Here is a 56156-nt window from a genome sequence, read left to right as displayed (position 1 = left end):
ATGACAGCGCCACACAAGGCCAGAATAGCGCCCACGCCCAGGCAGAGCAGGGTGCGTGGCAAGCGAATATGCAGTAACACCAGGCTTTCGGTGGGGCTGAGCCGGGATGGGGTCAACAAGCTGAGCACATCCAGCGCCATGGGGCCGGTGGCCAGCGAGGTCAAGCCGGTTATCAACACCAACCCCAGCAACAGGGGTAACAAGGTAGTACGGGCCTGCATCAGGGGTGTACCAGCCAGTGTTGCTGCAAACGTTCGGCTTCGGCCAGCGTACTCAAACCCAGACCACCAATCAGTGCCTTGCCATTTACCGCCACTATGGCATTGGCTGTTGCGGCCGGCGTCTGACGTAACAGGGGAAACTGTTTTAACAGGGTGTCGGTACCGGCTTCTTCAACCAGGTGGCGGCGGCTGATCAGGATGATCTCGGGTGCCATGGCAACCAGGGCCTCCATGGCAACGGGCTTATAGCCGTCAACCTGGTCGACGGCGGGGTTGCTGCCGCCGGCCAGGCGGATCAGGCTGTCGGCCAGCGTATTGCTACCGGCAATTTGGACCCTGTTGCCGTCTCCCAGGAGCAAGAAAATGGTTTTTTTGCCGACCACAGTGTGGTCAGTGGCCAGTTGCTGTGCTCGCCATGCCACTTGTTGCTGCAGCGCTGCCGCCTGGGATTGGCGGTTTAGCAGTTCGCCAAGGCGAAGAATATTGGCCTGTAATTGCACGACCGACATCGCCTCTGGCAGGCGTTCGACCCTGACGCCTGCCTGACGGACCAGGTCAAGGGCATCGGGCGGCCCCATTTCTTCACTGCCGATCACCAGAGTGGGGCGGGTGGACAGCATGCCCTCGGCACTCAGCTGACGGTGATACCCGAGTCGGGCAAGTCGACTGTTTTCTGGCAGGACGCTGGTGCTGTCAACCGCCACCAGCTGCGCCTCGGCGCCTAACGCAAAGACCAGTTCCGTCATGCCGCTACCGGCACTCAGCAGCCGTTGTGGTTCGGCCTGTACTACAGTGTGTATCAGCAAGATCAGGGAAAGCAAGCAGCGAACGGCCATTAGTCATCCTCCATCAGAATTTGCGTGGCGTGAATTTGCTGCTCTTGCAAGAACGCCAGCAGCTTCAACATGTTTTCCACGGTAACGTCCTTGTCTGATGCCAGGATCAAGTCCGTTTCTTTCAAGGCATCTGCCTGAGCGTGCAATACCGGTTTAAACTGTTCCCAGTCCTCATACCGTTCGCCTTGCAAGGCCCAGGCCGGGCTGCCCGCCAACAGGTTAATGGTGATGGATTGAGTATCTTGTATTGAGCTCAAGGCCTCGCTGTCGGTCTTGGGCAGGTCCACTTCCAGCGTTTGCAGCGGAATATTGGCGGTCAGCAGCAAAAACACCAGCACGATAAAAATGATATCGAGCAGCGGGGTAATGTCAGGAGCCAGAGAGCGCCAGCCGGAATGTGCCGGTTCGGGGCGTCCTATCATGGGCGGCCCCCAAGCTGCACGCCTTCCAGGTGCAGGTTGCACTGGTTCAGCTCGTCGGTCAGCTTGTCGAGCAATCGATCGGCCCACAGGCCGAACAGCTGGGCGCCGGCAATGGCGGGCAGGGCAATCAGCAAGCCGGCGGCTGTGGTACTCATGGCCAGCCCCAGGCCATCGGCCAGCAGGGAAGGGGTGACAGGATCATTGCTTTCGCCGATGCTTCTAAACATGTCAATCAGGCCCAGTACCGTCCCCAGAAGGCCAAGCAGGGGGCTGATCACCCCCACCAAGGTGAGGACTCTCAGGCCAGAATGCAGCTTGCGCCTTTGCTGCTGCAGCCATACCGAGGCCAGATCTTCCCGGGTGCCCTTGTCGCAGTTTTGGTGTTGTACCAACAAGTTACAACCCCGCAAAATCAGTGATTTCGGATCCGAGCATTCGGCTTGGGTATAGGCATAGGTATTGCCGCTGCGGCGTAAATGCCTTTTTTCCTGCTCACCGCGCAAGCTGACCCACAACAAGGCAAGGCTGCGTTCCAGCCACAGGGCCAGGGTTAGCACAGAACAGAGGATCAGCGGCCAGCTCATCAGGCCCAGTTGGTGATGCAATTGATTTAACAGTGACATGATTTAATCCAGTTTAAAGCGAATGGGAATATGAACGCGGTGAGCAATGCCCTTGCCGTTTTCTACATAAGCAGAGAAACGCCATTTGGCGATGGCCTTTAACGCCGTTTTATCCAGCGTGCTGACGCCGGAAGAGCGGGCCAATACCCGCCTGGTTTGTTTGCCCTGCTCATCCAGCCACACTTCAACGATGACGGTGCCTTCCTGGCCGCGCCGACGGGCTTGCACCGGATAGGCTATGGGCGCCGGCCTGGTTTTAAAGCTCGGCGTTTCAATACGCTTGGGGGCGCTGTCTTTGGCGGCGGTTTGTTGGGGCTTTTGCTCTGCCTTTTGGGGAGGCGCGGGGTCGGCTGCTGGCGTCTTGGGGGCAACAGGCTCAGGTGCCGCCCGGGCAACGGGTTGCGGTTTGGGTTCAGGCTTGGGTACCGGTTTAGGCTTGGGCGCTGGAGCTGGCGCAGGCTTGGGTGTCGGTTTGGGTATCGGCTTGGGCTCTGGCATCGGCTCCACCACGGGGTCGGGTTTTGCCTGGGGCCGAGTCTGGGTCACGGTAGGCAGCATTTGCACGCTAATGGGCCCGGGTTTGCCCGGAGCCATGGCAATAGTCAGCTCTTCACGCTCCATGGCTTGAGCCAATAATCCGTGTAGCAACAAGGAAGCCAGTGCAAATACGACGTAGCGTTTAAAACTCACGATAAGACCCCGACAAGATGAATGAGAGTGATTCCGTTTACAGGCGCATAGAATACTTATTTTTGGCGCCATGTCTATTGCTATTCTTAATGATAATGAGTTGCATTTGGGTTGTGGCTGTATTAGCCTGCTGCAGCTCAATTTCATGGGGATAAACACAGTGCGACATCATGTAACTCTGGTTGTGGCTGCTCGCCACACCGCGATAGCAATAGCGATAGGGAATGTTTTACTGGCCCCCGCCATGGCCGCAGGAATGAGTGAACTGGACGAAGTCCTGGTACAGGCAAGCCGTGATAACAGCACGCAAATGCAAAGCAAACGCAGCACGGCGGTGATCACGCGCCAGCAGCTGGACGAACAGCAGCCCGGCTCAATTGCCGAGGCGCTTAAATACCAGCCGAATATCGAGGTAGGGGGTGGGCCTCGCGCGAGCAATCAGCAACCGGTGATCCGGGGGTTGAGCGGTCAACGGGTGTTACAGCTTACCGATGGTGCCCGACAGAATTTTAATGCGGGTCACAGAGGCACATATCAAATCGATCCCGAGTTGCTTGAACAAATCGATGTGATTAGAGGGCCTGCCAGCAGCCAGTGGGGTAGCGGTGCCATCGGTGGTGTCGTTGCGCAAACGACCCGGGACGGCCGTGATCTGCTTGAGGGGGAGCAATCTCTGGGTGGCTATGTGAAACAGGGATTTGATACCGCCACCGATAAAACCAAAACCAGTGGTGCCCTGTATGGCGTGCTGAATGATCGGCTCGACCTGCTGCTGAGCGGCTATTACAGCGATCAAAACAATATTCGTCTGGGTAATGAACAAAGTCTGAGTCACTCCGGCGAGCGTGATAGCGGCGGCATGGTAAAGATGGGATGGCAGCTGGATGACAGCCAGCGGCTGACGCTGAGCCACCGACAGAGTGAAAGCACAGGTTCGGTGCCGGGAAACCCTGCCGCCAATATGAGCGAAAGTAGCCCCTTAATCGACCGCGAGTCGGTCGATAGCAGCACCATTTTGGGCTACCACTATCATCCCGACTCCGAACTGGTGGATCTGGAGGTGAGCCTGTTTCGCAACAAGACCGAGGTCGATGAATATCGTGTCAGCGCGAACCAGCAAGACAGCACCGATTATCGGACTCTGGGGATGAATCTGGTCAACCGCTCGACGCTAGACTGGGGCAGGCTCACCTATGGTGTGGATGGCTTTCAGGACAAGAGCCAGGGACAGCGGAGCGGTGCTAACCGTCCCATCCCTGCCGATGGTCGGACCCGGGTGATGGGCGGTTTTCTGCAGGCAGAGCTGCCCCTGGCGGATGACTGGGCATTAACGCCGGGCGTACGTTATGACCATTTTGAGACCGAGGCCAGGAATATCAGAGACTCGCAGCGCAGCGACGATGAATGGTCGAAGTCTCTGGCGCTGAGCTGGCAAGCCAGCAACTGGCTGCAGTTGATTGCGCGTTACGATGAAGCCTTCAGGGCACCGACCAGTGAGGAGCTTTACAGTACAGGCACACATTTCGTCATCGGTGGCCCCTTGGTTAATACCTTTATCTCCAACCCGGATCTCAAGCCGGAAAAAGCCAAAAACAAAGAGTTGATGGCGCGGATGCGGTTTTCCGGGTTGCTGGCAGCAGAAGACAGCCTGCAGGTGAATGCGAGCTTGTTTGAAAATAAGGTAACCGACTTTATCGAACAGCAGGTGATTATGGACTTCCGAAACATGGTATTTGAGTCCCGATATCTCAACGTACAAAATGCCGAGCTGCAAGGTGGCGAGCTGGCCATGGATTACCGCTGGCAAGATCTCGAACTCGGCGTGTCTTACGGCCGCACCATGGCGAAAGACCAGAACACGGGCAGGGCCTTAGAGGGCATACCGGCCGACAAGTGGGTGGCCAGCGTGGGGTATTGGTTATGGGATCGCCAGCTTAAGCTGGGGGCCAGGGCGACCTATGCCGACTCGGTGAGCGCCGAAAGTGCTGAGTACGATGACTACAGCTTGCTGGATGTCGGTGCCCACTGGTATGGCCGTGGCGGTCTGGATGGCATTGAGCTGGGGTTGACCGTGGATAACCTGACCGACCGTCATTATCGCCGTGCCTTTAGCGAATTATATGAAGCTGGCCGTAACGTGAAGCTCAATGCGCTATACCGTTTTTAACAGGAGGAGGTGCCCCTATGCCCGAATTAACGACCCAGGTACGTGATTTGCTGGCCGCCGAGCCCAGGTTACGGCCCGCCGATATGGCCAGGCGCTTGTCGGTGCCCGAATGGGAGCTGGTGAGCCGTCTGCCGGAAACCCTGATTGTGACGCTCCCCGGCGTTCATGCGCAAACCATCCTGGAGCGAGTCTCCGGCTGGGGGCGCGTGACCACCATCGTGGAAGTGGCCGGCTCGGTATTTGAAGTCAAGGCCAGTCTCCCCAAAGGGCGAATCGGCCATGGTTATTACAACTTATTGGGTAAACCGGGCCAGTTGCACGGTCATCTCAAGCTGGATGCGGTGGCCAATATCTCGTTGCAAAGCAAGCCACACCGCGGCAAGGAAGCCTACGCCATCGTATTTTACGACGCAGACGGCGGCTGCATTTTCAAGATTTATGTGGGCCGAGACGAACAGGGCACGCTATTTCCCGAACAGGTTGTTGCATTTAACGCACTAAAGGAGCTGAAACATGTTTGATAAACAAGAACGCCTGCAGGGTCGCCTGGAGCCAGAAATCCGCGAATTTCGCGATGCCACGCACACCCTGGTATTGGCCACGGTCGATGCCGAAGGTACGCCTAACGTCAGCTATGCGCCTTTTGCCTTGCGGGAAGACGGTTATTACATTTTGATCAGTGAAATGGCACGGCACACCAGAAACCTGCTGAGCAACCCCAAAATCTCGTTGATGATGGTGGAAGACGAGCAAGCCAGTCGTACGCTGTTTGCCCGCAAGCGTTTGACCTTTGATGCTCGCCCCGAGCTCGTGACCCGTGATACCCCCGAATGGCAGGCAGGCATTGATGCCTTGCATGGGCGCTTTGATGACACAGTGATCGGCCTGAGCAAGCTGGAAGACTTTCATCTGTTTCGCCTGGTCCCCTTGCAAGGCCTGTTCGTGAAGGGCTTTGGTAAAGCCTTTGCCGTGAGCGGCGATGATCTGGTGGATGTACTGCATTTGACCGATGGCCATCGGCCGGCCGTCTCCGCCTGACAAGGCGTTGTAAGCTGCACCGCAAAAGCTCGTTAAACTGGATGGTAACGGGCTTTTGTATTTGCAACCCGGTTGGCGCTGTGCCACAACAGGGTGAAGCACAAAGGGGCGGGGGAGCATGAAACGCCGGTGTTTCAGGTATGGGCGTGATGCCCCGGGCTTTACCGAACACTCCTTGCGGCTGTCAGTTTGGTCTAAAGTTTACATAATCAACACAAGGATGAATCACTCATGGATGCAATTTCTGTTGGCGATATTATGACCCGAGATTTGCTGACCCTGGATCAGTCGGCAACCCTGAAGGATGCGCATGATCTGATGCGAGAAAAAAGCATCCGGCATATTCCCGTGGTCGACCCCCTGACCGGCAAGCTGCTCGGGATACTGACACAAAAGAGCATGATTACCACCATTATGAGGCTGTTATCGGACTATGGCGTCAGTGCCCTGGAGCGCCGTGAGCGCGAGTGCCGGGTCGTTGAAATAATGGATTCCGACTTTGAGTCCGTAGACCTGCACGCGCCGCTGACCGAGGTGGTGTCGTTTTTTCTGAAGAACAAACATGGTTGCCTCACTATCGTCGACGACAAGCAGTGTCTGAGTGGCATAGTGACCTCGTCTGACTTCGTTCGTCTTTGTGCCCGGTTGCTGAATAAATCCTAGGGCGATATGCTCGCCGGCCGCGCAGGGCTATGCAGAATCCCGTATCAGCCGTTATCTGGCCGGCATCATTGATAACCTCTCCTCGGTAACCTGTTATCATCACCTCCTCGGGCCCTGGCTCCGGGAGCCTGCCTTGCCCGACTTCAGCAAACGATTTACTTATCCGGGAACATGAAAAGGACGACAGCATGCGACACCAACTTCCCTCTATTATCGCGTTATGCTGCTTTGAGGCGACCGCGCGACACCTGAGCGTCACGTTGGCCGCAGAAGAGTTAAACCTGACTCAGAGTGCAGTCAGCCGACAGGTCAAGAATCTTGAAGACATGCTCGGCTGTGAGCTGTTCCTCCGAGTCCGCCAACGGCTGCAGCTGACCGATACCGGTCGCAACTACGCCCAGGAAGTCAGCCTGCTGTTAAACCAGCTCAAGGCCGCGACCTCTCTGGCGCGTTGCGGCTCTGGCGGTAAGCTGCACATCGGCGTCGAGCCCTCTTTCAATACACGCTGGCTGCTCCCCAAGCTGGGCGATTTCACCGCCCGCTATCCGCATATAGAAGTGGAGCTGATGAATGATCTGCGTCGACTCTACGAACGGCATGAAGGGTTTGACATCGGCATTCTGTATGGAGATGGCAACTGGGCCGGTTTTGACTCGCACTTTCTGATCCAGGGTGAGCTGCTGGCGGTCTGTACCCCCGAGCTGCTCGAACACTACGGGCCGATTGTGGAATTAACGGATATTCTTCGTTACCCGCTACTGCATCACGACGCCTACGCCGCGTCCTCACAGTTATCGTCTACCTGGCTCTGGTTACACGCGGCCGGTCTGAGTAATGACGAGATCGAAGCCTTGCCGGGACAGCACTTCGAGCATTTCCGGTTCGTACTGGATGCTGCGTTGCATGGCCTGGGTGTTTCTGTGTTACCGGCCTACCTGGTGGCAGGGGAATTGGCAGAAGGGCGCCTGGTTGCGGCCTCCCGAACTCCCCTGGTATGCGGTGCCTACTATGTCGCAATTCGCCGGCAGCGGGCCCGGGAACCCGAGGTTCAGGCTCTGGCCAACTGGTTGCTGCAGTCGGCCGAAATGCCCGAAGGGGACTAAAACGCTACTATCTCAATAAAAAATATCCCCCGGCGTTGCCGGGGGATATTTGTCTATATTGACACTCAGGCGATGCAACCCTCAAATGCCTGCTGCAGGGCGCCGCGATCCAGGCCACCGCGGGTACTGATCAGCACCAAGCTGGTTGCCGGCTCACTCTCTCCCCAGGGCTCGCCGGGTTGTAGCTCGCTGCGGCTGCCGACCAGGTGCAACACGGCTCGCTGATCCGGCAGCTCCGCCAACTGACAGAAGCCTTTGGCCCGGTAGATGCTGGCCGGTAGTGCCGCCAGGGTCTTCCGCAGCGCTGCCAGAGACAGCGGCTGGTCGCAAGACCAGCTCCAGCTCTCGAATTGCCGGCCGTGGTCAAGATGATCGCAATGATCATCGCAACGGTGTGCTGGGTCGTCGGCTTCAGCCGGGGCGTCGCTGCCGTCCAGGCGTGCCGGGTTGAAGTGTCCGACACCAAGCACCAACTCGAGTGGTACCTCGCCGAAGCGGGCTTCCAGTAGCCGGACGCCGGGGTAGAGCCAGCGCTGACGCAGCATCTCGATCTGCTCCGGGCTGGCCAGATCGCACTTGTTAAGCACGACAATGTCGGCGATGTCGAGCTGCTCCATCGCCAGTTGCGCCAGATCTCCGTCGAGACTGGTGAACTGCTCGGCATCGACAACCGTCAGCACGCTGTCGATGGCCAGTCGGTCGCGAAACTGCGGGTAGCGCAGGGTGGCCGCTATCTTGCTCGGGTTAGAAACCCCACTGGCTTCAATCAGTATGTACTCGGGGCGGTTCTCCTTCAGGCTCAACAACTGTGACAGCTGGGCGATCAGATCGCTTTCGACGGTGCAGCAGATGCAGCCGTTGGCCAGACTGACCATGGTCTGTGTTTCACTGACGATCAGGTCTTTGTCGATATTGATAGCACCAAAGTCGTTGACCATCACCGCCATCCGCAGCCCGGTATCGCTGTTAAGAATGCGGTTAAGCAGCGTGGTCTTGCCGGCTCCGAGAAAGCCCGAGACGACGGTGACCGGTATCGGTGGTCGTGCTTGTTTCATTATCCGTTCTCCCTTCAGAATGCTGGCAGCTCGTATTGCCAGATGGCCTCACGGGCCGAGCCTTCAAGCTCGCCCTTGGCATCCCACACAAAATCGCCCTCGATCATGGTCAGCTCCACACGGGTGTTGTGGACGTTGCCCTTGGGCGCCTGCTCGAAGAGATTGCGGTCGAGCACGATAAGATCGGCAGATTTGCCTACCTCGATAGAGCCGGCCTTGTCTTCGATGCCCATCGACCAGGCGCCGTTAATCGTCATGACCCGAATGGCCTGCTCCAGGCTGATTGGATCACCGTAGAAGGAGCCGTCCTCTTCTTCCCAGGGGTTTTCTCGCGTGATCATCGCTTCAAATCCAATCCAGGGATCCAGGCTCGAGACCGGCCAGTCCGTTCCCATCACTGCCACTCCGCCGGCATCAATCACGCCCTTGAAATTGTAGGCACGCTGCATTCGATCTTCGCCGAACACGGCGCGGGCATAGGCGAAAGACGATGGGTACCAGCCCACCGGCGAAAACTCGGCGGTGACGTCCAGTTCGGCAAAGCGCGGCAGGTTGGCATCCAGTAGCGTAGTACTGTGAGCACACTGGTGACGGACACCGGGACCACCGTTACGCCGCCGAGCTTCGGCAACGGCGTCGAGGAACAGATCGGAAGCACCGTCGCCGGTGCAATGGGCGATCACGCGGATCCCGCGCCGGTCCATGTCGCTGACCATGTCGGTGATGTGCTCCGGTGTCAGGTTCAAGTGGCCGCGCCAGTCGCTCTCGCCGGGCCAGGGGCTCGACAGGTATGACGAGCGTGACTCGTGGGTCCCGTCGAAATGGAACTTGACCGCGTTGGCGTTGAGCCGGGCGCTGCGGTAGAAGTGCCGCTCGCCGGCCAGCAGTTCCCAGCGGCGCTTGACCGGGAAAATATCGTCCTGCCAGCTGATTGCGGCCTCGACACGCACCGTTAGCTGTCCTTCCTGATCGATCGCCCGCAGTGCATCCAGGCGGTGTTCGCAGACGTGGACGTATTTGGTGCCGACGACGCCGCGGCCACTCTGAAAGTGCACCCCTTCGCGGTAGGCCCGTTGCAGCGCGTGCGCCGGTGTTGGGGGCATAGCCGCGTGGATGAGGGCGTAAGCGCCGTCGACCAGAATGCCGGTCGGCTCGCCGCTGATGCCGTCACGCTCGATGTAACCGTGGCGTGGGTCCAGGGTGTCGACGCCAATGCCGGCCAGCTCCAGCGCCTTCGAGTTCACCAGCATGCATCCCCAGGAACGGTCGAGAATGGCCACCGGGCGGTCCGGAAAGAAGCTGTCCAGCCAGGCACGATCCGGCACTATACCGGCTTGCTTGAAGGTGTAGCGTACGAAGTAGGTGCCGTAGATCCAGTTGTCGTCCGGGTGTGCCTCGGCGTAATCCAGCATGGCCTGCTTCACCTGCTCGGGCGTGGGATCCTCGATACCCACATCGAGGTAACCGGCGTAGCCGGGAGCCAGCGCCAGATCCGGGTGAGTGTGCATGTCGTAGAGACCGGGCATGACAAAGCGTCCGCCCAGATCCAGCACCCGGGTGTGATCCTTGATGTGGGCGGCGACTTCGTCAGCGCTCCCCACTGCGATGAAGCGTCCCTGACGAATCGCTACCGCTTCGGCCCAGGGGTTGCTCTCGTCAACCGTGTAGATGCGGCCGTTGGTCAGTACCAGCTCGGCGCCGTCGGCCAGGCCGCGGACATTGGAAGAAAGATAATTTTCGGGGCGTCCCATGATGCTTACCTCAGTAACAAAAGTCACCGGCTTTTCCGTACCGCTCAAGGCGGATCAAACGGTCAAGCCGGTGGGGATAAAAGTACAGCTCAGCCGAGGATCAAGTGGCCTAACAGCGACAGAATCGGCAGTGCAATTAATACACGCAGCAGGTAAATCACCAGCAAGTCGAGCAGCTTCAGGCCGATACCGGCGCGTACCAGTACGATGGCCGCCTCGGTCAGGAAGATAATCTGGTTGACTGCGACACCCGCCAGCACGAAACGCGTGACCTCACTCTCGATGTTGGCTCCCAGCAACGACGGCATTATGCTGTCGACAATGCCCGCCAGCAGGGCCGGAGCGGCCTTGTCCGCCTCCGGCAGGCGCAGCAGCTCGAGCAAGGGCACCAGAGGCTGGGATAATGTCTGAAACAGGCTGGTGAATTCGATCAGTGCCAGACCGGTACAACCGACCAGCATCATCGCCGGATAGATACTGAAAGCCACATCGGCACTGGCATGCAGGCTGCGCTTGAACAGCTCTTGTGGCGAAGCGGCGCTGGCGGCACGCTCGACGGCGCGACGCAGCCCCAGCGCAAACAGACTCTCGCCTGGCTGGCGCGAGGACGCCACTTGCCGGCCCGATTCCGGGTGGTAGGCCTGGGGTTTGGATCGCAGCGGTGGCAGCTTGGGCACTATGATGGCGCAGATCACGCCGGTAATCGTGACCGAGGCATACCAGGGCAGGAACACATGATCCATGCCAATCAGCTTGAGCAGCAGGTAGGAATACGCAATCGAGACGATGGAGAAGTTGGTGGCAATGATGCAGGCCTCGCGGCTGGTATAGAAACCGCCACGGTACTGCTGGGTGGTCATGATGATACCGACGGCGGAGGCGGACATCCAGGATGCCAGGCAGTCGACCGCCGCACGACCCGGCAGGCCGAAGAGCTTCTCGAATACCCGCGACAGCAAGCTGCCGACAAACTCCATCAGGCCGTAGTCCGTCAGCAGCGGCAGCAGCAGGGACGAAAGCAGGTATATCGCCAGTACCACGGGGCCAACATCGTAGAGCATGACACCGCCGGTGTTACGGTGCCAGATCCACTCCGGGCCGACCTGGAAGTAAACCATCAGCATCAGCACGGCGCCGATCACCCGTATCACGGTCCAGCCGAGGCCCGGGTTGAACAACTGCACGAAGCGGTTAGGGCTGAGCTTGAGCGGGCTGAACGAAACCAGGAGTGTAATCACCGTCGGGATGACGGCTACGCCGACCGTCACCGGCACCATCATGGGCTTGAGGACGTCGTTCACGAAATCGATGATGAAGGCGATCATCACCGTCAGGCGTCCGTCGGCATGGATGGGCGTCAGGAACAGCAATATCCCAAGCAGTGTCGGGATGATAAATTTGGCAAGTTGGGCGGCACTGTAGGAGCCAGTGGCCTTCAGTGTGCTCATAGAGGTATCTGAATCCGGTTGTTGCGACATGTCTTCACCTTAACCTTAAGTCATATTATCCAGCCCGCCTGGCGAGGCGGGAAAGAGCAGTCGGTCACCCGTTAGCTGACACAGCGACAGCGGGTGTCCCCCTTACTTCGAATAGAAGATGGGCGCCGTTAGCACCGGTAACTGTCGTCGAGTCGATCGAGCTTGCGCAGTTGCGCCTGCCAGACCAGGTCGACACTCTCTTGGTGATAGACAGGACTCGCAAATTGCTGTGCGGTAAACAGGCAGTCTTTGACCGCCGGCATGACCAGCTTGCGTCCGGTTTTCATGGCCTCAAGCTGGATTTCGCAGGCCTGATTCAGGTAGTACATGTAGAAAAAGGCTTCGGCAACGCTACGGCCTACGGTCAAGAGGCCGTGATTGCGCATGATCATGCAGTTGCGATCACCGAGGGCCGCGACGATGCGGGCACGCACCTCAAGGTCCAGCGGAATGCCTTCGTAGTCGTAGTACGCCACGCGATCATAAAAAGCCATATTGGTCTGGTTAAGCGGCTGCAAGCCTTCTTCCAGCGCCGCGACTGCCATGCCGGCCAGGGTGTGGGTGTGCATCACGCAAACGGCATCGTGGCGATGAGTATGGATGGCGCTATGCACCGTAAAGCCGGCCGGGTTGACGTTGGGGTCGCTGTTATTGAGTTTATTGCCGTCGACGTCAATTTCGACCAGATTCGAGGCCGTGACCTCCTCTGGCAGCAGGCCATAGGCATTGATCAGAAAGGCGGGCTCGTCACCCGGTACCCGCAGCGATATATGGGTGAAAACCTGATCGCTCCAACCATAGTGATCCAACAGGCGATAGGCTGCCGCCAGATCGGTGCGTAGCGCCTGCTGAGTGTCCTGTTGTTGCATAATAAAACTCCTTCTTTGTGCTCAACGCATCCGAGATATGATTACATCTAGATAACAGGAAGGTTACAGAAGCTTTCCAGCACGGGATAACAATATATCCTCAAAACCGTATTCCAAAATGTAATGAACTCACAGGGCAATAGAATGTGCCTCTTGATGAGAGTGTGAGCAGGGGGAAGCCACAGCGATTGTCTTGTGGCCGCCCAGCCTTACTCAGGGTTTCTTCGTGTGGACTCGCGGGCGATCAGCTCACAGCCGACGTCGATAGCCGCCGTTTTTACCTCCTCGCCGCGGATCTGCTGGTCAAGTAGCTCGACCGTCAGCCTGGCGACCTTTTCTGCCGGTATGCGCACGCTGGTCAGTGAGGGGGTCGAAACCTGCGCGATCGGCAAGTCGCCAAAGCCGCAGATGCCGAGGGGGTCTGGTACCTGGATACCCAAGCGCTGACAGCGGTAGAGGGCGCCGATAGCCTGCATGTCATTGGTGAAAAAAAGCGCATCACAGGGGATTTCATCCCGGGCATAGAGCTCAATCACCCTGGTACCATCATCGAGGCTGGGGATGGAGGAAGTCTTGAAACGAAACGGCTCGAGGCCAAGGCCGTCCAGTACGGCCTGGCGAAATCCCTGCCAACGCAGCTCCTCGCGCTCGTCGTCGAAGCCGAAGAATCCCGGGCGTTGATAGCCTTGCTCGACCAGGTGCTGTCCTGCCGCATGGCCTGCGGACCAGTTGGAGAAGCCGACCACGCGGCCAATTGGCTGACGGGGGAGTGGACCTTCCGGCAGATCCCACAGCTCCACCACCGGAATGTCCGCTCCGCGCAGGAGCGCCAGCGTCTCCTCGTTGTGGTAACCGTAGGCGAGGATCAGGCCGTCGAGCTGGCGGCCGAGAAAGGCGCGTAGCAGATGAGCTTCCTGATCGGGGGAAAAGACCGTTTCGCCGATCAGCAGGTGGTATCCCTTCGCCGCCAATCCCTGCTGCAGTTTTTCGATGGTGGTCGCCAGAATAGGGTTGGTAATGGTGGTCATCAGGGCGCCAATCATACCGCTGCGTTTCGTGATCAGCGCCATGGCAGCGAGATTGGGCACGTAGCCAAGTTGTGCCGCGGCTTCCTCTACCTTGCGTCGGGTCTGCTGGGAGACGACGTCGGGCTTGGACAGGGCGCGAGAGACTGTCATGCTGGAAACGCCCGCGAGTCGGGCGACATCCTTGACCGTGGGTTTGCGCTTGGTGGTCATGTATTTCTCGGGTTGAATAAAAGGGGTGGGTGCGTTGGCGCTAACATAGCGGCATTGAACACAGTTTGCATCTGCCGCAGACAGCCCGGAGGCAACAGGCTTGATGTCTGACCGGTATGGCTGCCAGCTTTCGCCCGGACCATGAATAAAAAGGGGCTCGTTAGAGAGCCCCATTTTGCATGAGCAGGCCTGTGGATATGAATCAGTCCAGCGGCCGGGTGATATGTTTGACCTCAAGGTAGGCAGACAGCCCCCAGGGTCCCAGCTCGCGGCCAATACCGCTGCGCTTGAAGCCTCCCCAGGACGTTTCCGGAAACACCACCTGCAGACTGTTGATCCAGATGTGCCCGGCATCCAGGGCTTCGGAAACACGCTGTGCCCGTTGGCCGTCGGCCGTGATGATGCCTGCGGCCAGGCCGAAGTCATTATCGTTGGCCAGGCGGATCGCTTCGGCTTCATCGGTGAAGGTGCGCACGCACAGTACCGGGCCGAAGATCTCCTCGCGCCAGAGGGCACTGTCGGTTGGTACGTCGACGAAGATTGTCGGCTCGATGAAGTAGCCACGATCAAAGCCTGCCGCGCGATTGCCGCCGGTCAGCAGTTGTAACCCTTCTGCACGGCCGCGTTCGATATAAGCCTGCACGGTCTGGTACTGGGCGGCACTGGTGAGGGGGCCCATTTGAGTGTTGGTGTCAAAGGAATCACCGAGTGTGATCGCTTCGCTGGCGGACTTGAGGCGTTCGAGCAGCTGCGGGGCGATACGCTCCTGCACCAGAAGCCGCGATGTCGCCGAGCACATCTGACCGGCGTTGTAGAAGATGCCACCGAGGATCCATTCGACGGCGCCGTCAAGATCCGCATCTTCGAACACCAGCATTGGCGACTTGCCGCCCAGCTCCAGGCTCACCGACTGGATCTGTTTCGCGGCGCTCTGCATGACCGTCTCGCCGACACGATTGCTGCCGGTGAAGGAAACCTTGTCGATGCCCGGGTGGTTGGTGAGCGGAGCTCCGACGTCGGGGCCGGAGCCGTTCACTATGTTAAGCACACCGGCCGGCAGCCCGACCTGTTGTGCAATTTCGCCCATCTGGAGTTCCACCAGCGGGGTCACCTCCGATGGCTTGAGCACTATGGTACAGCCTGCTGCCAGGGCTGGCGCGACTTTCCAGGCGGTGGTCACGAAGGGAAAGTTCCAGGGCACAATCAGCCCCACGACACCCGCCGGCTCAAGGCGAGTGCGAGACTCGAAGCCCTCGGCCGCCAGCACCACGGGGACGTTCTGGCGCTCATCCAGTTGCTCGGCGAGTCCCGCGTAGTAGTCGTAGGTCGCAATGGCGTCACCGATGTCAATTTCGGCCTCGAACAGTGGCTTGCCGTTATTGCGTGAAGAAATCGCCGCCAGTTCCCCGGCCCTTGCTTCAATGGCCCGGGCGATGGCACGCAGGTAGCCGGCACGCTCGGCACCGCTGGTACGACGCCAGTCGGCGAAGGCGCGACGCGCCGCACTGACCGCCAGATCCACATCCTGCGGGCCACCGGCAGCGACCTCCGCTATCACTTCTTCGGTCGCCGGGTTGATCACCGCCAGGCAAGCATCCGTACTGGGGGCGACCCAGTGACCATCGATAAAGAACTTGTCGTAACTCATTATGCCTCCAGGATGAAAGGCGCGTCTTCACGCACTTCGATGATGGTCGGGCGGGTCGCGCCGGCGGCGGTCTGCAGCAGGTCCCGCAGTTGCTCGAAGCTGGTGGCCTGTTCGGCGTGGCAGCCGAAACCGCGGGCGATGGCGAGCAGATCCGGCGTATAAATATCGACGCCGATGGGCTCGATATCACGGCTTTCCATGTAGTGCTTGATTTCGCCGTATCCGTCGTTGTTCCAGAGTAACACTATGATGGGGGTTTTCGCTTCCACCGCCGAGGCCAGCTCCGGCAAGGTGAACTGAATGCCACCATCACCAATCAGTGAAACGACCGGACGCTGCGGAGCCGCCAGCTTGGCGCCGATGGCCGCAGGCAGGCCGTAGCCCAGGGTGCCGTAACCGGTTGCGGAGTTGAACCAGGAACGTGGACTGTGTGACTCGTACAGGTGGTTGCCGGAATAGACTGGCTGGGTCGAGTCGCCCACGACGATCACCTCTGGCAGTACCTGCTGAATGGTCTCGAGTACCCGGCGCTGGCCGTTCCAGGCCGTCGGCTTCTGGGTATCGAGCAGCTCGCGCACCGCTCGAGCACGCTGTGCCCCCGGACTGTCTTCGGCTGTTCCTCCTGCCGGTTCTCCCAGTTCGCGGAGCAGGCCGTCAACGGCCAGCCCGGCGTCGCTAAGAATGGCGACTTCGGCCGGGAAGTTGCGGTTGAGCTGCTCGGGGTCAATATCGATGCGGATCAATTTACCGCCGAGGCGGAAGTTGCCGTCGAATACGGCGTCATAGTCGGTTTCGCCGAGCTCGGTGCCGATCGCCAGTACCACATCGGCCTCCAGTGCCAGTTGACGTACCGGTACCAGCGACTGATTCGACCCCAGTGCCAGCGCGTGTCCTTTAGGCAGCACGCCCTTGGCGTTAATGGTATATGCCGTGGGGGCGTCCAGGGCCTCCACCAGCCGGGTCATTGCCGCACCGCTATCGCTGGTGCCGCCACCGAGCAGCACCAGTGGGCGCTTGGCAGAACGCAGCAAATCGGCCGCGGCTTTCAACGCCGACGGGCAGGGCGCCGGGCGACTTGGCAGGGCCGCGGGTTTGAGAGACAGGTGATCGGCCGGTGCTGTAATGACATCAATCGGGATCTCGATGTGCACCGGACGTGGGCGGGCGCTGTTGAAGATCGCGAAAGCACGAGCCAGCACAGCCGGCAGCTCGTCCGGACGCATCAAGGTGTGACTGAAGGCGCTGACGCCAGCCACCAGGTTACGCTGCGACGGCAGTTCGTGCAGGTGTCCGTTGCCCATGCCGAGCTGCTCACGGTTGTTGACGCTGGAGATCACCAGCATTGGTACCGAGTCGGCGTAGGCCTGCCCCATAGCGGTGATGATGTTGGTCATACCGGGGCCCGTGATAATCAGGCATACGCCAGGCTTGCCGGTAACCCGGGCGTAACCGTCGGCCATGAAGCCTGCACCCTGTTCGTGGCGCGGCGTCACATGACGCAGCTCGGTGGACGGCAGGCCGCGGTACAGCTCCACCGTGTGTACACCGGGAATACCAAAGACAGTATCGACGCCATATCCCTCTAAAAGCTCGACCAGAACTTCGCCACAGGTTTTCATAAAACTCCTTCACTCATCAGTAAGGGTGATGGTTTTACCATCAGGAATACCCCGATGTTATCGATAACATATGGCTGATTGCAACCATTCATCACATATTTTTGATGACTGAACGCAGGTCACCCTTCATCTCCGGCATCAAGCACGCCGGTAACACCACGGATAGCCGGAGGTCAGGAGTCAGACGAGTGGGGATAATGGATCAGGTTGTAAAACACGGCGGGCGCCAGCAGGCCGAGATCGGCTCCTGGATGTGACCCCTTTATTCTAGAACCACTTGTTCAGTACTTTCGGCCAAAAGAGACGGAGTTCACCCACTTCACCAAGCTATAGTAAGGGTTCATGGTGTCTTTTCGTCCAGACAGGGGTATACGGCAATGGGTTGATTGCATACGCTTGGGAGATCACGGCGCGTGCGGAACGGTTGTGGTGTCCAATCAGGCAGGCGCAACATGCCCTCGATACTTATCATCGGACCTAACGCTTTTTCGATCGTGGGGGAGCGACTACAGGGTAGTACCGATACGTTTTTTAGTTCGATCCTAATCAGCCCGCAAATCTCTGGTCAGGCTTGTGAGTCATTTTCAGGAGGTTTATCAAGGCGTCTCGTTGACCGAAATTGCGGCGCACTGCTCAACGATGCCATACGCCTGGCTGAACTGATGTTGGCGAAGCACGCGACGTGCTCGCCCTACCGCTGCAACATAAGGAGGTCCCCCATTGCTGGAGCCGACTCAAGAAGCCCTTCCAAGTCTGAACGGCATTTCTCTACTGGTGTTGGACGAGGACCCGGGCATAGTACGCGGCCTGACACGGGAATTAGGCTATTTGGGCGCGGCAGTCACCGGTGTCAGTAGCCTCTATGAGGCGCGGCGGTCACTGGAGACCTGGTCTCCTGACGCGGTGCTGGCCGACCTACAGCTCAAGGACGGTCCTGGGCTTGAGCTGTTGCCCGAGTATCTGGTTCGTCATCCCGATGGCGCTTTCTATCTGCTCACTGAACAGGGGAGCATCGATAGCGCCGTCGAGGCGCTACGCCATGGGGTACAACATTATTTCGAGAAGCCGGTCGATCCGATTGCCCTGGCGTGGCACTTGGTCGACGATCTGGCCGTGGGTCGCTCGAGCCATGTTCTGGCTGAGCAGCTTTCTCCCTATCTCACGGTACGCGATCCGGTAATGCTCGAGGCACTGGGTGATCTACCCCGATTTGCCGCGAGTGGCGAACCGGTATTGATTCAGGGGGAAACCGGAACGGGTAAGGAGCTGGTTGCTCGGGCACTGCATGGGCTGGGGCCCCGCGCCCAGGGGCCTTTTATTGCCGTGAACTGCGGTGCCATTCCGGAAACCATGCTCGAGGCCGAACTGTTCGGCTACGAGAAGGGCGCCTTCACGGGCGCGACCCGCCAGCATCGGGGTCGTTTCGAGCAGGCCCATGGTGGCACCCTGTTCTTCGACGAGATCGGCGAGATGCCGCCCACCGCTCAGGTCAGCCTGCTGCGCGTGCTGGAAGAAGGACTGGTGCATCGTCTGGGCAGCGAGCGCGGCGTGAGCGTGGATGTCAGCGTGGTGGCTGCAACGCATCGTTCTCTGGAAAAACACGTCGAATCGGGTTTGTTTCGCCAGGACCTGCTGTTTCGCCTCAACGTGCTGGTTATCGAGCTCCCGCCGTTGCGCGAGCGTGCCGGCGACATCGAGCTGCTTGCCCGGCACTTCCTCGGCAAAATCCTGACCGACATGGGCAAGTTCGGCGCGGCGCCGACATTGTCCCGTGACGCACTCACCCTGCTGGCTGGCTACCATTGGCCGGGCAATGTGCGCGAATTGCGAAATGTGATGGTACGCTTGGCGATTCGCTTGCCCGAAGCTGTGCGTGAGGTCGGTACAAACCTGCTGGCACCGGTTTTACCAGCCAGAGCGTCCGGTGTCACTGGGGCCGTCGGGGGAGTGCTGATTCCCAGGGGGACAACTCTGGCTGATGCAGAAGGGCTACTGATCGATGCCGCCCTCAAGGAAACCGGCTACAACCGCAGCAAGGCGGCCAGGCTGCTCGGTATCGGTGAGCGGACCTTGCGCCGTAGGCTAAACGAGTCATGAGATAAAGGACGGTCCCCACTAACCTAGCTCAAAAAATGCTGTGACACCTCTTTTTGAAAAAATGCCGTCGGACGCGGTATTAGCATCTTTGCCAAGCGGGATCTCCAGCCAAACTGGCCGGATATTGCTCTATCGGCCGGCCACACTGACCGCAAGTTGTTCTTCATCTACGCAAGTAACTTAACAAAAACAATGAGCTTAACGCTGGCGCGTTCTTTGCAATGATAAAGATTGCGAGAGAAGCGGGCCGTAACGCAGCCCTGTATTCAGATTGCCATTCAAGGAGGTGCGCCATGTTCGGTTACTTAACCGGTTTCGATCGTGATGTCTTCGACCAGTTCGAGCGCATACGTCGAGAGATGGATGTGATGTTTGGTGGCGGGGGCGGAGACCCACTGGGTATCCGCTCGGTAGCTGCAGGGACCTACCCGGCAATCAATGTCGGCGCCTCGCCAAAGCAGGTGGATGTCTACATGTTTACCGCCGGGATGGATCCGAAGAGCCTGGACATCTCGTTGCAACAGAACCTGCTGACGGTATCGGGCAAGCGTGAGATAGAGCTGCCCGAGGGTGCGCAGGTGTATCGTCGCGAGCGGTTCAAAGGCAGCTTCAAACGTGTCATCACGCTGCCCGAGGACGTGGACCCGGACGGCGTCGACGCGGCTTATCGGGACGGCGTGCTGCATATCACAGTCCAGCGCAAGAAAGAGCTCCAGCCGCGCAAGATAGAAGTCAAGTGAGATGCTAATGTCAATTTGTAACTTGGATCTTTAAGCCAGAGGAGATTCAACCATGACCGACACCAAAACCATGAAAACGACCGAGTCGGGTCAGGTACAACGCCAAACCGAACGTGAGGCCGTTCTGCGTCCGGCGGTCGATATCTATGAAGACTCAACCGGGATCACCCTCAAAGCGGATCTGCCCGGTGTCTCCCGCGACCGGCTCGACGTACGGGTCGATGGCAACAACCTGACCATAGAGGGGCTGGCGGCGATCGACATGCCGGAGGGAATGGAAGCCCTGTATGCCGATATCAAGGGCACCCGTTTCCGCCGCAGCTTTACACTGAGTAATGAGCTGGAGACGGACAGGATCAACGCCGAAATGAACAACGGCGAACTGACTCTGCGTCTGCCCAAGCGGGCCGAGGTGCAGCCACGCAAGATCGAGATCAGCGGGGGCTAGGGTCTGTTGGCCTTTCGCGGTTAAATTTTGTTCGAGTTAAACGCGTTTTTATCGCGGCGAGTGGGTCGTAGCCTAGTCGTTCTAAGCCAAATCCCGCTCAACAAAGAGAAAAACGCGTCTAGCCGAACCCGAAGGGCAGCGCTTGTGAGCACACTGTCGCGTTGCCACTGATTATCGTGCTGGCCGTAAGTATGGCTCTGGTCATGTCGTCAACTGCGATCGTGCTCACCCTGGCGAGCGAGATGGTGTTCTGCACCACTCAAGCAAGTTTTACTGGCAGGAGGGAGACAAATGTCCACACTACATCATTTACGCGAAGGACTGAGCGAGGCTTGGGATACTCTGGTTGACGGTTGGCAGCGACTGTACCGGCGCGCTGCCGGCGCCATGACCCGGTTCACACTGGGCAAGGCGGCTCACGAAGACAATAGGGTTACAGGTCAGGAGGTTACAGTGCGCAGCGCGGGTTGGGGGGTGCTGGCGGCGGAGGTCTTCGACGACGACGACAAGATAGTGGTGCGTCTGGAAGCACCTGGCCTGGAAAAATCGGACTTTGATCTGGAGGTGATCGACAACTATCTGGTGGTGCGCGGGGAAAAACAGATCGAGCGTGAACGAACCGAAGGACATTACCACGTCACCGAGTGCGCCTATGGTCGCTTCGAAAGGGCGATACCCTTGCCTGAGGAGGTGGAGTCGACCAAGGCCCAGGCCAATTACAAAAATGGTGTGCTGAGAATCGAGTTGCCCAAGCTTGCCTCGCGACGTCGCCGTACCATTAAAATCGATATCCATTAGGAACTGTTGATCTTCTTCGTCTCGGCGCCAGGGGTATCAGCGAGGCAATGAGTGAGAGGTACGGGGCGTCTCGTGGCTTACCGAGCTGTTACCGGGGTCGCGTAGCGAGACTGTATGGTCTCTCGACGATAAAGCAAAATACGGCGGCTACCGATGGAATTCAAAGACTACTACAAGATCATGCGCGTCAAGCGTGACGCTACCCAGGACGAGATCAAGCGCGCTTATCGCAAGCTGGCCCGCGCGTACCATCCGGATGTCAGCAAGGAAGCGGATGCAGAGATCCGTTTCAAGGAGGTGGGCGAGGCCTACGAGGTGCTCAAGGACCCGGAGAAACGAGCAGCCTATGACCAGCTTGGTGCTAATTGGAAGTCCGGACAGAAATTCCGACCGCCGCCGGACTGGGACCAGGGTTTCGAATTCCATGGCGGCGGCTTCACCGGTGGAGATGCTGAACAGTTCAGCGACTTTTTCGAGAGTCTGTTCGGGCGTAGCGGCCAGACGCACGGTTTTGGCAGACGTTCGCGACGCGAGCTTCATGCACGCGGCGAAGACTCCTACGCCAAGGTTCTGATCGATTTGGAGGACGCCTATCAGGGGGCGACACGTACCCTGACACTGAAGCGCACCGAACTGGGAAAGGACGGCCGGCCGCGGCTCGAGGAGCGGGCCCTGAATGTTCGCATCCCCAAGGGCGTGCGCCAGGGGCAACATATACGCCTGTCGAAGCAGGGCGGCACCGGCATCGGCAAAGGCGAAGCCGGTGATCTGTTTCTGGAAGTCGAGTTCCGCCCTCATCCCTACTACAAGGTCGAGGGAAAGGATATCTACCTGAATCTCCCGGTGGCCCCCTGGGAGGCGGGGTTGGGGGCCAGAGTCAAGGCGCCAACGCCAACCGGCCCGGTCGACCTAAAGATACCCGCCAACTCGTCGGGTGGCCGCAAACTGCGGTTGAAAGGGCGGGGTATTCCAGCAAAAGAACCGGGTGACCTCTATGTGGTGTTGCAGATTGCCCTGCCAAAGGCGGACACCGATGCGGCCCAAAAGGCCTACGAGGCATTCGAGAAGGCAACCGAGTTCAATCCGCGTGCGCACCTGGGAGTTTGAATTATGGCGAAAGGCGAACTGTTGCAACTGCTGTCGGGTGATATTTTCGAGGAAGACATCGAATTGAGCCTGGCCGAACTGTGTCGGGCCTGCCAACTACCCGCCGAGCATGTCTTAGAGCTGGTACAGGAAGGGGTCATCGAGCCTGTCGGTCGCGATCCCGCATGCTGGCGTTTTCAAGCCATCTGCGTGCGGCGGGTGCGCTGTGCGCAGCGCCTGGAGCAGGACCTGGGTGTCAATATGGCGGGGGCTGCATTGGCGATCGATCTGTTGGAAGAGTTGGAACTGCTGCGGGTGCGACTGCGCCGGTTGGAAGGATAGCTCCGAAATGACTGTGATAAACAGCGTCGATACCATCGCCAGGCATGCCGCATGCCTGGCGATGGTATCGATTTCAGTCGCGTCCGGAACTATGCTAGACCCCGAACCGGATAATGGATCAGGTTGTAAAACACGGCGGGCGTTTCACCAGAGTTGCGATAACCGTGGGGCAGATCGGCGGGAAAACGCACCGCCGAACCCGGGGCCAGCGGCTGCCACTGGCCTTCCAGTAACAGCTCCATTTCTCCCCGCTGCACTATCACGTGCTCGATCACACCGCGCTCGTGGGGATCGGACCGGCGTTGATAACCGGGCAGCAGGGTCAGCTCCAGCATCTCGAAGCCAAACCTGTCTTCAAAGGGAAACAGGGGCGACACCAGCATGCCATCACCGGCCGGCTGCTGGCGCAGCGCATCGGCCTGCCGGTAGAGTGGACCGGGGTGGGGCTCGGGTGTCGGTTCCAGAAAGTCGGACAACGAGCTATGAAAGCCGCCGGCTATCTTCCACAGGGTGGCGATGGTGGGGCTGGACTCGCCGCGCTCTATCTGCCCCAGCATGGCCTTGCTGACCCCGGTTTCACTGGCACACCTGTCCAGGCTCCAGCCCCGTTGCTGGCGCAGGGTTCGCAGTCGAGTGGCAAGGTATTGATTTGGTTCCTGCATGGCATCTTTCCTGATTAATCTTGTTGTTGTGCGTTATAGCATACCTTTGCTAGCATGTGATTTTCGGACTGTGCGCTATAGCGCACAGTTTAATTATTCAAGGATAGATGACATGCGCTCGACCTTTCATTTTTCTCATTTGTCGGCGGGCTTTATTGCGGTGCTGGTCGGTTATACCAGCTCGGCGGCCATTATTTTTCAGGCCGCGGCCGCCGCCGGGGCCAGCCAGGCTGAAATCAGCTCCTGGATGTGGGCGTTGGGGCTGGGTATGGGCGTGACCTGCATTGGTTTTTCGCTGCGTTATCGCGAGCCCATTATCACCGCCTGGTCGACACCGGGCGCGGCCTTGCTGGTCACGGCCCTGGCGGGAGTGCCCATGAGTGAAGCGATAGGGATATTTTTGTTCAGCTCGGCGCTGATTGTGCTGTGTGGGGTGACCGGCTGGTTCGATCGCATCATGCAATTAGTGCCGGCGGGTCTGGCCGCGGCCATGTTGGGCGGCGTCTTGCTCACCTTCGGCTTGAACTTGTTTGTCTCGGCGCAAACTCAGCCCTGGCTGGTGGGAGCCATGTTGGTGACCTATCTGGCATTGCGCCGGCGCCTGCCTCGTTATGTGATCCCGCTCAGCTTGCTCGCCGGCTTGGCCGTCGCGGGGGCCGCGGGGTTGTTGCAGTTTGAACAGTTTAGCTGGCAGCTGGCACAGCCGGTGTTGATGATGCCCAGCTTTACGGCCAGCAGTTTGATCGGGATTGGCATTCCCTTGTTTATGGTTACCATGGCGTCGCAGAACGTACCCGGCATTGCCGTATTACGGGCTCATGGTTATCAGGCCAAGGCCTCGCCGTTAATCAGCTGGACCGGCATGACCGGACTATTGCTGGCGCCTTTTGGTGGTTTTGCCTTTAATCTGGCCGCCATTAGTGCGGCGGTATGCATGGGTAAAGAAGTCGATGCCGACCCTCGTCAGCGGTATAAGGCGGGAGTATGGGCGGGGGTGTTTTATTTACTCATGGGCCTGTTTGGCGCCACTGTTGTGGGGCTGTTTGCCGCATTACCGACTGAGCTGGTGATGGCCATTGCCGGCCTGGCTTTGCTGGGCACTATCGGCAACAGCCTGACGGTGGCCCTGGCCAATGAGCAAGAGCGGGATGCGGCTTTATTGACCTTCATGATCACCGCCTCGGGTGTAGCCCTGTTCGGTATCGGCAGTGCCTTCTGGGGGCTGGTCGTCGGTGGAACCGTACATTGCTTGAATCTGAGAAACAGCTGATTAGCGGTGAGGAGTGAGGGGGGAGGTGTAAGGCGTGAGGAGATCCCCTGCAAGGCGCTGCTTTAGCTGCGCAATGGCGCAAAGCGGCATTTTTGCTCTGGTGTCACATATATTGCCGTATTACCTAAACCTGTGCACCAGATCCTGCTGCGCAGGATTTAGCAGCTAATACTAAACTGAGTAAGTAACTGGTCTATTTAGCTGCTCTGTAAAGGTCGAACGAAGGGTCTACTCCACCGACACGCTGCAAGCACATCCCTGTGGCGCTCAAACACATGACATCCTTGTCATGTGATGGTCGGTGGAGTAGATCTCTTCATCCTCCCCCAGCTGCGGAGTTGCCTGTAGGTGCTATCTACAGACAACTCGGTGCTTGTGGAGAGGCAACAGAGATCGGCTCCCACGACCGTGAAATGACAGGGATGTCATTTCCCGAGCCCCCAAGGATGGGTTTATGGCGTGTCGTGGGAGCTGACTCTGTTTCCTCTGGTACTCAGCTTTAAAATAGATCATATTTTTACTTAGATTGGTATAAAGCAGCTACTACAGGGCTTCCGGCCGCCATAAAAAAGCCGACTGCGGTGCAGTCGGCTTGTTCTGTCTTTTTCTGGCAGCTATGTGTTATCCGTCGTGTCGGCCGTGGCGCTGCGGCTGATTGGGTTTGTTGCTGCGGGGTGACTTGTTATTGGCATTACGTGGATTTTGGCCACGTCCACCGTTGTGATTACCTCGACCACCCGGGTTGCCACGACCGCGATTATTCGCGCCCGGCTTTTCGATAGGAGGCTGCTGGCTGTCGGGAATGGGCTCGTAGCCCGGCATGATTTCCAGCTCGGCGGTTTGCTTGATCACCTTCTCAATCGCTTTAAGCAGTGGCTTTTCTTCAAAGCACACCAGCGACAGGGCTTCGCCTTGAATACCGGCACGACCGGTACGACCAATGCGGTGTACATAATCTTCGGCTACATGAGGCAGCTCGTAGTTGACGACGTGGGGCAGCTCGCTGATGTCGATACCACGGGCGGCAATATCGGTCGCCACCAAGACACGCAACTTGCCTTCTTTAAACTGGCTCAAGGCGCGAGTACGAGCACCCTGGCTCTTGTCGCCATGAATGGCCATGGCCGGCAGGCCGTCTTTATCCAGCTGCATCGCCAGGCGGTTGGCACCGTGCTTGGTGCGGGTGAACACCAGTACCTGCTGCCAGTTGTTGTGGCCAATTAAATAGCTCAGCAGGGCACGCTTACGGTTTTTGTCTACACCATAAAAACGCTGGGCTATGGTTTCGGCGGTGGCGTTGCGGGTGGCCACTTCTATGTGCCCGGGGTTGGTGAGCAAGCTTTCAGCCAGCTTTTTGATTTCGTTAGAAAAAGTGGCAGAAAACAGCAGGTTTTGTCGTTTTGCCGGCATCTTGGCAATAATACGCTGAATATCGCGAATAAAGCCCATGTCCAGCATGCGATCCGCTTCGTCCAGCACCAGCATTTCAATCCGTGACAAGTCGATGGAACGCTGTGAAACGTGATCCAGCAAGCGACCGGGCGTGGCCACGACGATATCAACCTTGCGACCCAGGGCTTTCATTTGCGGGTTGATGCTGACACCGCCAAACATGGCCAGAGTGGTCAAGTCCGAATGCCTGGCATAGGCGCGCAGGTTTTCTTCGACCTGAGCGGCCAGCTCGCGAGTCGGGGTCAGCACCAGGGCGCGGACGGGCGCTCGGCCATTGGCCAGCGGTTTGGCTTTTGTTTCGCTTAAGCGCTGCAACATAGGCAGACCAAAACCGGCGGTTTTACCGGTACCGGTCTGAGCTCCGGCAAGCAGATCGCCGCCTTTAAGTACTAACGGAATGGCTTGAGTTTGAATAGGGGTAGGTTCTGTATAACCACATTCATTAATAGCTTGAACGAGCTGGGCGTTGAGGCCTAGGGAAGCAAAAGACATGAGACTCCGAACAAATAAGGTCCTGGCGGACGGCTGAGAGGCATTGCCGATAGGCAAACTGGCATCATGATAACAGAAAAGCACAAAGTGCCATAAATTAAAGCGTTTTGTAGTAAGGAGGAAGCCGTGAAGAGTAAGGCGTAAACAAAGTGGTCAGCAGTACTTACCGCCGACCGCTTGTTGTTAACGGTTTATCTGTGAAGATCATATTGACTCCCCAGCTCGCTAGTTTGTCGGCCTGGCACTGTTGATTGACGGTATAACAATTCAGCTGATAACCGGCGGCGCTAACCGCTTGCGCCTGGGCTTGAGTCAGGTGGCGATAATGGCAGTGCAGGGCACGACAACTCAGCCGGTGCAGTTGTGTCTGCCAGTCGTCGGGGATCTTCTCCACCAACAGGGCGCGAGCGACATTCGGTTGCAGCTTCTGCAGGTGACGCAGGCAGTCGGGCTCGAAGCTGGAAAACAGCAGCTTCTCCGGGGCGAAGGGGCCTGGTGCCATGATCTCGCTCACCCGGCGACACAGCCGCTCCGCATCATCCCCGGGGTAGAGCTTGAACTCGATATTGACGTGCATGCCGAGCCTGGTGGCGAGGGCGAGATAATCCCGCAGCAGCGGTATGCGCTCGTCGGCGAAGGCGGGGGAAAACCAGCTGCCCGCATCGAGTCGGCTCAGTTCCTGCCAGTCGAATTGGCGCAGCCAGCCCTTGCCGTTGGTGCAACGGTTGACCTTTTCGTCGTGGGCAACCACCACCTGCTCGTCCCGGGTCAGCTGGACGTCGATTTCTACCCAGGTAAAACCCAGCCGATGCGCCTCGCGCAACCCGGCCAGGGTATTTTCCGGGGCCAGGCTGGCGATGCCTCTGTGTCCGCACACAATCATGGCCTGCTCCTGTTTTTCAGTGGCCGCCGCTTTTCGACCACAGCTGGATGACCGCCACTCCGGAGATGATAAGCCCCATGCCGATCAAGGCCGGCAAATCCGGGACCTGCCGATAAAACAGCACCGCCAGCAGGGTCACCAGCACTATGCCGGCGCCGGACCAGATGGCATAGGCGACGCCTACCGGCACAGAGTGCATCACCAGCCCCAGCAGCCAGAAGGCGATACCGTAGCCGGCTACCACCACCAGGCTGGGCCCGAGGCGGCTGAACCCCGCCGATGCCTTTAGTGCAGTGGTGGCAACCACTTCGGCAATAATGGCCACGGCCAGCAATCCATAAGCGTTCAATTCTATACCTACTCCTAAGCTGAGATTGCAGGTAATAGACCTGCCCTGTCACACTGCCCGATAATATCACTTTGTGGGGGATCATGAGTGACGGAATGGCCACTTTTGATGGCCGCCGGCTTATGAGTTTCGGGCAGGCGGGCCGAACAGGACGGATACAGATCCTGCCAGACAGTCAGGCTCGCCCCGTTTAAACGCCGGCAGTGGCTCGCCCTTTAAACGGGAGGCGGGTAATGGGGCCACGTGCAGTGTCCACAGCGGCGCCTTGGGCAAGGCTTCATCTGCCGTTACCGGATAAATCAGCACTATGTTCAGCCTGGGGTTGCGTTGCTGCAAACGCTGGGCCGTGCCCAGGCCTTCGGCGATATGAAACCGGCCGACGGTTAACATCATGCTGTGGCCGGGATGTTGCTGCAAGTAGAGCTGAATGCTTTCGGCCATGGTGTCGTCCCAGGTGGTTTGCGCGGCAAACTGCTGTTCGCTGGGGGCCTGACCATGGTGGCGATTTTCCATGAAGCGGGCCTTGTAGGCATCGTCGGCAAGCGTCAGCCGTTCGGCAACCCATTTGCGTTCATTGGCTGGTAACCGCCGTAAATAATCCGCCCCCTCGCGACCGATACAGCGCACCAGATGGCGTGGTGCGTTGGCGGCAATCACCGGGATGCTGGCGTCTCGGGCCAGGCTAATCAAGGGGCGATAGTCGCTGCGATAGCCAGGCCAGGCGTGACTTTTTTTGATAAATGCCTCCTCGCCCATCTCACCGGCCAAGTAGGCATCAAGCGTATCCTGGTTATCCCGGCTGAACTGCTCCATGGCCAGGGCGAGCGGCCGAGGCTGACTTAACAGCTGGGCCAGCAAGTCGGCCTGAAAACGGTGTATTCCCTGATGCCCGTGTAGTTCGCCCACCATAATCACGTCGGCCTCGGCCAGTTGCCGAACGGCATCTGGCAGTAACAGGGTGCTGCCCTGGGGATTTTGCAGCTGATAATGGAACAGGTTGGCTGTTGGTGCCGGCAAAGGCGCCATGCTGTGCGTCTGACACCCCGTGAGCAACAGCCCGGCAAACAACATGAGTAACCGCATGAAACAACCTTTATCAAAGAGAAACAAACAGTCAGGCTATAACCTATTATCATAGGCGACCTGGATCCACTATTGAATCGCATCTTACGCCTTACGTCTTACGCCTTACGTCTTACGCCTTACGCCTTACGCCTTACGTCTTACGCCTTACGCCTTACGCCTAACGCCTTACCGCCATCTTTATGTGCTTCGTTGCTGAAAACCGTGGCAAAATGCTTGAACAGGATGTTTTCTCGTCCTGACGATGCATAAATGCATGTCACCTCAACCTGTTATCACGAGCGACGGATATGACGCCTGTAGTCTGGCTTTCCTCGATGTTTGCCCTGTTTTTTTTCAGTTATGGTATTTATCTGCCTTACTGGTCCCTGTGGCTCAGCCATGTCGGGGCCGAGGCGGAGTTTATCGGTATTTTGCTCGGTATGGGCATGGCGGCTCGTTGCGTGGGCAACTTGCTGGTGATGGGCTGTATTCGTACCGCGCATCAGTTATTGCCTGCCGCCCGCTGGCTGGCCTGTTTGAGTGTGCTCGGTTTTGCCGCCTTCTACCTTAATCAGTCCAGTCTGGCGTTGATCGTGCTGATGATAGGGACGAGTGTGATTTACCCCTCGCTCATGCCCCTGAACGAGGCGCTGGCCAGTCGACTGATAGTGCAAGTCCGCCTGGATTACGGCAAGGCCAGACTATGGGGATCAGTCGCCTTTATTGTCGCCAGTATCGTGGTGGGCAGCCTGAACAGCCAGTGGGGCGAGCAGTGGATATTGCACATCATGGTGCTGGCGCTGGCCTTGATGTGGTTGATGAGCCTGCTGCCCATGACGCCGGCGCCTGTGGAACAGCATGACAATCGCCAGGGCGACAGCCTGTTGCAGGTGTGGCGCCGACCGAACATGAAACGGTTTTTGCTGATAGTGGGCCTGCTGCAGGGCTGTCATGCTTTTTATTATGGCTTTAGCGCCCTCTACTGGCAGCAGGAAGGATACGCCACCAGCACCATCGGATATTTGTGGGGACTGGGCGTGCTGGCCGAAATTGGGGTGCTAGCCATGAACCGACGATGGTTCGAGGCCATGACGGCGCGGCGCTTGTTACTGGCCGGAGCCGTTTGTTCATTGATACGATGGGGGCTGATGGGAAGTACCACTCACCTGGGCTGGCTTGCCGTGGCGCAGTTGCTGCACGCGGGCAGCTTTTGCCTGAGTCACTTAGGCGCCATGCGCTATATCAGTCGGGACTTGGATCCCGAGGCGGTGATTGGCGCCCAGGCGTTATACGCCGCGCTGTCCATGGGGCTGATGGTGGCGCTGTTACTGGTGGTGTCGGGCCAGCTGTATCCGATACTGGGGGGCTACACCTTCTGGTTGATGGCGGCGTTGATGCTGCCCGCCTGCTGGCTGTTGCGTACTTCTTTAACCACAACGGAATACATAAGGGAGACCTGATGCAGGGCTGGACCGTTATCTACATAGCGCTGGCGTATTTGGCGGTATTGTTTCTGTGTGCCTGGCTGGGTGACAAGGTGCGAATGGGTTACCGCGCCGGGCGCTTGCGACCCTTGCTGTACAGTTTTTCGCTGGCGGTCTACTGCTCCTCCTGGAGCTTTTTTGGCACTGTGGGGCAGGCCAGTACCGACACCTGGTCTTATTTTTCGATTTACCTCGGGCCGATACTGGTATTCATGCTGGCCGGCCCTTTTATTGCGCGCCTGATCGACGTGGCCAAGCGTGAGCACATTACCTCCATTGCCGATTTTATTTCCGCTCGTTACGGCAAGTCCCAGCGGCTGGCAGTCTATGTCACCCTGATCGCCATCGTCGGCGTCCTGCCCTATATCGCGCTGCAACTGAAAGCCATAGTGATGGGCTTGAGCCTGGTGGCGCCGGAGGTAGTGGGCGGAGTAGGCCGGGACGCCAGCGAGGTGGCCTTTATGGTCACCTTGCTGTTTACCGTGTTTATTCTGCTGTTTGGCACCCGTCATATCGATGCCACCGAACATCAACGGGGGGTGATGCTGGCCATTGCGGTGGAGTCTATCGTCAAGCTGGTGGCCTTTATCGTGGTGGGTGGCTTTGCACTCTGGCTGATCCTGGTTTACCCCAATCAGCAAAGGGTACTGGTGGCAGAAGACTTTATCGGAAATTTTGTGAACGTCACCGGCGCCAACCTGCTCGACATGGGGGTCTATACCCTGCTGTCGATGAGCGCCATCATCTGCCTGCCGCGCCAGTTCCATGTTACTGTGGTCGAGCATCATGATCCGGCAGATCTGCGCTGGGCCCGGCGCTTGTTTCCTGTTTATCTGTTATTGATGGGGTTGCTCGTGCTGCCACTGGCGCTGGCCGGGCAGCAGTGGCTGGCCGCCGATACGTCGCCCGATACCTATGTCATCAGCCTGCCGCTGGCACTGGATCAGCCCTGGCTGGCGGTACTGGCTTTCATCGGCGGGGCCTCGGCCGCCACCGGCATGATGATTATCTCCACCATAGCGCTGGCGATCATGGTCAGTAACGACCTGGTGCTGCCCATGATATTGCGACGCCGCCAGCTGCAGGGCGCCGATTTCGACGATTTTGCCCAGCTGTTGCTCAAGGTGCGCCGAACCGCCATTATCGTGATCATGATCACCTCCTGGCTGGTGTTTCTGTGGTTGAGAGACATCAACAGCCTGTCGCGGATTGGCTACTTGAGCTTTGCCGCCATCGCCCAGTTTGTACCCGCCCTGGTTCTGGGGTTGCTGTGGCGTGGCGGTAATCGGCGCGGAGCCTACTGGGGCCTGAGTCTGGGCATGGTGATGTGGCTGCTGAACCTGATGGCCGAAACCGGGTTGTTTGCCGGCGATGCCGACACCAACTTTCTGCTCTGGTTGCTGACGCCACCGGCCTGGGGCGCCGTGGGCGAGATGAGCCCAATCACCTGGGGGATCTTGCTGAGCCTGCTGTTTAACCTCGCCGGTTATCTGCTGGGTTCCTGGCTGTCGGTGCCCTCGGTCAGCGAGCGCTTCCAGGCGGCGGCCTTTGTCGGGCGCCAGCACAAGGATGACGGCGATGTTTACCGCGCCAAGGTGTCGGTACAGGAGCTGGAGCAACTGGCTTCCCGTTTTGTGGGGGAGGCCAGAGTCAGTCGGGCCTTTTCTCGCTATGCCGGCGAACAGGGCACACTGGAGGGCAGCATGCAGGCGCCGGCCAGCCTGATCCGTCATACCGAGCGGGTGCTGGCCGGGGTGTTCGGTGCCTCGTCGGCACGCTTGGTGTTGTCCTCCGTGCTGCAGGGGCGCTCCATGGAGCTGGAGGAACTGGCCGCCATCGTCGATGAGGCCGGCGATGTGTTTCGCTTTAACCGGGCTCTGTTGCAGGGCGCCATAGAGCACATAGGGCAAGGGATTTCGGTGGTGGATAAAGAGCTGAACCTGGTGGCCTGGAACCGGCGTTATATCGAACTGTTTGCCTATCCTCCCGGGCTTATCCAGGTGGGACGACCCATCGCCGATATTATTCGCCACAACGCAGAGCGAGGCCTGTGCGGGCCCGGCACCGTTGAGGAACATGTGACCCGCCGGGTCAATCACATGAAAGTCGGCAGTGCTCATGTGTCTGCCCGCACCCGGCCCGATGGCCGGGTGATCGAGATGCAGGGCAACCCCATGCCCGGTGGCGGCTTCGTGATGACCTTCAATGACATCACCACCTTCCGCCAGGCGGAGCAGTTGCTCAAAGACGCCAATGTGGTGCTGGAGGCCCGGGTGGCCGAACGCACCAGGGAGTTGTCGGCGGTCAACCGGCAGTTGCTGGCGGCGACCCATGAGGCCGAAAGGGTCAGTGCCTCCAAAAGTCGTTTTCTGGCGGCGGTGAGCCATGATCTGATGCAACCACTCAATGCGGCCAAGCTGTTTGCCTCATCCTGGCTGGAAACCTCGGGTGATGACGAAAGCCGTCGACTGGCCGGACACATAGACCGCTCCCTGGCGGCGGCAGAAGATCTGATCGGCGATCTGCTCGACATGTCGCGGCTGGAGTCGGGCAAGCTGACGGCCAAACCCGGTGACTTCGCGCTCAACAAGCTGTTCGATACCCTCAAGGCGGAGTTCGGGGTGCTGGCCGAACAGGACGGAGGCCGTTTCGATGTGGTGGCCAGCCGACTCGGCGTGCACAGCGACTCTCGACTGCTGCGTCGGATCCTGCAGAACTTCCTGACCAACGCCCTGCGCTACAACCCGGGCGGGCGTATTGTACTGGGCTTGCGCCGCTGTGGTGATGCAGAGCGGGGCGACGAAGTGCGTATCGAGGTGTGGGACAACGGCCCCGGCATCGCCCCGGATAAACAGGAAGTGATTTTTGATGAGTTCATGCGCCTGGAGCACGGTCAGCGTCATCATCAGCAGGGACTGGGTCTGGGGCTGGCCATCGCTCAGGGGCTGGCAGTGATGCTGGGCCACCGGCTGGCGGTGCGCTCAACGGAAGGCAAGGGCTCTGTGTTCAGCGTGACCGTGCCCCGGGCACAGCTGGAGGCCGAACAGCAAGCTCCGCCGCCACCGCCGTTACCGGCCACCAGCAACAGTCAGTTGGCGGGGTTGCGAGTATTGTGCATCGACAACGATACCGACATACTCACCGCCATGTCGGGCCTGCTGACGCGCTGGGGGTGCGAGGTAAAACTGGCTCTGAACGGCACCGAAGCGAACCGGCATTACCGTGATGGCTTCGAGCCGCAGATCATACTGTCGGATTACCATCTGGATGAAGGGGAAACCGGGGTGGCACTGGTAGAGACGCTGCACCGTGAGTTCGAACCTGTGCCGACCGTGGTGATCAGTGCCGACCGCCAACCCGAGCTGCAGGCCCAGTTACAGCAGTTGGGGCTAAGTTATTTAAGCAAACCGGTCAAGCCACTCAAGCTACGCGCGCTGTTGCAGCACCTGGTTTAAGGGCAAAGACACCCCAGTGAGGGAGAAATAGTGAGGAGTAAGGCGTAACACATCGAGTCTTCAGAATGTGGTGTTACGTCTCACCCCTCACCCCTCACCGGTTTGCGACAGCGCTATTACCGCCTGGGTGCGGTTTTTAACGTCGAGTTTGCGAAAAATAGCGGTGACATGGGCTTTTACGGTGGCTTCCGACACGCTGAGCTCAAAGGCGATTTGCTTGTTGAGCTTGCCCTCCGACAGCATGGTTAACACCTTGAACTGCTGGGGCGTCAGGCTGGCCAGGCGCTCGGCAATGTTATCTTCCGGTGCCTGATCCAGGCTGATGCCTTCGGGAAACCAGGGGTCGCCTTCCAGAATGGTGTTGAGTGCACTGACCAGTACCGGCATGGGAGCTGACTTGGGAATAAAGCCCATGGCACCAAAACGCATCGCCTGTTGGACGACGGAGGGCTCTTCGCTGGCTGACACCATCACTACGGGGAGTTGAGGGTATTGATGCCGCAGTGACGCCAGGGCAGAAAAACCGCTGGCGCCGGGCATTTTGAGATCCAGCAGCAGCAGGTCTACGTCTTCGGCTTCACTCAACAGCTGCATCAGACTATTGATGCAATCCACCTCCTGCAACTCGGCTCCTGATACTGCCATCTGCACGGCCTGATGCAAGGCACTGCGAAACAAGGGGTGGTCATCGGCAATAATAATGCGGTAGCCCGTATCCATTTAGTATCTGAATCCTAGTGTCGGTGAGGGAAGTAACAAAAATCGCGGGAATATTTTACCTTGTTATCATAGAGCCTTGGGTACAGCCTGAGAATAAGATAAAGCCATTTTCGTGATCTCTAAGGGAGCGGTATGAAATTGAGCAAGCCGGATGCGAGTCAATTCACCAGCCAGGACAAGTCGTTGAGCCCCAAAGAGGATACTCGACTTAGCAAAGGCAGCTCCGATGATGCCGGAATTGTCATTAAAGGCAACCGGCGCAGGTTGATTCTCGCTCAGGTGGCAAGTGCACTCGCCGAACTGATGACCAGTGCTAAAACTGTTTTGCCCTGGTTGCTGCAAGCCGTAGGTGCTCCGGTGTGGATTATTGGCTGGTTGGTACCGATACGCGAAAGTGGCTCCATGTTGCCGCAAATCGTGTTGGGAGCTTACGTCAAGCGGTTAGCACAGCGCAAAGTCGCTTGGATGTGGGGCGCAGGGCTGCAAGCCGCTTGTCTGGTATTGATGGCGGTGGTGGCGTTAATCAGCACGGGTTGGCTGGCTGGCATCTTGCTACTCCTGTTACTGGGCATCATGAGCTTGTCTCGGGGGTTATGCTCTATTGCGGCCAAGGATGTGCTGGGGAAAACCGTTCCCAAGCGTGAACGAGGAAAGGTGACGGGAGCAGGCGCTAGCTGGGCCGGCGGCATTGGTCTGTTGTTTGGTTTACTGCTTAGCAGCCTGAATGATATCGCACTGTGGGGCTACGCGATGATTATGTTGGCGGCGGCCCTGGTGTGGGGGCTGGGTATGCTGTGTTACTGGAGCATTACAGAAGAAGCCGGCACCACTGACGAGGGCGAAAATGGGTGGAGCCAGGCCTGGTCAAACATCAAGCTGGTGCGAGAAGACGCGAATTTCGCTCGCTTTATCATGGTGAGAACCCTGTTATTATCGACCTCCCTGGTCATGCCTTATTATGTATTGCTGGCGCGAGAAAGTGACACCAGCATGCAAACACTGGGATGGCTGGTTATTGCTCAGGGATTGGCCCAGTTTATCAGCAGTTGGGTATGGGGACGGATGGCGGATCATTCTGCACGCCGGGTGATGCAGTGGGCGGCGGCGCTGGCTTCCGTGCTGGGAGGCGCAGTATGGCTGCACCTCGGCTGGTGGTCGGGAACACCCTGGCTTGGCTATTTTCCCGTGATGATCTTTATTCTCAGCCTGGCGCATGCGGGAGTGCGCGTCGGGCGAAAAACCTATCTGGTTGATTTGGCCGGCGGTAACCGGCGGACCGATTATGTCGCAGTCAGCAATACCTTGATGGGGTTGTTGCTGCTGATGGTGGGAGCTTTGAGTATGCTATTGGCATTGTTATCCAACCTGGTGGTGATTCTGGTATTTTCTTTACTGGGGATGCTTGGTGTATGGTTGGCCCAGACATTGCCGAATGTTCAGGTACAGACAATTGAGGAAAGCAGATGATGAAAAGAATCGTATGGGCACTGGGTGCTCTCATGGTCGCAGGGGCGACTTCAGCCCAGGATATCGATCATCTGCGGGCCGAGTTCAGTGTGTTGCTCAACGGCGATAAAACCCGGGGCGTCAATATCCTGAATATCGATCGCAACAAAGACCGCTATCATGTGCATTTTTCTTTGGCACACTGGTTACTGGATGTGGAGCAAAAAGCCAGTTTTACCTGGAAAGACTGCACCGCCGTGCCCGAAACCTTCAGTTACAAGGCCAAGGCTTTGGGGGTTCGGCGAGAAGAGCGGTTGGTGTTTGATGCCAAAACCCAAATGGTGCTGTATCAGGGTAAAGAGGGGGATACCCTGCTGTCGACGAAAGACGGCGCCTTCGACTCGGTGAGTTTTTTCTTTGAGGCGCGTTGCGATCTCATGGCCGGAAAAACCAGCTTTACCTACCCGGTGGTACGGGATGACGAGATCAAAAAGGTCACCTTTAACGTGGTCGGCAAAGAAGTCGTCAACACCGGTATCGGTAGTTTCGAGAGCCTGATTGTGGAGCGTGATCGCGGCAACAGCAAACGCAGAACGCGATTCTGGGTCGCCCCTGAGCTGGACTATCAGCTGGTGCAAATCAGCCATGACGAAAACCGCCAGCTTTCAGTAACCGTGACCCTGGACAAGCTGAGTTATACGCTGGTGGACGAGCCGACAACGCTGGCCGAGCATCAGACAACGCAGCAAACCGGGCAGCTCCCATCCAACCGGTGAGGAGTGAACCTTGATTTTATTGAGCCTGCTGCTGGTGCTGCTCGCCGCCTGGAAGTTTGACTGGCGACCCTGGCTGGCAGATAAAACAAGCCAGCATTTGAGTTTTGGCGCCGCCATTGCCCTGGTGCCGTTGTGGATGCTGCAGGCCGGGGTCAAGGAAGGGCTGGAGGTGCACTTTCTCGGCCTGACCACGCTGGCATTGATGCTGGGCTGGCGAATGGGGGTGCTGATGAGCACCCTGAGCCTGCTGCTGATCACCCTGTTCGGTTTTGAATCCTGGCCAGATTTTGGCGTGAATCTGCTGCTGGGGGTAATAGTGCCCCTGTCGTTCAGCTATTTGCTGTTTCTGCTGACCTACAGCTATCTGTACCGGCATCTGTTCGTCTATATCTTCGTCGCCGGCTTCTTTAATGCGGCACTGACCATCGCAGTGAAAACCATCGCTTATTCTGGATTTATGGTATGGTCTGACCAATATAGCTGGCAAACGGTACTGGATAACTACCTGAGCGTGTTGCCCCTGCTGTTGTTCCCGGAAGCGCTGCTCAACGGCATGGCGATTACCGTACTGGTCGTGTTCAAGCCCCATTGGATGCGCACTTATCGGGATCGCGATTATTTAATTAATAAGTGAGGCGGGTCTTCTGATGCGTTACCCGGTCTGTTAGGCTGCCCCCGATAATCTGATCTGATGTGAGAAGCTGATGAAGCCTAAATTATTGAATACACTGGCACCCATACTGGCCCTGGGTCTGTTTTCTGCTACGCCTGTCCAGGCAGAAATGACTGCGGACGAAGTCAAAAAGCTGGTACGGGAAACCCTGCTGGAACAGCCCGAAATCTTGCGTGAAGCCATTATCAAGCTGGAAGAAAAAGACCAGCTGGCTCAGCAGGCGGAGTTTTCCAAGCAGTTAAAGCAGCAATCGGCACAGCTGTTTGCCAATAAAACCGACGGCATCATGGGTAACCCTAACGGCAAGATAGAAATGGTGTATTTCACCGACTATAACTGCCCTTATTGCCACCGGATGAACAAAACGCTGCAAACCCTGATCAAAGAAGAGCCCGAGCTGAAGGTGATCGTCAAGGATATCGGCATACTGGGTCCCGACTCGGTACAGGCGGCGCGCCTGGCCCTGGCGACAGCCCAGGAAGCACCGCGGCAATATGAAGAGCTGCACCAGGCCCTGATGAGTCAGCAAAGAGTCAAAACCGCCGCCCTGGCGACCATAACCGACAAGGCGGGGCTGGATGGAAAGGCCTTGTTGAAAGCGGCCGAAAGCAAGCAGGTGTCTGACAAACTGAACCAGAACCTGAGCCTGTTCCGCAGCCTGGGTCTGAACGGTACTCCTGCACTGGTCTTCCCCGACGGTACCCTGATCCCCGGCGCCGTCGATGTGGCCGCGTTAAAGGATGTGCTGCAAAAGCAGAAGTCTTGATGCCCGGGTTCTATTGAACAGGAATTGAGACAGGACAAACAAAGACCCCGGCCATAAGCCGGGGTCTTGTTGTTTTACCAACCGATGTTATGACTGGTCACCAGTCACTGTTTTTACTTCCAGCTGGCGGCGCGCTTGGCGTTTTGCAGCTTCTCGTAGGTGGCCAGCAACGCCTGATGGGCAGGGAAGTCAGCCAGGCTTTCATCGGCCAGTGTTAAACCATGAAAACGTGCACTGCCTTCAATCTGTGCCCACACCTGTGCCACCGTATCGCTACCAAACATGCTGCTAAAGGCGGCCTTGTACTGGCTGGGGTCGCGATTTTCACTCAGGTGCAACTCCAGGGCGGCTTTCAGGCAGCGGTAATAACGGTGGCGTTCATCGCTGAATACCGATGCATTAAAGCTTAAGGTCCAGTCGGCATATTCCAGTGCCAACTCTAACTCTCCGGCGGCCAGTGCCAGCATACACTTCAACTCACCCACTCTCAGGGTGTGCCAGGCGGTGCCTTTGCTGGAGGCGATACCAAGCAGCTCGCGGATACGGGTAAAGTCATCCAGGCCTTCTTCTTCCAACAGCTCGTACAAGCCCATTAGCTGTTCGGCATTCGCATCCGAGCCAGGCAGGCTTAACAAAATCGCGCGCAAATGGGCGCCCATGTTGTTGTTGGCCATCGTCAGATCTTCTACCGGATAAATATCCGACATGCCGGGGGCCAGAATACGGCAGGCATAGACGCCCAGGTGTTCATAGTCGGCGATGTACACCGGCTGCTCCAGCTGGTTGAAAATCGCCATCAGGTGCTTGAACTCCTGCTCCGAGCTGCCGCTGAAGTCCCAGTCGGCAAACTCGTAGTCGGCCTGCTCCTTGAACAAGTCCCAGCTGATCAGGCCCGAGGAGTCGATGAAGTGGGTTTCCAGGTTGTGGTGATCGGCCACTTCGTCATCTTCGAAGGAAGGGGGCACGAACACGTCCAGATCTTTCAGACTGCGACCCTGCAGCAGCTCGGTGACGGTCCGCTCCAGTGCCACTTCAAAGCGTGGGTGAGCGCCGAAGGAGGCGAAGCAGGTGCTGTTGCTCGGGTTGAACAGCACCACGCAGATCACCGGGTATTCGCCGCCCAGGGAGGCATCGAAGGCATGAACAGGGAAGCCTTGTGCTTCCAGGGCGGCTATCGGCTCCTGAATATGCGGGTAGCGAGCCATCACCTCGGCGGGAATGGTCGGCAGGCTGATACGCTCGCTGATGATGCGGTTCTTGATGTGGCGCTCGAAGACTTCCGACAAGCCCTGAGTACGCGCTTCGGTACGGGTATTACCGGCGCTCATGCCGTTGGACACATAGAGGTTGCCCACTATGTTCATCGGAATGTAAACGGTCTGCTGGTCCCCCTGACGCTCGAAGGGCAGGGCGCAGATGCCGCGCGTATCATTGCCCGATTGCATATCGATCAGCATGTCGGCGGTCAGTTCGTCGTCCGGGTTGTAGAAGCCGCGGGTATAGTCGTCGAGCATACCGGTGGGCAGGCTGTTGTCGGCCGGCAGTGGAAACCACTTTTCGTTAGGGTAATGCACGAAGTCACCCTCGGCGATGGCTTGGCCCAGATAGAAGTCGGCGAAGAAATAGTTGGTGGCCAGACGTTCAAAATATTCGCCCAGCGCCGATGCCAATGCCGCTTTTTTGCTGGCGCCCTTGCCGTTGGTAAAGCACAGCGGACAGCTCTTGTCACGAATGTGCACCGACCAGACGTTGGGGACCGGATTCAGCCAGGAGGCTTCCTCGATATCAAACCCCAGCTTGATGAGTTGTTGTTGAAAAAAGCTGATGGAATCTTCCAGCGCAGCATCTTTGCTGGGAATGAATGTTTTCATGAGGGCCTCGGGTGTGTTCGGCAAAAGGGGGCAGATCCTACCCCGAGGCGATTTTGTGAACAAGCCTTGTTTCAGACGAAAAAGTCAGGGGCGGTGGACATTTTATGACTAAACTTTTTTGAAGAACGACTGAAAAATCATCTTGCGAGGTCAATCGCCCCTGTAGGCATCTGTTAAGCAGGCCCGAACAACAACCGGTTAACGTTGAGACACCGGTATCATTTCTGCTGTTGATGTGACCGGGCATGTCGCTTTGATTTTTTGTCGGGACTTTCTTTTTGCAATTATCGCATCCTATACTGAAACTCAGGTGCTGCTTTAGTGTAACGTTGGCGGCAGGTCTGAAGTAAACAGCTAGCTTGCCCGAGCCTTGGGCGTTAATGCGGCATGCCATGGATTGGATGCGCATTCAGAAGGGGATTCCCGCGTATCGATGTCAGTTGATAAACATACTGCTGGTGTCGTCGTTTTGCTGCGGGATGTGCCGTTACACTTAGAGGGATACGTCTTGATAGTTGGAAAATCACCGGACGAAATAGAAAACGAGCGCAAGCGGACGCTGGTGCTTGCCTTCTCTGCAATTGGTACGCTGTTTTTAAGTATTTTCGGTGCCGTTTCTCTTGTGCAGGGCCGAATAACCTTGTTTATTGTGCTTTTTTTATTTGTCGTTATTGTCTTGGCGATGAGCTTTATCATAAAAAAAGCCACTGATACACGGCCAGCCAGCCTCTTTCTTTCTTCTACCCTGCTCTTGTTAACCTGGTATTTATTGTTGAGCGGAGGGGCTGATGGTTCCGGGGTGTACTGGACCTATTCGTTATCCATGCTGATGGTCATACTGGCGGGCCCCAAGGTCGGCAGTATTTATATGGGGCTTTACTTGCTGGTGAGTGCGGTCTTTATTCAGGGGCCATTTCCGTTTGTATATGATTATTCAAGTGCCGAGTTTGTTCGAATCATCGCCTCCTCTATCGCACTCTATGTCTTGATACTCACCAGTGAATGGATCCGGATTGGCTCTTATAATGTCATATCCAAGACTTCGGAAAACCATAGATACCTTGCCAGCATCGACCCCTTGACCGGGTTGCTGAATCGAAATGGTTTGATGAGCGCATTGAAAAAGAAGGCTGGCAAGCAGGCCGTGATGGCTATTCTGGACATAGATGGCTTTAAACAGGTAAATGACAGCTTTGGTCATGATTTTGGCGACCTGGTATTGAGCCGGCTATCAAAGTTATTGAAAAATAATGTAAAAGGTGGCGACCTGACGGTTCGCTGGGGGGGAGAAGAGTTTTTGATCATCTTTTACGACATCAGCCTGGATTCATCCAAGGCACTGATGAACAAGATAAAAGATGAGTTTGAGCAAGTTGCTTTTGATTATGATGACGCAGTGATCTCGGTGACCTTCAGTGCGGGCCTTGCTACTTTCAACGATATTTCCACGTTCGAGGCGGCAGTCAAGTTGGCCGATGAGCGACTGTATCACGCCAAAAACACCGGGCGAAACAAGGTGGTCTCCGGAGGATTACATCTTGCCAGCATACAAAAGGTGCAGGCCTGACCGTTTTTATGTCTCTCGATTGCAAGCTGGCTATGACAGAAAAGCCCGCCAATATGGCGGGCTTTTGTCTGGGCATTACAGCGTCAGGCCTAGGGCAGCAGGTGCAGCATGCGGCGCAGTGGCTCGGCGGCCCCCCACAGTAGCTGATCGCCTACCGAGAAGGCAGACAGGTATTGTGGACCCATGTTCAGCTTGCGTAAACGACCAACGGGGATGCTCAGCGTGCCGGTGACGGCGGCCGGCGTCAGCTCTTCCATCGACAGCTGACGATCGTTGGGGATCACCTTGACCCAGTCGTTGTGGCTGGCCAGCAGCTTTTCTACCTCGGGGATAGAAATGTCTTCTTTCAGCTTGATGGTGAACGACTGGCTATGGCAGCGCAGCGCACCCACGCGCACACAGAGTCCGTCGACCGGAATCGCCTGTTCAATGCCGAGGATCTTGTTGGTCTCGGCCTGACCTTTCCATTCTTCGCGGCTCTGGCCATTTTCCAGCTGGGAGTCAATCCAGGGGATCAGGCTGCCGGCCAGAGGGACACCAAAGTTATCGGCGGGCAAGCTACCGCTGCGGGTTTTCTCGGTCACCTTGCGCTCCAGCTCAAGAATGGCCGAGGCGGGATCGGCCAGCTCAGTCGCCACTTCATCACGCAAGATACCCATTTGAGTGATCAGCTCACGCATGTGGCGGGCGCCGCCGCCGGAGGCCGCTTGATAAGTCGACACGGCGACCCATTCAACCAGATCTTTTTCAAACAAGCCGCCTAGCGCCATCAGCATCAGGCTCACGGTGCAGTTACCGCCAACAAAGGTCTTGGCACCCTGGTCCAGGGCTTCACGGATCTGTGTGCCGTTAACCGGGTCCAGCACGATCAGGGCTTCGTCATCCATGCGCAGGGCAGAGGCGGCGTCGATCCAGTAGCCGTTCCAGCCGGCGGCACGCAGCTTGGGGTACACTTCTTTGGTGTAGTCGCCGCCCTGACAAGTCAGCACCACATCCAGCTCTTTAAGCGCCTCTATGTCGAAGGCGTTCTGCAGGGTACCGGCGTTGGTGCCAAAGTCGGGAGCAGGCTGGCCTGCCTGAGAGGTGGTAAAAAAGACCGGTTTAATACGGGAGAAATCGCCTTCTTCTACCATGCGGCTCATTAATACCGAGCCAACCATACCGCGCCAACCGACCAGACCTACAGTTTTCATCATTAAATATCCTTCCTTTGGAAGTAAATAAACCAAAATACCCTGTTTACAATACTGATTGGGCGCTCAGGTGCAAGACTTAAAGGGTAAATTGCCGTAAAACAGGCGACTCCAGCTCCAACCAGACCCTAGCCCAGCGAGAGAAAGCCAAGCATGAATACCGGTGCCGCCAGGCTGAGTATAAAGCCGGATACGATGGCCACGGGCACGACGACGACCCCCCCGGAACGTTGCAATACCGGTAGCGTAAAATCCATGGCGGTAGCGCCGCCGTAACCCACGGCACAGGAGGGGTGACGGCGCATGAGAGCCGGAATCATCATGATGGCGACCAGCTCACGTGCCAGATCGTTGATAAAGGCGGCACTGCCCAAGACCGGACCCAGTTGATCGCTGATCAGAATGCCGGACAGCGAATACCAGCCATACCCAGAGGAAAAGGCCAGCCCATGGCTGAGCGGCATGTCGAGTATCAAGGCGCCGGCCAGGCCACCGAACCAGGAGCTGACCAGCACCACCAGGGCGATGGACAGCCCCCATGGGTTCAGCAATATCTGCTTCAGCCGCATGCCGGAGTTACGCAGCTGAATGCCGATTAACAATAACAGCAGCATCAGGGCCCATTCGCTCAGGGTGTCGACGGCAAACCACTCGGGGTCGAGAAAGAACCCGACGGCAACGCCGCCCAGAATCACCAGGCACAACCACACCGAGTCGAGCAACAGCGTCCACTTGCTGATGGCGGGCGCCCCCCGTTCGCCGGTTAACCGGCCCCGGCGTACATCCAGCAGCCAGAGGCCGGCCAGGTTGGCCACAGTGATGCAGGCCAGAAAGACGAGGCTGACGGTAAAGATAGTGCCCAGATGGTTGGCTAAATCATCAACGAAGGCCAGACTGATCCCCATTAAAAACAGGATCAGATACACCATGCGTGCCACCAGCACATTCAGTAAATGCAAAATCGACTGCGAACGGCAGGGAATGCAATAGCCCAGCGCCAGGGGCAGTAAAACGATCAGTAAGCCGGAATACATATATTATCTTCCAATAAGTCGGTGTGGCAGGCTGTTAACCGCCATATTCCATTAGTAAACAGGATACGTGAGCCTCATTAGAAACAAAAGACGAAAAATATGCGATATTGCCTCGTCGGTCATCGGTCATCTAGACCAACCGTCATCAGATAGCAGCAGCGTAAGTACCATGAGGTGATGAAAAATTATTCGCTATTAATGCATAATATTATGCTGTGGATGGGTTTTTGTGTTGTACGAAAAACCAACGTTCTCGCGTTTGTGCAGGGGATTATGTTGTTATTACGCGAAACAGATGTTAGCTTTCGGTGTGGTTAACAGTTTGTTAACTGTAATGGTCGCTATGCCGTCTTGTCGGCAGTGGAACAAGGATCTAATGGATGAGTAAAGCTGCCCTGGAAGTGTCGGGCCTGCATAAACACTATGGCACTCTCGAAGTGCTGAAAGGCATCGATTTAACGGCCCTGAATGGCGATGTTATTTCTATTATCGGTTCTTCCGGCTCCGGTAAGTCTACCTTTTTACGCTGTATCAACCTGCTGGAAACCCCCTCCGCCGGTGAGGTGCGCCTGCATGGCGAGCTGATCGAAATGCGCACCGGCAAGCATGGTGAACGCGAGCCCGTCAGCATGCGCCAGGTTGAACGCATTCGCTCCCGCCTGGCGATGGTATTTCAAAGTTTCAATTTATGGTCCCACATGACTATATTAGAGAACATCATCGAAGTACCCATCCACGTATTGAAAGTGCCGAAAAAAGAGGCGATTGAAAAGGCCGAGGCGCTGCTGCATAAAGTGGGGCTGTATGAGCGGCGAGAATATTACCCCAATCATTTGTCGGGTGGGCAGCAGCAACGGGCCGCTATTGCCCGGGCACTGGCAGTAGACCCGGAAGTCATGCTGTTTGATGAGCCCACTTCGGCGCTGGATCCCGAGCTGGTAGGCGAAGTGCTGGGGGTGATGCGCAGCCTGGCCGAAGAAGGCCGCACCATGCTGGTGGTGACGCATGAAATGAGCTTTGCCAAAGAGGTGTCCAACAAGTTGATGTTTTTGCACCAGGGCGTGGTAGAAGAGCAGGGGGATCCCAAGCAGGTATTTGCCAACCCGAGCTCGGAACGATTTAAACAATTTATCTCGACAGTCTATTAAGCGAGATTGAGACGTTGGCAAGAACACATCATCGATATGATGAAGGGTGATAAACGGATCTACATCAGGTGTAACACAAGGAGTAAGGCATGAAGAAACTGTTAGTTGCCGGTGCCATTATGGCGAGCCTGGCGGCAGGAGCCGCGCAGGCAAAGGATTGGGAAACGGTACGTTTTGGTATAGAGGGAGCCTATCCTCCCTTTTCCTGGACCGATGAAAATGGCGAGCTGCAAGGCTTCGACGTCGATATGGCCAACGCCTTGTGTGAACAGATGGCAGTGAAGTGCGAACTGGTTGCACAAGACTGGGACGGCATTATTCCTGCCCTGTTGGCGCGCAAGTACGACGCCATTATTGCGGCCATGTCGATTACCGAAGAGCGCAAGCGTACCGTTGATTTCACCGGTAAATATGCCCTGGTGCCCAACAAGTTTGTGGCCAAAAAAGGCACAGAGCTGGATTTAAGCGAAGCCGGTCTCAAGGGCAAGCGTGTCGGCGTGCAAATAGCCACCACGCACGACAAGTACCTGACCGATAACTTTGGTAAAGACGTCAATCTGGTGCGTTATGGCACCGCCGATGAAGCCTACCTGGATTTAAAGGCCGGTCGTGTTGATTATGTCTTTCTGGATGCAACGGCCATTGAAGAAGGCCTGCTGAATAAAGACGGGGGCGACCAGTTTGAATTTGTGGGGCCTTCGGTCACCGATGAAAAATGGTTTGGCGAAGGCTTTGGCATTGCGGTGCGCAAGCAGGATCAAGACCTGAAGAACAAGCTGAACAAGGCCATTGAAGCCTTGCGTGACAACGGCAAATATGAGGCCGTGAACAGCAAGTATTTTGAATACGACGTTTACGGCGGTTAAGCTGCATAAGTCGGCCCCGTAACGGGGCCGACAAGATAGGAAGTCGTTATGCTGGATCTGCAAGGATACGAAAGCTCTTTGCTTGAAGGAGCCGGGCTGACCATACAAGTGGCGTTATTTTCGCTCTTGTTGGCGCTCACCCTGGGCTTGCTGGGAGCACTCGCCAAACTTTCTTCATTCAAACCTGCCCGCTGGCTGGCCACCGGCTACACCACCGTTATTCGCGGCATCCCCGACCTGGTGTTGATGATGCTGATCTTCTTTGGCGGGCAGGTATTACTCAATAACTCGCTCTATTCCGTTAATGAAAAGCTGAATGCCTGGCTGGGCGCCGATAACCCCGCCCATGAGTGGGTGAGCTATGTGCCCGATTATATCGAGATCAGCCCCTTTATTGCCGGTATTCTGACCATAGGCTTTATTTTTGGTGCCTATATGACAGAAACCTTTCGCGGCGCCATACTGGCGGTCGACAAGGGGGAGCTGGAGGCGGCTCGAGCCTATGGCATGAGCAACATGCTGGTGCTGCGTCGTATTTTGTTTCCGCAGATGATGCGTCATGCACTGCCGGGGCTGGGGAACAACTGGCTGGTGTTGCTCAAGACTACTGCTTTGGTGTCCATCATAGGGCTGGACGATATGGTGCGTAAGGCGTCGCTGGCTGCCGGTGCCACTCAGCTGCCCTTCACGTTTTATATGGCGGTGGCGGTTATCTTTCTGCTGTTTACTACCATATCGACCTCACTGTTGAAGTGGGCCGAGCGTCATTACGCAATTGCGGCGAGATAAGCTATGGATTTTACAATTATCGCAAACGAGTGGCCTGTCTATTGGCAGGGCTTTTACACCACAGTATGGCTGGTCGCAGCTTCGCTGTTCATCGGCTTGTTGATTGCGGTGCCGCTGGGTATTTTTCGCAACAGCAGCAACTGGTTACTCAAGGGGCCGGCCTGGGCGTATATCTACTTTTTTCGTGGCACACCGTTACTGATTCAGCTGTTTCTTATTTACTATGGCGCCGGGCAGTGGCAGTGGCTGCGAGAGTCTGCCGCCTGGGAATTGTTCAGTCAGGCCTGGTTCTGTGCCATTCTGGCGTTTACCTTGAATACCAGTGCCTACACCGCCGAGATCATTCGTGGTGCCATTAATGCCATGCCCGAAGGACAAATAGAAGCCGCCTATGCTTATGGCATGAGTCGCCTGACCACACTGCGCCGCATTATCCTGCCCAACTCTTTTCGCCGTGCCTTGCCCGCCTACAGTAACGAAGTGATCTTCATGCTGCATGGCTCGGCGGTGGCGGGGGTGATTACCATAGTGGACTTGACCGGTGCCGCTCGTATCGTGAACTCCCGCTACTATTCGCCCTTTGAAGCCTTTCTGGCGGCGGGGCTGCTGTACATGTGCCTTACCTTCTTGCTGGTATGGGGTTTTCGACGGCTGGAAAACCGCTGGTCTCGACACCTGCAACCCAGAACGTAAAGAGCCGCGGTCAGCGTTACGCCATACGCCGTAAGTTAATAAAAAAACCAAGCCTGCAGCAGGCTTGGTTTATGATTTGCGTACGGCGTGTAACGTACAGCGATTAACGCTTAGTTATCAGCTTTTTTCTTCTTGCGAATGCTCAGGCCCAGCTCGCGGCCACGCAGTTTGGCGTAATACATGTTGCCGATAAACATGGTGCTGGCCAGCAGCAGCTCAACGGCGGCCAGCCAACGCTCGCCTTCGTCTACCCAGAGTAGCGTTGCCGAGTGTAAAAAGTACGGCATCAGCATATACACGGCCCAGGCGTGCGTATAAGGGTTCCCTTTAAGCATGCCTTTCATGGGGATCAACAGCCAGGGCAGCCACATGAACAGCATGAAGGTGACGCTAAGGTGGGGGGAGGGCGAGATAAATGCATGCCATAAAATAACCCACAGCATCAGGCCAAAATAACCCGTCAAGGCCAGCAAACGTGCCAGTTGCGTCGTCATTACAAGATATCCAGCACTTGCTCGGGAGGACGGCCCAGGGCGGCCTGCTGGCCGTTAACCACAATCGGGCGCTCGATCAGCTTGGGGTGTTCCACCATGGCGGCAATCAGGGCCTGCTCATCCTGCACCTCGGCCAACCCCAATTCTGTGTAGATGGCTTCTTTGGTCCGCATCAGCTGGCGGGCCGAGTTCATACCCAGCAGATCCAGCAGCTTGCCGATCTGTTCGGCATCGGGTGGGGTGTCGAGATATTTGATAACCTCTGGGGTGAGTCCTTGCTGCTCCAGCAGCGCAAGGGTTTCTCGGCTTTTGGAACAACGAGGATTATGATAGATACATAGGCTCATTCTAAACTCCTGTGGCGATATGGCCGGTATGGTGCCAGCGGTAGATGATAACGTAGATGATTGTATAAAAGTGAATGCAGAGGGTACAGGATATGAAAAAGCTTGGAAGCGGGTTTTTAATAATGTGTGCGTTGCTGTTGTCCCTGGTCGGGTGCGGTGACAAGGCCAGCCTGACGCTGGCAGACGGAGAGCAGCAACAGTTAAGCGATTATCGGGGGCAGTGGCTGGTAGTGAATTACTTTGCCGAGTGGTGCGCTCCTTGCCTGCGAGAAATGCCCTTGCTGAATGAGTTGCAGCAAGGCGATGGGCCCGCCGTGCTGGCCGTCAGCTTTGACAAGCTGTCCGGGACCGAGCTGCAAAGCCTGGCCACGCGTTACCAGATGACCATGCCCATCGCGATGCAGCTTGAAGGTGACTGGCCCTTTGGTACCCCCAGTGCGCTGCCAACCACCATGGTGCTGAACCCTGACGGCAAGCTGGTAGACAGCCATCAAGGAGAGCTCAAGCCGGAAGACCTGGCCCGCTGGCAGGCAGCCTATTGGGAGAAGACCAGCCACCAGCTTTAAGCTATCAGCCTGTCTTTTAGTCACTAGCCGGTGAATTAATGTACAGAGGAGGCTGGGTAGCCTCCTCCGACACGCTCAAGTACTTCCATGTATCGCTCAAACACATGACATCCCTGTCATGTGATGGTCGGCAGAGGCTATCCCAGCCGCCTCTTCCTAGGCCCCGAGTCTTCGGTGAGCACCACTGACTGACAACTCCGCTCCTGGCGGGAAGGCAGAGGGTGTCTGCTCAACCGACCATCCGCGCCAAGGATGGCGCGGTTTGAGCCCCCATGGATGGGTTTACGGCGTGTCGGAGGAGTAGTGCCCTCTGCCTGACAAGCCACACTAATATCAATAAATAGTCGTGACTAAGAGACAGGCTATCAGCTGGAAGTAACCACCGAGCTCATAGCGTTGGTGGTTTCGTTGGGGCGACTTGTTTGAGATGAGTCGTTGACCCAACGATGGAGCTGGTTTTGGTTTTTCTTACCGCTTAAAGCTGACGGCTTCTCGCTTTGTTTTCGCTAGTTCCTCAATGCTTCCCATTCTTTTTGCTGCTGGCGCAGCTGCTCCAGACGGGCGCCGAGGCGGGCGCGTTGCATGCTGTCTTTCGACAGGTTGGCGGCAATCTCCATCTGGTCGACGGCCAGATCGTAACGGCCTTTCAAGGCGGCCACTTCTGCCTGGGCCTGGCGAAACGCCGACTCGTCGCTGAGAGGGCGATAAGCCTGGGCAATCAGCTCCCAGGCCAGGAGGTTTTCCGGGTGACGGCGCAGGTAGTTATCGAGCAGGGTGGCGGCTTGCGGGTGTCGACCGGCCTGCAGCAAGCTGTCGGCAAGGTTGATCGTGACCACTTGATTATCGGGTCTGTGTTTTTGGGCGGCCTGTAAACGAGCGATAGCGGCATCATAGCGCTCTTGTGCATTATCGAGATCGGTCAGTGCATCCAGAATAAAAATGTTATTGGCATGCTTACCCGCCAGTCCCTCGAGTATGGGCCGGGCTTGTTGGTGGTTATTGACTTTTAACAGTGCCAGGGCCTGACCGTAACGAGCGGCATCGGTCTGCCAGCCATCACCCTGCGTGGCTTGCTGTTCAAAAAAACGCTGCAGCTCGCTGGCACTGCCTTGTTGAAAGCGCACCATGACTCTGGCCTTGGCAAACTGAAAGTCCAGGCTCTCGGGGTAGTGTTGTTTAGGGTAGTCCCGGGCTCGACTGCGCGCCTCGGCAATGCGGCTGGTGGGCAGGGGGTGAGTGAGCAGCATGGGAGGCGGTGTGCTGGCGAATTGATATTTATCGGCCAGTTTTTGAAAAAAGCCGGCCATGGCCTCGGGATCAAACCCCGCATTATGGAGCAGACGCAGCCCGATGCGGTCCGCTTCAAATTCATTATCCCGGGTGTAGTTGATGGCCGACTGCATCTTCAGGCCAAGGGTGGTCTGCAAGGCCGCCATGCCTGCCTGAGGGTTAACGACCGCCAGTGCCACCGAACCTACCAGGCCGGCGACGGTCAGCGGTGTACTGCGTGATTGCGACTCCAGATAGCGGGCGATATGGCGTTGGGTCACGTGCGTGATCTCGTGGGCAATAACAGACGCCAGCTCGCTTTCGTTGTCCGCGTATAAAAACAATCCGGTATGCAGCTGCACCACGCCCCCCAAAAAGGCGCTGGCATTAATGCTGTCGTCGTTAATCAACAGAAACCGAAACGGAAAGCGTACCGAGTCGGCCTGGGACAGTAACTTCAGACCGAGATCGGTGACATACTCGTTGAGCACGGGGTCATTGATCACCGGTTGATTGGCACGGGCGAAGCGGGTAAATGCCTGGCCAAAGCGGGCCTCTCGCTCTATCGACATGGCGGTGACGCCGGCAGTGCCGATATCGGGCAGACTGTTGGCGGCCTCAAGTTGTGTCGTCATCAGCAAGGAAAACACCAGTGCCAAGCTGGTGGCATGCAGCTTCATTCTAATTACCTTGTCTTGTAATGCGCTTATAGCAGAATACCTGCCCCTATTAGGGGTAACAAGCATTGTTTGGTGGCCACAACAAAGGGATAATGCCTTTCATTTTTTAGCGGAGGTGCCGTGCAAACACTGGATGCCAGTGCCTGGCGCTGTCCCTTGCCCTTGTTGAAGGTCAAACTGTGGCTTAAAGCGGCACAGGGCGGACAACAATTACGGTTATTCATTACCGATGCGGGGTCACGACAGGACATTCCCGCCTATCTTTTGCGTATGGGTCATTCGGTAACGGTCGTTAGCGAAGAGCCCAGTATGCTGACACTCATTATTACCAAGGCACCATAAGGAACTTTTTGCATGCTGGATGTGATCAAGCACTGGTATCGGCAGCGGTTTAGCGACCCCGGTGCCGTTGCGCTGTTTTTAAGCCTGCTGTTTGGCTTTGTGGTGGTGTACTTTCTGGGCCAGATACTGGCCCCGTTTTTTGCCGCCGTCGTGATCGCCTATCTGCTGGACTGGCCGGTCACCCGGCTGGAGCGACTGGGGTTGGGGCGAGTGCTGGCGGCGGCTGTGGTGCAGCTATTGTTCGCCATTCTGGTGGTGCTGTCATTGATCAGCATAGTGCCGACTTTCCTGTCGCAAATGGCCAACCTGGCGCGGGAAATCCCCGCCATGATCAGCCGTAGCCAGGAGCTGCTGCTGACGCTGCCCGAGGAGTACCCCGAGCTGGTCAACGTGACTCTGGTGCAAAGTGTGCTCGACGATCTGCGTGCTCGCTTGCTGGGGTCGGCGGATGCCATTCTGAGCGTCTCGCTCAGCTCGCTGACCAATGCCGCCGTGATGCTGGTCTATCTGATCCTGGTGTCGGTGCTGGTGTTCTTCATGCTGAAAGACAAGCGCCAGCTGATGAACAGCACCAATCGCTTTTTACCGCGCAACCGCGAGCTGGTCTCGCGGGTATGGCGAGAGATGAACGTACAAATCGCCAATTATGTGCGTGGCAAGGTGATTGAAATCCTGATCGTGGGCGGGGTCAGCTACCTCACCTTCATGTTGCTGGGCTTGCGTTATCCCGTACTGCTCTCGGTGCTGGTAGGGTTTTCCGTACTAATCCCCTATATAGGCGCGGCGGCGGCAACCGTGCCGGTGGCCATGGTCGGGCTATTTCAATGGGGCTTTACGCCGCCCTTTTTCTACCTGATTGTAGTGTACGGCATCATTCAGGCGCTGGATGGCAACGTACTGGTACCCATACTGTTTTCCGAGGCGGTCAACCTGCATCCCATCGCCATTATTATGGCGGTGCTGTTGTTTGGGGGCTTATGGGGATTTTGGGGGGTATTTTTTGCCATTCCGCTCGCGACTCTGGTCAAGGCGGTGGTGAATGCCTGGCCCAAACAGGACGGACCGCCCTTGCTCGGCGAGTAGGCCAGCAAACCACCATTAATACAAAGACAGAAGGACGTAATCACAGTGAGAGAACATTTCGGCTCGCGCTTCGGCTTTATCATGGCGGCCGCCGGTGCCGCCGTAGGCCTGGGCAACATTTGGGGATTTCCTACTCAGGCAGCCAGTAATGGCGGCGGCGCCTTCTTGCTCGCCTACCTGCTGCTGGTGATGCTGCTGGGCTTTCCCATGCTGGTGATGGAAGTGGCCATCGGTCGTTTTGGCCAGGCCAACCCGGTGGACTCGGTGCGCAAGCTGGCCCGCAATCCGCTGCAAAAAGCCATGGCGACCCTGGTCGGTTATGTCGGCATGCTGGTGCCCAGTCTGGTGCTGTCTTTCTATGCCATAGTGGCAGGCTGGCTACTGGCCTTTCTGGCGGCGGCCATTACCCGCATACTGGGCTGGGAACAAGCCACCAGCTGGCTGCAGGACTTTGGTCTGGCCCGTAACATAGTGGGCACCCTGGTGTTTTACCTGCTGACCATATTGGTGGTACAGGCCGGGGTACGAAAGGGCATAGAGCGCTGGTCGGCACGACTGATGCCGGCCTTGTTCGTGCTGTTCCTGTTGTTGTTCTTTTATATTCTGACTCAGGACGGTGCCTTTACCGGGCTTAAGCATTATCTGGTGCCTGATTTCAGCAAGGTATTGGAACCCGGCCTGCTGATCAGCGCCATGGGGCAGGCATTTTTCTCGCTGACCATAGGTGGCTGCTCCATGCTGATGTATGGCTCTTACCTGAACAAGCAGGAGAATATTCCCCGCACTGCCTTGCAAATCACCCTGCTGGATACCGGAGTCGCCTTTTTGGCCGGTCTGGTGATCTTGCCCGCCATGTTTGTGGCCATGAAGAACGGCGTCTCTATTTATGCCGACGACGGTAGCCTGCTCAGCTCCGACACCCTGGTGTTTGTGGTGTTGCCGGCCTTGTTTGACACTATGGGGCCCATAGGGTTGATGATGGCGCTGGTGTTCTTCGTATTGATGGGCATAGCGGCGTTAACCTCGTCTATTTCCATGCTGGAAGTGCCGGTGTCCTACAGTACAGAGCGCTTCAAGATGTCGCGTCCGTTCATGACCTGGCTGCTGGGCGGCGTGCTGGCGTTGGTGAGTGTCATTATCTGTCTGAACTTTGGCAGCCTGTTTGGCTTTGTCATTCGTCTGTCGACACAGCAAATACAGCCTCTGGTTGGCCTGGGGATTGTGTTGCTGGGGGGCTGGATGTGGGGACGAGCCAAGCTGTTTGAAGAGCTGGTGCAGGGCTCTCCCGAGTTGGCAACCAGTACCTTCTGGCGGATCTGGCCCTGGTATGTGCGCATCGTTTGCCCACTACTGGTTATTCTGGTCATCGCCACCAGCTGGTGATCTGTACAAGATGAGGGGGAAAGAGTGAGTCGTGAGGGGAAATCCCCTCAGACTTTACGCCTTCCCCCTCACACTCAATCAATACAGCATACTGTACAGCTTGCGACGGTAGCGGGAGGCGACCGGATCGGCGCCCATTGTGGTCAGCATGTCCAAGAAGTGCTTTCTGGCCTCTCCAAAGGCGAGGTCTTTTTGTAATATCTCTACCAGCAACTGCAGGGCTTCTTCCTGTCGGCCGGATTGAAACAACAGCACGGCCAGTTCTTCTTTCAGCGTTAACGACTCGGGATCTGCCGCCAGCTTCTGCTCCAGCTCGCGCAGCTCGGGGCTGTCGGCCGCTTCTTCTGCCAGCTCCAACCGGGCCAGAATATGTTGATATTGGCTGTCTTGATCCGCCATGCCAATGGTGGCCAGCAGCTGCTTGGTTTCTTCCAGCTTGTTCAGCGCCAGGGCGGCTTCGGCCAGATAAAGCCGTATGGCAGCACTGTCTTCCAGGGCGCGGGCCTGTTGCAGCAGACCATAGGCGGCTTGTGGGTCCGAGCCCAGCGCCTGCTTGGCCTGATCCAGTAACAGCTCGGCTTCGTTGGGCTGATAAGGCTGTAAAAACTGGGAGATGGCGCTTTCATCCTGAGGGCCTTCCAGCACATCCACGGGCTGGCCATCCTTGAAGGCGACCAGGGCCGGCAGCGCGCGCAGCCCCAGTTGTGACGCCAGGCTTTGCAGTTGAGGGTCTGCCACGTCGACACGCGCCAGGTCGATATGCTGGTTGTCGCTTCCGATCAGTCTTTCCACTATGGGGGACATGGCCAGACATTCGGGCACGGCCTCGGCGTGAAAGTAAATCACCACGGTTTTGCTCATGGAAGCGTCAATAAGTGCCTGTTGAAAGTTCTGCACATTAATGTCAACGATCATAAAAAGGAGTCTCGCTCAGGGTGATGAATGGATGGCGTAGTTAACTAAAGCGTTATTTAAAGCGTGATATTCAAAGCATTGTTATCTAAATTGGGCTGAGAGCCGGTAATTTCAAGTTCGAAGGGCAAATCGCACAGCTTGAGGCAATCGACGCTGACGCCGGTGGCGCTGTTGATGGCCAGAGTGAGCCGGCTATGTGCATGCCTAAATTGATGCAGCTGGTATGGGGCATCATCAAAGTGCGCCACCTCATCATGAGGCTGCCAGTGTACCGCGCTCAGGTTATTGGCAATACCACTGCCGTGGGCTTTAAGCACCGCCTCCTTAATGGTCCATAACTGCAGAAAGGCGTCCGTCGTGTTGTTGCCCTGGTCAAGCCACTGTTGCTCATTGGTCGTCAGGTAACGCCGTGCCAGGCGAGTGATTTGTGCGCCGGATAACTGGCGGCTTTCCACATCTATGCCCAGGGGGGCCTGATTACCGAATGCCAGCGCCAAAAGATCCCCACTGTGACTGATATTAAAGTGCCAGCCCGGCTCGTTCAGTACGGGCTTGCCTTTATGATCGATGAGAATCCGGATGTGCTCGGGGGCTTGTTTCAGGGATGTCGCGAGTAGTTGGCGTAACAGGTAGCGGCCCAGCAAAAACAGCCTGGCCTGACGCGGGTGCTGCATCTTGCCGTAGCGATCTTGCTCTGCTGCCGAGAGCAGGAGTCGCGCATTGGCAGGCAACTGCAGGCGACTGGCATCACAAATCAGTGCACGGGTAAAAATAACCTTGTTTTTACTCATATTATTTTTGCAAACCCCCTGTGACTTGCACTACTATCTTGCAGTTAATAGTCATTCCCATTCATTGTGATTCCCATTAATAGCTGGTTGCCCTTACTCTTATGAAAAAGGTAATAATTCTTGGCAGTCTCTTGTTGGTTGCCGGTTGCAGTACTCCCAAGCCGGAACCTGAAAAAAAGCTGCCAGGCAAAAGGCCGGTGTCTTCCCTGACTTACAGCATCAGTACCGGACCGAGCAAGCTCAAGTCTGCGTTTGGTTCCAGACATAGCTTGCACCAGGCATTTCAACGTTGGCGAGGCGTCCCCTATCGCTTTGGTGGTGTCGATAGCGAAGGCATAGACTGCTCGGCCTTTACCCGAACCCTGTACCAGGAAGTCTATGACATGTCGCTGCCCAGAAGTACCTATGAACAGGTCGAGCTGGGGCGAAAAATTACCAAAGACGAGTTGCAGCCCGGCGACCTGGTTTTTTTTCGTACCGGACGCACTCGGCACAACGGTGTCTATGTAGGTGATGGCAAGTTTGCGCACGCCTCGTCCAGCGTCGGGGTGACCATTTCTCGCCTGGATAATGTGTATTGGCGCAGCCGTTATTGGCAGGCTCGTCGTCTGCTGGATCACGACTAATACCAATTACAGTAAAGATCTGTTCACCTTTGAACCTGAATACCAGAGGCACCACAGCCACCTCCCACGACACG

The 56156-nt window shown here is 57.0% G+C and carries 54 protein-coding genes (1 of these 54 running past the window's edge); 28 read left to right on the top strand and 26 right to left on the bottom strand.

Annotated features, from left to right (window positions below; all coding sequences use genetic code 11):
• The 5 genes in view from ACN0VL_RS00270 to ACN0VL_RS00250 are tightly spaced (at most 3 nt apart) and all read right to left on the bottom strand, a layout consistent with a single transcriptional unit that may run on beyond the window.
• Positions 1–221 carry the 5' end (the start) of a FecCD family ABC transporter permease gene (locus tag ACN0VL_RS00270; protein WP_417613966.1) on the bottom strand. Its footprint begins 796 nt before the window's first position, so 221 of the gene's 1017 nt are visible here — the first part of the coding sequence; its start codon is at positions 219–221; the stop codon falls past the left edge of the window.
• A complete protein-coding gene (locus ACN0VL_RS00265) occupies positions 221–1057 on the bottom strand; it encodes a heme/hemin ABC transporter substrate-binding protein (RefSeq protein ID WP_417613964.1) in 837 nt (278 codons plus the stop codon). Before ACN0VL_RS00265 ends, ACN0VL_RS00270 begins: the two co-directional genes overlap by 1 nt.
• The gene (locus ACN0VL_RS00260; protein WP_417613962.1) at positions 1057–1479 is read right to left on the bottom strand and encodes an ExbD/TolR family protein; all 423 of its coding nucleotides are present in this window, start codon (positions 1477–1479) and stop codon (positions 1057–1059) included. The genes ACN0VL_RS00265 and ACN0VL_RS00260 overlap by 1 nt, the downstream gene beginning before the upstream one ends.
• Complete coding sequence (locus ACN0VL_RS00255) at positions 1476–2102, bottom strand: MotA/TolQ/ExbB proton channel family protein (protein WP_417613960.1); 627 nt, start codon at positions 2100–2102, stop codon at positions 1476–1478. Before ACN0VL_RS00255 ends, ACN0VL_RS00260 begins: the two co-directional genes overlap by 4 nt.
• Positions 2103–2105: 3 nt before the next feature.
• Entirely contained in the window at positions 2106–2792 is a 687-nt protein-coding gene (locus ACN0VL_RS00250) for an energy transducer TonB (RefSeq protein ID WP_417613958.1), read from the bottom strand.
• Positions 2793–2862: 70 nt separating this feature from the next.
• Here ACN0VL_RS00250 and ACN0VL_RS00245 point away from each other — a divergent pair, with 70 nt between their 5' ends.
• From ACN0VL_RS00245 to ACN0VL_RS00225, 5 genes are all read left to right on the top strand, one after another.
• Complete coding sequence (locus tag ACN0VL_RS00245; RefSeq protein ID WP_417613956.1) at positions 2863–4959, top strand: TonB-dependent hemoglobin/transferrin/lactoferrin family receptor; 2097 nt, start codon at positions 2863–2865, stop codon at positions 4957–4959.
• Positions 4960–4976: 17 nt separating this feature from the next.
• Entirely contained in the window at positions 4977–5480 is a 504-nt protein-coding gene (gene hutX / locus ACN0VL_RS00240; RefSeq protein ID WP_417613954.1) for a heme utilization cystosolic carrier protein HutX, read from the top strand.
• Complete coding sequence (gene hutZ, locus ACN0VL_RS00235) at positions 5473–5997, top strand: heme utilization protein HutZ (RefSeq protein ID WP_417613952.1); 525 nt, start codon at positions 5473–5475, stop codon at positions 5995–5997. The genes hutX and hutZ overlap by 8 nt, the downstream gene beginning before the upstream one ends.
• 231 nt (positions 5998–6228) lie before the next feature.
• The gene (locus ACN0VL_RS00230; protein ID WP_417613950.1) at positions 6229–6660 is read left to right on the top strand and encodes an HPP family protein; all 432 of its coding nucleotides are present in this window, start codon (positions 6229–6231) and stop codon (positions 6658–6660) included.
• Between the two features lie 188 nt (positions 6661–6848).
• Positions 6849–7763: a LysR substrate-binding domain-containing protein gene (locus ACN0VL_RS00225; RefSeq protein ID WP_417613948.1), complete on the top strand. Its 915-nt coding sequence runs from the start codon at positions 6849–6851 to the stop codon at positions 7761–7763.
• Between the two features lie 65 nt (positions 7764–7828).
• Here ACN0VL_RS00225 and ACN0VL_RS00220 read toward each other — a convergent pair whose 3' ends face one another.
• The 7 genes from ACN0VL_RS00220 to ACN0VL_RS00190 all read right to left on the bottom strand — a co-directional run bounded on the left by ACN0VL_RS00220 (position 7829) and on the right by ACN0VL_RS00190 (position 17421).
• Positions 7829–8818, bottom strand: coding sequence for a CobW family GTP-binding protein (locus ACN0VL_RS00220; RefSeq protein ID WP_417613946.1), 990 nt, complete (start codon positions 8816–8818; stop codon positions 7829–7831).
• A gap of 14 nt (positions 8819–8832) precedes the next feature.
• Positions 8833–10596 (bottom strand): amidohydrolase, encoded by a 1764-nt coding sequence (locus tag ACN0VL_RS00215; protein WP_417613944.1) that lies wholly within the window; start codon positions 10594–10596, stop codon positions 8833–8835.
• Between the two features lie 62 nt (positions 10597–10658).
• Positions 10659–12017 carry a YjiH family protein gene (locus ACN0VL_RS00210; protein ID WP_417613942.1) on the bottom strand — a complete coding sequence of 453 codons (1359 nt, stop codon included), beginning with the start codon at positions 12015–12017 and terminating at the stop codon, positions 10659–10661.
• A gap of 158 nt (positions 12018–12175) precedes the next feature.
• Complete coding sequence (locus ACN0VL_RS00205) at positions 12176–12916, bottom strand: class II aldolase/adducin family protein (protein ID WP_417613940.1); 741 nt, start codon at positions 12914–12916, stop codon at positions 12176–12178.
• 209 nt (positions 12917–13125) lie between these two features.
• A complete protein-coding gene (locus ACN0VL_RS00200; protein WP_417613938.1) occupies positions 13126–14154 on the bottom strand; it encodes a LacI family DNA-binding transcriptional regulator in 1029 nt (342 codons plus the stop codon).
• Between the two features lie 202 nt (positions 14155–14356).
• Complete coding sequence (locus ACN0VL_RS00195; protein WP_417613936.1) at positions 14357–15802, bottom strand: aldehyde dehydrogenase family protein; 1446 nt, start codon at positions 15800–15802, stop codon at positions 14357–14359.
• A complete protein-coding gene (locus tag ACN0VL_RS00190) occupies positions 15802–17421 on the bottom strand; it encodes a 5-guanidino-2-oxopentanoate decarboxylase (RefSeq protein ID WP_417613934.1) in 1620 nt (539 codons plus the stop codon). The genes ACN0VL_RS00195 and ACN0VL_RS00190 overlap by 1 nt, the downstream gene beginning before the upstream one ends.
• A gap of 774 nt (positions 17422–18195) precedes the next feature.
• Here ACN0VL_RS00190 and ACN0VL_RS00185 point away from each other — a divergent pair.
• The 6 genes from ACN0VL_RS00185 to ACN0VL_RS00160 all read left to right on the top strand — a co-directional run bounded on the left by ACN0VL_RS00185 (position 18196) and on the right by ACN0VL_RS00160 (position 22932).
• Positions 18196–19518, top strand: a complete 1323-nt coding sequence (locus ACN0VL_RS00185; protein ID WP_417613932.1) for a sigma-54-dependent transcriptional regulator — start codon at positions 18196–18198, stop codon at positions 19516–19518.
• 293 nt (positions 19519–19811) lie between these two features.
• Positions 19812–20258: an Hsp20/alpha crystallin family protein gene (locus tag ACN0VL_RS00180; RefSeq protein ID WP_417613930.1), complete on the top strand. Its 447-nt coding sequence runs from the start codon at positions 19812–19814 to the stop codon at positions 20256–20258.
• 52 nt (positions 20259–20310) lie between these two features.
• Entirely contained in the window at positions 20311–20706 is a 396-nt protein-coding gene (locus tag ACN0VL_RS00175; RefSeq protein WP_417613928.1) for an Hsp20/alpha crystallin family protein, read from the top strand.
• Between the two features lie 291 nt (positions 20707–20997).
• Entirely contained in the window at positions 20998–21504 is a 507-nt protein-coding gene (locus ACN0VL_RS00170) for an Hsp20/alpha crystallin family protein (protein ID WP_417613926.1), read from the top strand.
• Positions 21505–21657: 153 nt separating this feature from the next.
• The gene (locus ACN0VL_RS00165; RefSeq protein WP_417613924.1) at positions 21658–22611 is read left to right on the top strand and encodes a DnaJ C-terminal domain-containing protein; all 954 of its coding nucleotides are present in this window, start codon (positions 21658–21660) and stop codon (positions 22609–22611) included.
• A gap of 3 nt (positions 22612–22614) precedes the next feature.
• Positions 22615–22932, top strand: coding sequence for a chaperone modulator CbpM (locus ACN0VL_RS00160; RefSeq protein ID WP_417613922.1), 318 nt, complete (start codon positions 22615–22617; stop codon positions 22930–22932).
• Between the two features lie 89 nt (positions 22933–23021).
• On the opposite strand, the gene ACN0VL_RS00155 is transcribed toward ACN0VL_RS00160, so the two are convergent.
• Positions 23022–23594 carry a helix-turn-helix domain-containing protein gene (locus ACN0VL_RS00155; RefSeq protein WP_417613920.1) on the bottom strand — a complete coding sequence of 191 codons (573 nt, stop codon included), beginning with the start codon at positions 23592–23594 and terminating at the stop codon, positions 23022–23024.
• Between the two features lie 112 nt (positions 23595–23706).
• On the opposite strand from ACN0VL_RS00155, the gene ACN0VL_RS00150 reads away from it, so the two are divergent.
• Positions 23707–24864, top strand: coding sequence for a benzoate/H(+) symporter BenE family transporter (locus ACN0VL_RS00150; protein WP_417613918.1), 1158 nt, complete (start codon positions 23707–23709; stop codon positions 24862–24864).
• A 621-nt stretch (positions 24865–25485) separates the two neighbouring features.
• Here ACN0VL_RS00150 and ACN0VL_RS00145 read toward each other — a convergent pair.
• The 4 genes from ACN0VL_RS00145 to ACN0VL_RS00130 all read right to left on the bottom strand — a co-directional run bounded on the left by ACN0VL_RS00145 (position 25486) and on the right by ACN0VL_RS00130 (position 29123).
• Positions 25486–26808 carry a DEAD/DEAH box helicase gene (locus tag ACN0VL_RS00145; protein WP_417613916.1) on the bottom strand — a complete coding sequence of 441 codons (1323 nt, stop codon included), beginning with the start codon at positions 26806–26808 and terminating at the stop codon, positions 25486–25488.
• Positions 26809–26971: 163 nt separating this feature from the next.
• Entirely contained in the window at positions 26972–27691 is a 720-nt protein-coding gene (locus ACN0VL_RS00140; protein WP_417613914.1) for a glycerophosphoryl diester phosphodiesterase, read from the bottom strand.
• A gap of 16 nt (positions 27692–27707) precedes the next feature.
• A complete protein-coding gene (locus ACN0VL_RS00135) occupies positions 27708–28040 on the bottom strand; it encodes an SMR family transporter (protein ID WP_417613912.1) in 333 nt (110 codons plus the stop codon).
• A gap of 120 nt (positions 28041–28160) precedes the next feature.
• Positions 28161–29123 (bottom strand): ChaN family lipoprotein, encoded by a 963-nt coding sequence (locus tag ACN0VL_RS00130; RefSeq protein WP_417613910.1) that lies wholly within the window; start codon positions 29121–29123, stop codon positions 28161–28163.
• Positions 29124–29413: 290 nt separating this feature from the next.
• On the opposite strand from ACN0VL_RS00130, the gene ACN0VL_RS00125 reads away from it, so the two are divergent.
• Together ACN0VL_RS00125 and ACN0VL_RS00120 are read left to right on the top strand one after the other, a co-directional pair.
• Positions 29414–30565, top strand: coding sequence for a 3-phenylpropionate MFS transporter (locus tag ACN0VL_RS00125; RefSeq protein ID WP_417613908.1), 1152 nt, complete (start codon positions 29414–29416; stop codon positions 30563–30565).
• Positions 30562–34044, top strand: a complete 3483-nt coding sequence (locus tag ACN0VL_RS00120; RefSeq protein WP_417614312.1) for a NahK/ErcS family hybrid sensor histidine kinase/response regulator — start codon at positions 30562–30564, stop codon at positions 34042–34044. Before ACN0VL_RS00125 ends, ACN0VL_RS00120 begins: the two co-directional genes overlap by 4 nt.
• 87 nt (positions 34045–34131) lie before the next feature.
• Here ACN0VL_RS00120 and ACN0VL_RS00115 read toward each other — a convergent pair whose 3' ends face one another.
• Entirely contained in the window at positions 34132–34764 is a 633-nt protein-coding gene (locus ACN0VL_RS00115; RefSeq protein ID WP_417613906.1) for a response regulator, read from the bottom strand.
• A 132-nt stretch (positions 34765–34896) separates the two neighbouring features.
• On the opposite strand from ACN0VL_RS00115, the gene ACN0VL_RS00110 reads away from it, so the two are divergent.
• The 4 genes from ACN0VL_RS00110 (at position 34897) to ACN0VL_RS00095 (ending at position 38425) form a co-directional block, all read left to right on the top strand.
• The gene (locus tag ACN0VL_RS00110; RefSeq protein WP_417613904.1) at positions 34897–36231 is read left to right on the top strand and encodes an MFS transporter; all 1335 of its coding nucleotides are present in this window, start codon (positions 34897–34899) and stop codon (positions 36229–36231) included.
• Entirely contained in the window at positions 36228–36986 is a 759-nt protein-coding gene (locus ACN0VL_RS00105; RefSeq protein WP_417613902.1) for a DUF3108 domain-containing protein, read from the top strand. The genes ACN0VL_RS00110 and ACN0VL_RS00105 overlap by 4 nt, the downstream gene beginning before the upstream one ends.
• A 10-nt stretch (positions 36987–36996) precedes the next feature.
• Entirely contained in the window at positions 36997–37620 is a 624-nt protein-coding gene (locus tag ACN0VL_RS00100) for an energy-coupling factor ABC transporter permease (protein ID WP_417613900.1), read from the top strand.
• Positions 37621–37690: 70 nt separating this feature from the next.
• Entirely contained in the window at positions 37691–38425 is a 735-nt protein-coding gene (locus ACN0VL_RS00095; RefSeq protein ID WP_417613898.1) for a DsbA family protein, read from the top strand.
• 113 nt (positions 38426–38538) lie between these two features.
• On the opposite strand, the gene ycaO is transcribed toward ACN0VL_RS00095, so the two are convergent.
• Complete coding sequence (ycaO, locus tag ACN0VL_RS00090) at positions 38539–40296, bottom strand: 30S ribosomal protein S12 methylthiotransferase accessory factor YcaO (RefSeq protein ID WP_417613896.1); 1758 nt, start codon at positions 40294–40296, stop codon at positions 38539–38541.
• 433 nt (positions 40297–40729) lie between these two features.
• Here ycaO and ACN0VL_RS00085 point away from each other — a divergent pair, with 433 nt between their 5' ends.
• The gene (locus tag ACN0VL_RS00085; RefSeq protein WP_417613894.1) at positions 40730–41863 is read left to right on the top strand and encodes a GGDEF domain-containing protein; all 1134 of its coding nucleotides are present in this window, start codon (positions 40730–40732) and stop codon (positions 41861–41863) included.
• A gap of 89 nt (positions 41864–41952) precedes the next feature.
• Here the strand turns inward: ACN0VL_RS00085 and asd are convergent, their stop codons facing one another.
• Together asd and ACN0VL_RS00075 are read right to left on the bottom strand one after the other, a co-directional pair.
• The gene (asd, locus tag ACN0VL_RS00080) at positions 41953–43056 is read right to left on the bottom strand and encodes an aspartate-semialdehyde dehydrogenase (protein WP_417614311.1); all 1104 of its coding nucleotides are present in this window, start codon (positions 43054–43056) and stop codon (positions 41953–41955) included.
• 128 nt (positions 43057–43184) lie between these two features.
• A complete protein-coding gene (locus tag ACN0VL_RS00075; RefSeq protein ID WP_417613892.1) occupies positions 43185–44090 on the bottom strand; it encodes a lysine exporter LysO family protein in 906 nt (301 codons plus the stop codon).
• Between the two features lie 380 nt (positions 44091–44470).
• On the opposite strand from ACN0VL_RS00075, the gene ACN0VL_RS00070 reads away from it, so the two are divergent.
• The 4 genes from ACN0VL_RS00070 (at position 44471) to ACN0VL_RS00055 (ending at position 47586) form a co-directional block, all read left to right on the top strand.
• A complete protein-coding gene (locus ACN0VL_RS00070) occupies positions 44471–45238 on the top strand; it encodes an ABC transporter ATP-binding protein (RefSeq protein ID WP_417613890.1) in 768 nt (255 codons plus the stop codon).
• An 89-nt stretch (positions 45239–45327) separates the two neighbouring features.
• Complete coding sequence (locus ACN0VL_RS00065; protein ID WP_417613888.1) at positions 45328–46104, top strand: ABC transporter substrate-binding protein; 777 nt, start codon at positions 45328–45330, stop codon at positions 46102–46104.
• A gap of 48 nt (positions 46105–46152) precedes the next feature.
• Positions 46153–46893 carry an ABC transporter permease gene (locus tag ACN0VL_RS00060; RefSeq protein ID WP_417613886.1) on the top strand — a complete coding sequence of 247 codons (741 nt, stop codon included), beginning with the start codon at positions 46153–46155 and terminating at the stop codon, positions 46891–46893.
• 3 nt (positions 46894–46896) lie between these two features.
• Positions 46897–47586, top strand: a complete 690-nt coding sequence (locus ACN0VL_RS00055) for an ABC transporter permease (RefSeq protein WP_417613884.1) — start codon at positions 46897–46899, stop codon at positions 47584–47586.
• Positions 47587–47696: 110 nt separating this feature from the next.
• Here the strand turns inward: ACN0VL_RS00055 and ACN0VL_RS00050 are convergent, their stop codons facing one another.
• Together ACN0VL_RS00050 and arsC are read right to left on the bottom strand one after the other, a co-directional pair.
• Positions 47697–48080, bottom strand: coding sequence for a DUF2069 domain-containing protein (locus ACN0VL_RS00050; RefSeq protein ID WP_417613882.1), 384 nt, complete (start codon positions 48078–48080; stop codon positions 47697–47699).
• A complete protein-coding gene (gene arsC, locus ACN0VL_RS00045; protein ID WP_417613880.1) occupies positions 48080–48427 on the bottom strand; it encodes an arsenate reductase (glutaredoxin) in 348 nt (115 codons plus the stop codon). The genes ACN0VL_RS00050 and arsC overlap by 1 nt, the downstream gene beginning before the upstream one ends.
• A gap of 92 nt (positions 48428–48519) precedes the next feature.
• Here arsC and ACN0VL_RS00040 point away from each other — a divergent pair, with 92 nt between their 5' ends.
• The gene (locus tag ACN0VL_RS00040) at positions 48520–48993 is read left to right on the top strand and encodes a TlpA family protein disulfide reductase (RefSeq protein ID WP_417613878.1); all 474 of its coding nucleotides are present in this window, start codon (positions 48520–48522) and stop codon (positions 48991–48993) included.
• 506 nt (positions 48994–49499) lie between these two features.
• On the opposite strand, the gene ACN0VL_RS00035 is transcribed toward ACN0VL_RS00040, so the two are convergent.
• Positions 49500–50942, bottom strand: coding sequence for a M48 family metalloprotease (locus ACN0VL_RS00035; protein WP_417613876.1), 1443 nt, complete (start codon positions 50940–50942; stop codon positions 49500–49502).
• Between the two features lie 120 nt (positions 50943–51062).
• On the opposite strand from ACN0VL_RS00035, the gene ACN0VL_RS00030 reads away from it, so the two are divergent.
• Genes ACN0VL_RS00030 through ACN0VL_RS00020 form a run of 3 tightly spaced genes read left to right on the top strand, consistent with a single transcriptional unit; the run spans position 51063 to position 53750 of the window.
• Complete coding sequence (locus tag ACN0VL_RS00030; RefSeq protein WP_417613874.1) at positions 51063–51284, top strand: sulfurtransferase TusA family protein; 222 nt, start codon at positions 51063–51065, stop codon at positions 51282–51284.
• Positions 51285–51296: 12 nt separating this feature from the next.
• Entirely contained in the window at positions 51297–52367 is a 1071-nt protein-coding gene (locus tag ACN0VL_RS00025; protein WP_417613872.1) for an AI-2E family transporter, read from the top strand.
• Positions 52368–52412: 45 nt separating this feature from the next.
• Complete coding sequence (locus ACN0VL_RS00020) at positions 52413–53750, top strand: sodium-dependent transporter (protein ID WP_417613870.1); 1338 nt, start codon at positions 52413–52415, stop codon at positions 53748–53750.
• A 78-nt stretch (positions 53751–53828) separates the two neighbouring features.
• On the opposite strand, the gene ACN0VL_RS00015 is transcribed toward ACN0VL_RS00020, so the two are convergent.
• The gene (locus ACN0VL_RS00015) at positions 53829–54665 is read right to left on the bottom strand and encodes a tetratricopeptide repeat protein (RefSeq protein WP_417613868.1); all 837 of its coding nucleotides are present in this window, start codon (positions 54663–54665) and stop codon (positions 53829–53831) included.
• Between the two features lie 56 nt (positions 54666–54721).
• Positions 54722–55456 (bottom strand): 4'-phosphopantetheinyl transferase family protein, encoded by a 735-nt coding sequence (locus tag ACN0VL_RS00010; RefSeq protein ID WP_417613866.1) that lies wholly within the window; start codon positions 55454–55456, stop codon positions 54722–54724.
• Positions 55457–55557: 101 nt separating this feature from the next.
• Here ACN0VL_RS00010 and ACN0VL_RS00005 point away from each other — a divergent pair, with 101 nt between their 5' ends.
• Entirely contained in the window at positions 55558–56082 is a 525-nt protein-coding gene (locus ACN0VL_RS00005; RefSeq protein ID WP_417613864.1) for an NlpC/P60 family protein, read from the top strand.
• Positions 56083–56156: the final 74 nt, after the last annotated feature.

Source organism: Oceanisphaera sp. (assembly GCF_048268965.1).
Taxonomy (GTDB): domain Bacteria; phylum Pseudomonadota; class Gammaproteobacteria; order Enterobacterales; family Aeromonadaceae; genus Oceanimonas.
This window is presented reverse-complemented; position numbering and strand designations above follow the sequence as displayed.

Excerpts from the sequence above, each read along its gene's own strand:
- ACN0VL_RS00265 (WP_417613964.1), bottom strand. The coding sequence starts at position 1,057 with ATGGCCGTTCGCTGCTTGCTTTCCCTGATCTTGCTGATACACACTGTA.
- ACN0VL_RS00260 (WP_417613962.1), bottom strand. The coding sequence starts at position 1,479 with ATGATAGGACGCCCCGAACCGGCACATTCCGGCTGGCGCTCTCTGGCT.
- ACN0VL_RS00255 (WP_417613960.1), bottom strand. The coding sequence starts at position 2,102 with ATGTCACTGTTAAATCAATTGCATCACCAACTGGGCCTGATGAGCTGG.
- ACN0VL_RS00245 (WP_417613956.1), top strand. The coding sequence starts at position 2,863 with ATGTCTATTGCTATTCTTAATGATAATGAGTTGCATTTGGGTTGTGGC.
- hutX (WP_417613954.1), top strand. The coding sequence starts at position 4,977 with ATGCCCGAATTAACGACCCAGGTACGTGATTTGCTGGCCGCCGAGCCC.
- hutZ (WP_417613952.1), top strand. The coding sequence starts at position 5,473 with ATGTTTGATAAACAAGAACGCCTGCAGGGTCGCCTGGAGCCAGAAATC.
- ACN0VL_RS00230 (WP_417613950.1), top strand. The coding sequence starts at position 6,229 with ATGGATGCAATTTCTGTTGGCGATATTATGACCCGAGATTTGCTGACC.
- ACN0VL_RS00225 (WP_417613948.1), top strand. The coding sequence starts at position 6,849 with ATGCGACACCAACTTCCCTCTATTATCGCGTTATGCTGCTTTGAGGCG.
- ACN0VL_RS00220 (WP_417613946.1), bottom strand. The coding sequence starts at position 8,818 with ATGAAACAAGCACGACCACCGATACCGGTCACCGTCGTCTCGGGCTTT.
- ACN0VL_RS00210 (WP_417613942.1), bottom strand. The coding sequence starts at position 12,017 with ATGAGCACACTGAAGGCCACTGGCTCCTACAGTGCCGCCCAACTTGCC.
- ACN0VL_RS00205 (WP_417613940.1), bottom strand. The coding sequence starts at position 12,916 with ATGCAACAACAGGACACTCAGCAGGCGCTACGCACCGATCTGGCGGCA.
- ACN0VL_RS00200 (WP_417613938.1), bottom strand. The coding sequence starts at position 14,154 with ATGACCACCAAGCGCAAACCCACGGTCAAGGATGTCGCCCGACTCGCG.
- ACN0VL_RS00195 (WP_417613936.1), bottom strand. The coding sequence starts at position 15,802 with ATGAGTTACGACAAGTTCTTTATCGATGGTCACTGGGTCGCCCCCAGT.
- ACN0VL_RS00190 (WP_417613934.1), bottom strand. The coding sequence starts at position 17,421 with ATGAAAACCTGTGGCGAAGTTCTGGTCGAGCTTTTAGAGGGATATGGC.
- ACN0VL_RS00180 (WP_417613930.1), top strand. The coding sequence starts at position 19,812 with ATGTTCGGTTACTTAACCGGTTTCGATCGTGATGTCTTCGACCAGTTC.
- ACN0VL_RS00175 (WP_417613928.1), top strand. The coding sequence starts at position 20,311 with ATGACCGACACCAAAACCATGAAAACGACCGAGTCGGGTCAGGTACAA.
- ACN0VL_RS00170 (WP_417613926.1), top strand. The coding sequence starts at position 20,998 with ATGTCCACACTACATCATTTACGCGAAGGACTGAGCGAGGCTTGGGAT.
- ACN0VL_RS00165 (WP_417613924.1), top strand. The coding sequence starts at position 21,658 with ATGGAATTCAAAGACTACTACAAGATCATGCGCGTCAAGCGTGACGCT.
- ACN0VL_RS00160 (WP_417613922.1), top strand. The coding sequence starts at position 22,615 with ATGGCGAAAGGCGAACTGTTGCAACTGCTGTCGGGTGATATTTTCGAG.
- ACN0VL_RS00155 (WP_417613920.1), bottom strand. The coding sequence starts at position 23,594 with ATGCAGGAACCAAATCAATACCTTGCCACTCGACTGCGAACCCTGCGC.
- ACN0VL_RS00150 (WP_417613918.1), top strand. The coding sequence starts at position 23,707 with ATGCGCTCGACCTTTCATTTTTCTCATTTGTCGGCGGGCTTTATTGCG.
- ACN0VL_RS00145 (WP_417613916.1), bottom strand. The coding sequence starts at position 26,808 with ATGTCTTTTGCTTCCCTAGGCCTCAACGCCCAGCTCGTTCAAGCTATT.
- ACN0VL_RS00140 (WP_417613914.1), bottom strand. The coding sequence starts at position 27,691 with ATGATTGTGTGCGGACACAGAGGCATCGCCAGCCTGGCCCCGGAAAAT.
- ACN0VL_RS00130 (WP_417613910.1), bottom strand. The coding sequence starts at position 29,123 with ATGCGGTTACTCATGTTGTTTGCCGGGCTGTTGCTCACGGGGTGTCAG.
- ACN0VL_RS00125 (WP_417613908.1), top strand. The coding sequence starts at position 29,414 with ATGACGCCTGTAGTCTGGCTTTCCTCGATGTTTGCCCTGTTTTTTTTC.
- ACN0VL_RS00115 (WP_417613906.1), bottom strand. The coding sequence starts at position 34,764 with ATGGATACGGGCTACCGCATTATTATTGCCGATGACCACCCCTTGTTT.
- ACN0VL_RS00110 (WP_417613904.1), top strand. The coding sequence starts at position 34,897 with ATGAAATTGAGCAAGCCGGATGCGAGTCAATTCACCAGCCAGGACAAG.
- ACN0VL_RS00105 (WP_417613902.1), top strand. The coding sequence starts at position 36,228 with ATGATGAAAAGAATCGTATGGGCACTGGGTGCTCTCATGGTCGCAGGG.
- ACN0VL_RS00095 (WP_417613898.1), top strand. The coding sequence starts at position 37,691 with ATGAAGCCTAAATTATTGAATACACTGGCACCCATACTGGCCCTGGGT.
- ycaO (WP_417613896.1), bottom strand. The coding sequence starts at position 40,296 with ATGAAAACATTCATTCCCAGCAAAGATGCTGCGCTGGAAGATTCCATC.
- ACN0VL_RS00085 (WP_417613894.1), top strand. The coding sequence starts at position 40,730 with ATGTCAGTTGATAAACATACTGCTGGTGTCGTCGTTTTGCTGCGGGAT.
- asd (WP_417614311.1), bottom strand. The coding sequence starts at position 43,056 with ATGAAAACTGTAGGTCTGGTCGGTTGGCGCGGTATGGTTGGCTCGGTA.
- ACN0VL_RS00075 (WP_417613892.1), bottom strand. The coding sequence starts at position 44,090 with ATGTATTCCGGCTTACTGATCGTTTTACTGCCCCTGGCGCTGGGCTAT.
- ACN0VL_RS00070 (WP_417613890.1), top strand. The coding sequence starts at position 44,471 with ATGAGTAAAGCTGCCCTGGAAGTGTCGGGCCTGCATAAACACTATGGC.
- ACN0VL_RS00065 (WP_417613888.1), top strand. The coding sequence starts at position 45,328 with ATGAAGAAACTGTTAGTTGCCGGTGCCATTATGGCGAGCCTGGCGGCA.
- ACN0VL_RS00060 (WP_417613886.1), top strand. The coding sequence starts at position 46,153 with ATGCTGGATCTGCAAGGATACGAAAGCTCTTTGCTTGAAGGAGCCGGG.
- ACN0VL_RS00055 (WP_417613884.1), top strand. The coding sequence starts at position 46,897 with ATGGATTTTACAATTATCGCAAACGAGTGGCCTGTCTATTGGCAGGGC.
- ACN0VL_RS00050 (WP_417613882.1), bottom strand. The coding sequence starts at position 48,080 with ATGACGACGCAACTGGCACGTTTGCTGGCCTTGACGGGTTATTTTGGC.
- arsC (WP_417613880.1), bottom strand. The coding sequence starts at position 48,427 with ATGAGCCTATGTATCTATCATAATCCTCGTTGTTCCAAAAGCCGAGAA.
- ACN0VL_RS00040 (WP_417613878.1), top strand. The coding sequence starts at position 48,520 with ATGAAAAAGCTTGGAAGCGGGTTTTTAATAATGTGTGCGTTGCTGTTG.
- ACN0VL_RS00035 (WP_417613876.1), bottom strand. The coding sequence starts at position 50,942 with ATGAAGCTGCATGCCACCAGCTTGGCACTGGTGTTTTCCTTGCTGATG.
- ACN0VL_RS00025 (WP_417613872.1), top strand. The coding sequence starts at position 51,297 with ATGCTGGATGTGATCAAGCACTGGTATCGGCAGCGGTTTAGCGACCCC.
- ACN0VL_RS00015 (WP_417613868.1), bottom strand. The coding sequence starts at position 54,665 with ATGATCGTTGACATTAATGTGCAGAACTTTCAACAGGCACTTATTGAC.
- ACN0VL_RS00010 (WP_417613866.1), bottom strand. The coding sequence starts at position 55,456 with ATGAGTAAAAACAAGGTTATTTTTACCCGTGCACTGATTTGTGATGCC.
- ACN0VL_RS00005 (WP_417613864.1), top strand. The coding sequence starts at position 55,558 with ATGAAAAAGGTAATAATTCTTGGCAGTCTCTTGTTGGTTGCCGGTTGC.